This window comes from Streptomyces sp. NPDC055815 (assembly GCF_053616475.1).
This window is the reverse complement of record NZ_JBSHDU010000005.1, coordinates 132,690-182,503: the sequence shown is the minus strand read 5'-3', so window position 1 is coordinate 182,503 and position 49,814 is coordinate 132,690. Positions and strand designations below refer to the sequence as shown.

Here is a 49,814-nt window from a genome sequence, read left to right as displayed (position 1 = left end):
GCGCGCGGCCCCCCCCCCCCCCCGGCGTTGTTTTTTTTTTTTTTTTTTTTGTTCCCCCGGGGCCCCCCCCCGGGGGCCCCCCGGGGCGCGGCGCCCCCCGCCCGCCGACGCTCCTTGTCTCCGCCACCGCTCCGGCGGCCGGTCCACTCGCGCCGCAAAAGCCCGAAGGCGAACCGGATGAGTCAGGAAGCAACCCAACCGCCCGCAGTCGCACCGCCAGACAGCGCCCCGCAAAGCACCCGGCGGATGTCCAACTACTGGCGCACCAACACGCCGGCCCCGACGAGCCGATCCCTCCGACGTTCACAGAAGCGCGGTACGTGGCCGAGGCCCTGTGGCTGGGGCGACCGGCTTCCACGGCTTTACCCACCTCCCCGGTCCGGGTCCCGCGTCGGGCAAGTCCAGGGGGCCACTCGTTCAAATTCCGGGCAGGGGCAAAGCCTGCCCGAGTTGCCGGGCCAGCGTACGGCCCCCTGAACATGCCCGACCCCAGACCGGGCAGGCCACCGGCCAAAGCCGCTCCAGCCGGACGCGATGTCACGTGCACCACCCATCAGCTCACCAGGACAACGAGGCCGGCCGAACCGCACGCCGCGCGCTCCTCTCCAACTCGACAAGTCCAAAGCGGGGTTGGGATCAGCCCGTCTCCGGGCACGACGACCACCCCGGTACCATCGGCACCGGGGTCCTGATCAGGGATTCCACGACCGGACCACCCCGGATGCTGTCCAGGCCAAGGGGTGGTCCGGTCTTTCGTTGTCGTAGGTCAGGCCGCGATCCCACTACGCCCGTGTGGTGTGGCTGAAGCCGAGGGAGGTCAGCCCCTCGGCCTGGCACAGCCTGTCGGAGGGGCCGCCGACCTCGGTCTGTAGGAGCTGGTAAGCGGCGCCATGGGACTGACCCCAGTGCATCGCGGCCCGCCACAGAACGCGCCCGAGGCCCTGCCCCCGGGCCTCGGGCAGGACGGCGAAGTACTGGGGCATGAGCTGGGGGCAGCCGATCGCGTCGGGGCGTACTTCCATCGGGCCGATCGCGCCCACGATGCGACCGTCCACGGCGGCAGCGAGTACCGGGCCGCACCGGCCGGCCTGCATCTGCCCGTGAAGGAAGGCCAGGCCATCGGCGGCCATGGCCGAGGCGAACGGGGCGAAGGTCTCTTGCACAGTGGCCGGCCAGTCGGTGACGGGCCGGACCGGGCCGCCGGGGTCGGGGCAGGGGCGGGCGGTGAAGTCCTGAAGCTGAATGCGGGTGCCACGCGGGAACGCGGTTTCAGGACCGAGCGGGCGCACGACCCTCGCGTTGACCACGTCATGCACGACGGCGAGCTTCGCGGACAGTTCGGCCGCATCGTCCACGACGCTGTCACGGTGCCCGTAGGCGAAGACCTTGACGGTGCCACGTCCGCGTCGGGTCAGCGTGGGGATAAGAGTGTGATCGGACTGGTGGACCACGTCGCCACGAAGAACCGTCTCGTCCTTCTCGCTGCTCCAACGCCGATCCTTGTCGTAGTGCAGGAAGGAACGGTCAGCGACGGCCGCCCGCAGCGTGTCCTCGAAGAGATCCACGGTGAGGACGTGGGGGTGGACGGGGCCGAGAGTCGGCACGATCGGCGTGGTCAACACGGGCCGGAGCCAGTCCCAGCGGAAGAACATGAGCGGCACCTTAATGGTCGGTCGGCCAGGGCTCAGGCCCCGACGCGAAGACGCCAGGGCCTGAACGGAACCGACCGGATTCTGTCGGTTAGTGGGGGTTGTCGTCACCGGCGTCGCAGGAGCACTCCGCGCTCTCCACGACCACGTCCAGGTCCATGACGGCGGTGACCGCCGAAGCGGCGACGGGCGGGGCGGCGCGGCGGGCCGAGGTCGGCGGGCCGGGGAGGATGGTCACCGGTACGGGCGGGGTCATGAGGCGTTCTCCTTGTCTCCGTGCTGGCAGTAGCTGTGCAGCGGCGCCTTCGCCTCCTGGTAGTGCTTGGCCAGGGGGCGGCAGACCCGGCAGGTGCCGGACAGGGCGCAGCCCTCGCACCCACCGGTGCGAAGCATGAGGCGGTCGGCGATGGCGCCGAGCCGGGTGAGGCCGTCGATGCCTTCGGCCATGAGGTCGATCTGGTCGTCGCGGCCGACCTTGCAGATCGAGACCTTGGCGTGCGGGTCGGCGTGGAAGAAGGTGTGCCCCGCGTTGCAGCCGGCGAACGGCTTGCGCTGCCGCAGGTGGGCGGCGGACTGGGCGAGAAGCGGCTCACCGCCGCCGTAGATCGTGGGCGTCATGTTCGTGTACGCGTGGTTCTCCACGTTCCACTCGTCGGCGAGGGCGGCCATCTCGTCGGCCTCGGAAGCGTTGTCCTCGGTCACCACGACGTTGATACGCAGTGGCAACCCCGCCTCGCGTGCGGCGTCCATGCCGCGCCGGAACGCCTTCCACGCACCACGGCGCTGGGTGAGCGCGTCGAAGGACTCCTCGCTCGCCCCATACATGCTGACCACCAGGCGGTACGGCGGAGAGTCCCGGAAGAGCTTGAGGAGGTCCGGCCGCCAGAGCAGCGAGCCGTTCGTGGAGATGGTGAGCATCATCCCGGCCTGCCAGGCGTACCGGTAGGCGCCCTGGAAGTCCGGGTCCATGGTGGGCTCGCCACCGGTGATCTGGAGCCAGAGGACGCCGGCCTTGCGCATGATGTCCAGGAGCCGCACCTTGTCCTCCCAGCCGAGGCCGGAGAACGGCCGCTCGCCGAGGTAGCAGTGCTTGCAGCCGAAGTTGCAGCCGAGGTTGATCTCCCAGGAGGCCCGGCAGTAGCCGTACGGGGACGGCTCGCGCACCAGCACCGTGCCCTGCGCGGGCCGGCCGCTCAGGTCGATACCCCACACGTCGGACGCGGTCTGCACCGCCCAGGTGGGCAGAGCCTCACCGTCGGCAGCGGCCTGCCGCAGGCCCTCGTAGTGCTCGGCGGGGATGCGAGCCCCAGCCCTGGCACCGGGCTTGAGGAGCAGGTGCCCGTCAAGGAACGGGGAGGCGATCAGAGCGTGGGCCATCAGTGGTAGTCCTTCCGGATCGAGAAGCGCGACGACACGCGTACGCCCTGGCGGTCGGCGACGCGGCAGTAGATCTCGCCCAGCCCGTTGCAGGTGCCGCAGCTCTTGCCGGACGAGTCGGCACCGCTGCCGCCGCAGTCCCCGCAGCTCTCGTTGCGAGGAGGGAGAGGGCACCGGGTCAGGGTGGATGGAGCAGTTGCCACGCAGGGAACCTCCGTGCAGAAGAAGGATCAGGACAGGGCCACGCGGGCAAGTCCGTCTCGTCCGGCCACGAGCCGCACCCTCGTCCGCGACGTCCGCATGACCTGGATGGGCAGCGCGGGGCCCAGCACGTAGACGTTGCCGTCGGCGAACTCCAAGACCTTTCGCCCGCCCGCGACCCGTCGCACGTTCGTCACGGTGTGCGGGTTTCCGCCGATCGTGATCACGTCTCCGAGACGGACGCCGTCACCAACCGTCGTGACGATCTGACTCGTGGAACCGTTCATTGCACCTCCAGGCGTACGTCTTGGCCCCCTGCCGCGACATGCACAGACGGGGAGCCGCGGATTCGGCAGCCGTCCAGGGCGGACCGGTCTAGGTGCCAGTACCGAGGGCGATCCCGATCACGAATCCGCACGAAGCGCTGATGCAGATCACGAGGAGGACGCCGGCGTACCGGCCGATGACGCGCATCACAGGCCGACCCGGCTGTTGTTGTTCTTCACGGCCAGGCGCGCGCTCAGTTCCTCCCGCGCCTGGGGTGCCACGACGTCATCGGGCATGGCGTCCCACTCGATGCCACCGTTCATCGGTCGCATCTGAACACGTCCACCGATCTCGCCCATGACGAGGCCGATGCGTCCGGTCTTCTGGTCCTTGGCCAGTTCGCCGACTCCGGGTCTGGCCTGCTGATTGCTCGCCATGGGCACGAGCATGCTGCCGTTCATAAGGACGTCGGAACCTCCACCAAACCCCACTTCGGGACGTCCCGCGTCAGGTAGAACGTCCCTAGTGCCGTCCCAAGGATCAGGGGGAAACTCATGCCGAACGAGAGGCTTCGTGCCGTTATGGCGGACGGAGGCTGGACGTACGCCACCCTCGCGCAAAAGGTCGACGTAGACCCCAAGTCCGTTGAGCGATGGGTCAATCTCGGACGTACGCCACGCCGTGTCACAGCCATGCGGGCGGCAGAGACCCTAGGAGAAGACGTGCACGCACTCTGGCCGGCACTCCGGCAGGCGCGCGCGGCGCGAGCGATCAGCCCGGAGCTCGTGGCGCTCTACGACCAGCGGGCGGACATCCCCGTATCCGCGTTCGTGGACATGCTTACGCAGGCCCGCGAGCACATCGACGTGTTGGTGTACGCCGCCGTCTTCTTGCATGAGGCGTATCCCCGACTCAATGAGCTCTTGCGAGAGCGAGCCGCAGACGGCTGCGCGATCCGGATCGCGGTGGGCGACGCCGAGAGCGAGAACGTTCGGGCACGCGGCCAGGAGGAGAAGTTCGGGCACGGCATCGAGTCCCGTTGCCAACTGGCGCTCATGCACTACCGGCCCTTGATCGGCGTGCCCGGCATCGACATCCGGACCCACGGGACGACGCTCTACAACTCGCTCTACCGCGCCGATGATCAGTTGCTGGTCAATGCCCACGTCTGGGGGGTCAACGCGTACGGGGCCCCGGTTTGGCATCTTCGGCGAAGCGGCGAAGGCGGCATGTTCGACACCTACGCCGAGAGCTTCAACGCGGTGTGGTCCACAGCGACGCCCGTACGGCACGAGGGGTGACCATGGCACGGACCGAGTACTACGACGACCCGAACGCGCCCAAGCCGAACAGCATGGTCGTCGCAGCTTCGGCCGTTGTCACCGACGAGCAGGGGCGCATCCTGCTCCAGCGCCGACGCGACAACGACCTGTGGGCCCTCCCCGGCGGGGGCATGGACCTCACCGACTCGCTCCCCGGCACGGCCGTCCGCGAGGTCAAGGAAGAGACTGGCTTGGACGTGGAGATCACGGGGCTGGTCGGCACGTACACCGACCCGAGGCACATCATCGCCTACACGGATGGCGAGGTGCGCCGGCAATTCAACGTCTGCTTCACCGCGCGGATCGTCGGCGGGGAACTGGCGATCTCCGACGAGTCGACGGAGCTACGGTTCGTCTCTCCAGACGAGCTGGACCAACTTCCGATGCACCACACGCAGCGACTCAGGCTCAGCCACTTCATGGAGCACCGCGAGCAGCCCTATCTCGGCTGACCTCATCTGCTCCAACCGGCTGCCGCTGTCTGACCGCCCCCAACATGTGCCGGTGGACGCTCCGACGTCAAAAGATCAGTCCGCAGAACGACGAAGGCTGACCGACGACTCCCCCCGGATTGCCGTCGATCAGCCTCGTTTGCGCAGGTCAGTCAGCCAGCGGAAGGTAGACGCGGTTGCCGGAAGCGGCGAACTCCTTCGACTTCTCCAGCATCCCGGCCTCGATCTCCTCCGGCGTGGCGTCCGAGTCGCCGCCGAACTGCTCTGTGATGCTTCTGCTGATCTTCATCGAGCAGAACTTCGGCCCGCACATCGAGCAGAAGTGCGCCGTCTTCGCGGGCTCCGCCGGGAGGGTCTCGTCGTGGAACTCGCGGGCGGTGTCCGGGTCGAGGGCCAGATTGAACTGGTCCTCCCAGCGGAACTCGAAGCGGGCGTCCGAGAGGGCGTCGTCCCACTCCTGGGCGCCCGGGTGGCCCTTGGCGAGGTCCGCCGCGTGGGCCGCGATCTTGTACGTGATGACGCCGGTCTTCACGTCGTCGCGGTTCGGCAGGCCCAGGTGCTCCTTGGGCGTGACGTAGCAGAGCATCGCCGTGCCCCACCAGGCGATCATCGCCGCGCCGATGCCCGAGGTGATGTGGTCGTACGCCGGGGCGACGTCCGTGGTCAGCGGGCCGAGCGTGTAGAACGGCGCCTCCTCGCAGATCTCCTGCTGGAGGTCGATGTTCTCCTTGATCTTGTGCATCGGGACGTGGCCCGGGCCCTCGATCATCGTCTGCACGTTGTGCCGCTTGGCGATCGTGTTCAGCTCGCCGAGCGTCCGCAGCTCCGCGAACTGCGCCTCGTCGTTGGCGTCCGCGATCGAGCCGGGGCGCAGACCGTCGCCGAGCGAGTAGGTGACGTCGTACGCCGCCAGGATCTCGCAGAGCTCCTCGAAGTTCGTGTAGAGGAAGTTCTCCTTGTGGTGCGCCAGGCACCAGGCGGCCATGATCGAGCCGCCGCGCGAGACGATGCCGGTCTTGCGGCGCGCGGTGAGCGGCACGTACGGCAGGAGCACGCCGGCGTGCACCGTCATGTAGTCGACGCCCTGCTCGGCCTGCTCGATGACCGTGTCCTTGTAGATCTCCCAGGTCAGCTCCTCGGCCTTGCCGTCGACCTTCTCGAGGGCCTGGTAGAGCGGCACGGTGCCGATCGGCACGGGGGAGTTGCGCAGCACCCACTCGCGGGTGGTGTGGATGTTGCGGCCGGTGGAGAGGTCCATGACCGTGTCGGCGCCCCACTTGGTCGCCCAGGTCATCTTCTCCACCTCCTCCTCGATGGAGGAGGTGACGGCGGAGTTGCCGATGTTGGCGTTGACCTTCACCAGGAACCGCTTGCCGATGATCATCGGCTCGATCTCCGGGTGGTTCACGTTCGCCGGCAGCACGGCGCGGCCCGCGGCGATCTCCTCCCGTACGACCTCGGGGGAGACGTTCTCGCGGATGGCCACGTACTCCATCTCCGGGGTGATCTCCCCCCGGCGGGCGTACGCGAGCTGGGTCACGGCCTCGCCGCTGCGGCCCCGGCGCGGCAGCCGGGGACGCCCGGGGAAGACGGCGTCGAGGTTCTTCAGACCACCGCCGCGCGGCGAGGTGTGCTTGATGCCGTCGTCCTCGGGGCGGACCGGACGGCCCGCGTACTCCTCGGTGTCGCCGCGCGCGATGATCCAGTTCTCGCGCAGCGGCGGAAGGCCCCGCCGGACATCGGTGTCGATGGTGGGGTCGGTGTACGGGCCGGACGTGTCGTACAGCGTGACGTCCTTGCCGTTGGTGAGGTGCACCTGACGGACGGGCACCCGGAGGTCGGGGCGCGAGCCCTGGACGTACCCCTTGTGCCAGCCCGGCGTGCGCTCCTGCCCGTCGGTCTGGTTCTGGTCGGAGGCAGGCGTGCGTGCATCCTGAATGGTCATGAGACCGATCTCCCTACGCCGGCATTACCCGGTAACAGGTTCGGCGGTCGGCGCAGCCTCCTCCCGTACGTGCGTACGGTGATCAGCGCCCTCTCAGCCCGGTGCTCCGAGCTCCCGCGTGTGCAAAGGTGCCACCACGCTAGCGTCATCCCGGGCGTGCTGAACAGTGGGCCCCCGCCGTTCTTGCGATGATCGGTCGGTGACTTCCCCCCAGCAGACCCCCGAACCTCACGGCCATGAGCACTCCCATTCCCACAGCCACGGCCCCGCCGCTCCCGTCTCTCGGCATCTGCGCAGGGTCATCGCCGCGATCCTGATCCCCTTCGCCACCGCGGTCGTCGTGGGGCTCGTGGTCCTCTGGCCGGGTGGCACCCCGGCGCACGAGCGCACCGGCGTCGGCTTCGACCGGCAGACCCAGCAGGGCAAGGTCGTCTCCGTCGAGCACGTCGACTGCAAGGACGTGAACGCCGCCCAGGTCCCGCCGACCGGCGACACCTCCACTCCGGAGGGCCGCGAGGCGGTCAACGCCCAGCAGGGACAGTGCGAGAAGGCGACGATCGAGGTCACCAGCGGCCCGGACAAGGGGCGGAGGTTCGTCGAGATCGTGCAGCCGGACGCCCCGCGTCAACTGCACGAGGGCCAGGGCGTGGTGGTGGCGTACGCCCCCGACGCCCCGCGCGACCTGCAGTACTCGGTGACCGATGTGAACCGCAAGCTGCCGTTGGCGGTGCTCGCCGGCATCTTCGCCGTCGCGGTCGTGCTGGTCGGCCGGATGCGGGGCGTCATGGCGCTCATCGCGCTCGCCGTGAGCTTCCTCGTGCTGACGTACTTCATCCTGCCGGCGATCCTGGAGGGGTCGAACCCGCTGGTCGTGGCGGTGGTCGGGTCGAGCGCGATCATGCTGATCGCGCTCTACATGTGCCACGGCCTCTCGGCCCGCACCTCGGTCGCCGTGCTCGGCACACTGATCTCACTGCTCCTGATCGGTCTGCTGGGCTCGCTCTTCATCGGCTGGACCTCGCTCAGCGGCAACACCGACGACTACACCGGTCTGATCCACGGCCTGTATCCGGAGATCGACATGTCCGGTCTGCTCCTGGCCGGGATCATCATCGGTTCGCTCGGTGTGCTCGACGACGTGACGGTGACCCAGACGTCGGCCGTCTGGGAGCTGCACCAGGCCGATCCGGGGATGGGGCCTCGCGGCCTGTACCGGGCCGGGATCCGGATCGGCCGCGACCACATCGCCTCGGTCGTGAACACGCTGGTGCTCGCCTACGCGGGCGCCGCCCTGCCGCTGCTGCTGCTCTTCTCGATCGCCCAGAGCAGCATGGGGACGGTGGCGAACAGCGAGCTGGTCGCCCAGGAGATCGTCCGGACGCTGGTCGGGTCGATCGGTCTGGTGGCGTCCGTTCCGGTCACCACGGCGCTCGCGGCGCTGGTCGTCTCCGCGGACCGGCCGGCTTCCGGCGGCGTGAAGCCCGCGGCGGGACGGGGAGGGCGGCGCCGCCGCGCCAAGTGAGGTGGACGTGCTGAGGGCTCGGGCCGGCCCGGCTCGGGGAGGGTCCGGCTCGAACGGTCGCGCGCAGGCGGGGCAGTTCGGCTGAGGCGGCTCGGGTCGGCCGGCTCAGTGGGTGCCCGCTCAGGCGGGTCCGGCGTTCTCTTCGGCCAGAATCCGGCCCAGTGCGGCCTCCAGGTGGTCCTCGAAGTCGCCCAGTGTCCGTTCCTGACCGAGCGGAACGAGCTTGTCCGTTCGGTCGAGGAAGGCGACCAGCGGCGGCGCGCTGGCCCGGAAGAGCGCGCGGTCGCCGCCGACCTGGAGCCGGATGGAGACGTCCGAGAGCCCCTCCGGCTCCGTCGGGGCGATGTGCACATCCCCGTCCCCACTCGGCCGGTTGATGCCGTCGAGCAGCAGCTCCCGTCCGAACGCCCAGGTCACGGGTGCGTCTCCGGGAAGGTGGAAGGTCATCCGCACCGCGTAGGGATCCCGGGTCTCATATCGGAGTTCGACCGGGATCTTGAAGGAGAGCTCCTCGGAGACGAGGAAGCTCATCAGGACCTCGGCCTGAACCGACTCTCGCATCATGTACCCCGCAGTAGATGAAGCAGTTGTGTAAACACAGCTGCTGAAAGCTGTGACCGAAACGGCCAGGAATGATCCCCCGTGGCCCTCTTGACGCAATCGTGCTGTACGCGTTAGCAGATCACAAGGAGTGATTTTTCAGATACTGATAGAGAACGCGAGCGAACCGAAGAGCCTTCCGATCTCGGTACGTAGTCGTTCGACTGCCGGGAGCAACCGTTCTTCCTGGTGAAGGGGGAGGGAAATGGCCATCGTGGCCGCCGTGGAGCCCGCGGTGATGGGGATGGCGGCGCAGACCGTGCCGAGCGCATATTCCTGACGCTCCACCACGGGCGCCATTCGGTCCAAACTGCCCAAACGCTCCAAAAAGACGCGTTGGTTACGCACCGTGTACGGAGTGATGGCTTCCACCGGATGCCGGTCAAGGTGGTCTTGACGAGATTTCAGATCGAGTTGACTCAGCAGGCACTGCCCGATCGCGTGGGCGTGCGCGGTCTCGCGGAAGTCGGCCCATTCCTCCACCGCGGGGGCGTTGGGGGTGTCGGCGACGGCGACGAGCTCGATCTCCCCCTCGCGGTAGAGGGCGAAGTAGATGGGTACGCCGATCTCGTCCCGCCAATGGGCCAGGGAGTCTTCGATCTTGATGCGACGATTCTGCACATCTCCGCCGCCGGCCAGTCGGACGGCGGCGTCGCCAAGGACGAACACACCCTTGTCGCGGAGCAGATAGCCCTCGTGCGTCAGGGTGCGGAGCAGGTGGTACGTGGTGGGCAGCGGAAGGCCCGTCTCACGGGCGAGCTGCTTGGCCGGGGCGCCCTCCGCATGGGAGGCAACGGCCTCCAGGAGTCTCAGCGCCCGCTGTACCGAGCCGATCAGGGTAGGCGCAGCCGTCTGCGTAGCCGTGGCCAAAGGTCACCCCCAGGCGTGACGACGGATGCAGTGCACCCGCCCGCGGGGGCCGCCCCCGCGCGCCCGCCGGGCCTGGGAAACCGCTGGTCAGTATGGAGGTCTACGCCTGTAGTCCCCAACGCGGCGGAGAGATTCCACTCTAGTGGCAGCCCCAGGGCCCACACCCTGATTAGCCGGGCGCGTTCCCTCGCGCGGGCTAATGCCCTCCATCGGCTTCATACTGATCAGTAGCTTGTGCTACCAGTCCTCGCGCGACCGGCCGGAGGAGCTGAACTTGCGTACGACGTAGATCAGTCCGGCGACGAGCGCCACGAAGAGCAGCACCTTGAAGAGCACGGCGACCACGAAGGTCAGGACGCTGGTGATCAGTCCGCCGAAGACGAACAGGGCGAGGAGGGGTATGGCGACCCACTTCACCCACCAGGGCATCCCCGCGAGAATCTCTCGTACGGCCATCGTCCCTACCTCGCTCTCGAAGAACCGCTCGGCGCACTCCGCGCCCGAACACTCTCCAGGCTAGGGGCGGGAGGAAGCCCGTGGGGGCCCTGCGGCCCCCGCTCTCCCCTGATCCGCCCCCTAGGGGCTCAGGGTCTCCCGCACCCCTCGGCCTCCGGGTCCGGCTCAGCCTCCGGGTCCGGCTCGGCCTCCGGGGCCGGCTCAGGCTCCGGGTCCGGCTCGATCTCCCGGGCCGGCTCAGCCCTCCGGTGGGGAGAAGACCACCATGACCCGCAGGTCCTCGCTGATGTGGTGGAACCTGTGCTCCACCCCGGCCGGCACATAGACCACGCTGCCGCGCGCCACCTGGGTCGTCTCCGTCCCGACCGTGATCGCCGCCCGGCCGCTGACCACGAAGTACACCTCGTCCTGGCCGTGCGGCCGCTGCGGGTCGAGCTCCCCGGCGTCCAGCGCGTACAGGCCCACCGACATGTTCCGCTCGCGCAGGAACTGGAGGTACGCGCCCTTGTTCGCGGCGCGCTCCGCCTCCAGTTCGTCCAGCCGGAATGCCTTCATCGCCTGCTCGCCCCTGCCATTGGCCCGATCATGTCTGCCACGATCAGACACATGAAGAATTTTGTAGTCAAGACGCTCGCGAACGCGGGCGCTCTCGGAGTCGCCATCTGGCTGCTCCAGGACATCACCCTGACCGGTGACAGCACCGGCAAGAAGGCCTGGACGCTCATCCTCGTCGCCCTGGTCTTCGGTCTGGTGAACTTCCTGGTGAAGCCGATCGTCAAGCTGCTGACGCTTCCCCTCTTCATCCTGACCCTCGGCCTGATCACCCTGGTGGTCAACGCCCTGATGCTGCTCCTCACGTCCTGGCTGGCCGATCAGCTCGACCTCAGCTTCCACGTGGAGGGCTTCTGGACCGCCGTCCTGGGCGGCCTGATCATCTCCGTCGTCTCCTGGGCGCTGAACGTCGTGCTCCCCGACGGCGACTGAGTGGAAACCATGGCCTACCGCGTCTGCTTCGTCTGCACGGGCAACATCTGCCGCTCGCCGATGGCCGAGCACGTCTTCCGCCGTCGGGTGGAGGAGGCCGGCCTCGGTGAGCTGGTGGTGATCGACAGCGCGGGCACCGGAGGCTGGCACGAGGGCCACGGAGCCGATCCGCGCACGGTCGCCGTGCTCGACGAGAACGGATACACCTCCGCGCACACCGCGCGGCAGTTCCGTTCCGCGTGGTTCCCCGACCTCGATCTGGTCATCGCCTTGGACGAGGGGCACCTGCGGGAGCTCCGGCGGCTCGCCCGCACCCCCGAGGAGGCGGCGCGGATACGGCTCCTGCGCTCCTACGACCCGGCCGCCGGGGCCGGACTCGACGTCCCCGACCCCTATTACGGGGGCCGCGAGGAGTTCGAGGAGTGCCTGGAGATGGTGGAGGCCGCGAGCGAGGGACTGCTCGCGGCCGTACGCACGGAACTGGAGGAAAGGACACCGTGACGCACGAGGAACTCGGCGACGGCACCCGGGCGGTACGGGCGGGACTGCCCGAGCCCGTGAAGTACGAACCGACCCTGCCGGGGCCGGTCTTCGCGGCCCACTTCCACCTGCCGGGCGAGCCGACCGGCCCGTACACCTACGGCCGCGACGAGAACCCCACCTGGACACACCTGGAGCGGGCGATCGGCGAGCTCGAGGCACCGGGGGAGGAGGGCGTGGAGACGCTGGTCTTCGCGTCCGGCATGGCCGCGATCTCCGCCGTCCTCCTCTCCCAGCTGAAGGCCGGCGACGCCGTGGTGCTGCCGTCCGACGGCTACCAGGCGCTGCCCCTGCTGCACGAGCAGCTGCGGGCGTACGGCGTCGAGGTCCGCACCGCGCCGACCGGCGGCGACGCCCAGCTGTCCGTACTGGACGGGGCCCGGCTGCTGTGGATCGAGACCCCCTCCAACCCGGGTCTCGACGTCTGCGACATCCGCCGACTCGTGGCGGAGGCGCATGCGGCCGGGACGCTCGTCGCCGTCGACAACACCCTCGCCACCCCGCTCGGCCAGCGCCCGCTCGCTCTGGGCGCGGACTTCTCCGTCGCCAGTGACACCAAGGGCATGACCGGGCACGGTGACGTCCTGCTCGGCCATGTGAGCTGCCGGGATCCTCGTCTCGCGGCGGAGGTACGACGCTGGCGCAAGATCGTCGGCGCCATCCCCGGCCCCATGGAGGCCTGGCTCGCCCACCGGTCGCTCGCCACGCTCCAGCTGCGGATCGACCGGCAGTGCTCCACCGCGCTGGCACTGGCGCGGACGCTCGCCGAGCGCGCGGACGTCACCGGGCTTCGCTACCCCGGCCTGCCCGACGACCCCTCGCACGCGGTGGCCGCCCGGCAGATGCGGCGCTTCGGACCGGTGGTCTCCTTCGAGCTGGCGGACCGCAAGCGCGCCGAACGGTTCCTGGAGGAGCTGCGGCTCGTGGACGACGCCACCAGTTTCGGCGGGGTGCGTTCCACGGCGGAGCGGCGCGGGCGCTGGGGCGGGGACGCGGTCGCGGAGGGCTTCATCCGCTTCTCGGTCGGGGCCGAGGACCCGGAGGACCTGATCGCCGATGTGCTGCGCGCCCTCGACGAGGCCGGAAGCGCGGGCTGATCAGGGGTCGGGGCACGGACCGAGGACGCTCCGAGCCTCCCCCCTCGTGGCTCGGAACGACCTCGGTTCCACGCGCGGAGACCGCCTGAACAAGGCTAGTTGACTGTGCGTCAGTGTCCAATCACGGTAGCGACAGCGACCTATCGACTTATTTATAGTTGGACGGTCCTGAGGCGCAGTCAGCCGACCGCCTGAGTCGAACGGCCGCACGGCCGGGAGGGGGCGGACATGGATCTGGCCCTGCTGCGCACGTTCGTCACGGTGCACCGGGCCGGCTCCTTCACCCGCGCCGCCGCGCTCCTGGGCCTCTCCCAGCCCGCCGTCACCAGCCAGATCCGCACCCTGGAACGACAGCTGGGGCGGCCGCTGTTCCTCAGACAGGCGCGCGGCGTCACCCCCACCACGATCGGCGACGAACTGGCGCACCGCGCGGCGCCCCATCTGGACGCCCTCGTGGAGATCGCCGAGACCGGGGTCGACGAGGACAGCGGGGTCCGCACCCTCCATCTGGCCGGGCCACCTGAGTTCACCGCGCTCCGTGCGCTGCCCGCCCTCACCCCACTGGTCCAGCAGGGGCTCGCCGTACGGGCCTCCTTCCCCGGCACCACCGAGGAGATCCTCGACGGGCTCGCCGCGGGCCATCACGATCTGGCCATCTCCGCCGCCCGCCCCCGCGGCGGTCTGCTCGTCTCCACCCCGCTCTGCGACGAGGAGCACGTCCTGGTCGCGGCTCCGCGCTGGGCCACCCGGCTCTCCCCCGAGGTGCTCCTGGGCGAGGGCGCGGTGGTCCTGGAACAGCTGCCGGTGGTCGAGGTCCATGAGTCGCTGCCCTTCGTCTCCCGCTACTGGGCGAGCGTCTTCGAGACCAAACCGGCGGACGCCGCCACCGTCATCGCCCCCGACCTGCGGGCCGTGCGGGACTCGGCCGCCTCCGGTGCCGGGCTCGCCGTCCTGCCGCGCTACCTCTGCGAGGAAGCCCTGCTGCGAGGGGACCTCGTGGCGCTGCTCGACCCCCCGGTGCCTCCGCTCCGGACGTACTTCCTGGTCGCACGGACGGGGACGCTCGCGCTCGCCCCTCTCGCGCGGGCGCATGAGGAGCTGCTGCGCGCCGCCGGGAACTGGTGAGTTTCAGGACACCTCGGACGGGCCATTTTCTTCCCATGACCGAACGGCCCGTGATCAAGCGCACCGCACGCGCCATCCTGCTCGACGGGGACGACCTGATCCTCATCAAGCGGACCAAGCCCGGAATGGATCCCTACTGGGTCACGCCCGGCGGCGGCGTGGAGCCCACCGACGCCACTGTCGTCGAGGCCCTGCACCGCGAAGTGCTCGAAGAGCTCGGCGCCAAGATCACCGATGTGGTGCCCTGCTTCGTCGACACCGTCGAGCACATCGTCGACGGCGGAGTCTCCGGGGTGAAGGTCCAGCACTTCTTCGTGTGCCGGCTCGGCTCCATGGACACCTCCCTGCGCCACGGCCCCGAGATCGAGGAGCCGGTCGGCGAGTACGAGATCGTCCGGGTGCCCTTCAACCGGGTCGGCATCGCCGCCGTGCACCTCGTCCCGCTCTCCCTGCGCCACTACCTCGACGGCAACATCGAGGGCGTCCGCGCGATGCACGCCCCCGACCTGGGCTAACCGGTGGTCGCGGGGGCGAGCTCCGCGAGGAAGTCATGGCGGATGCGGTCCGAGGGGACGCCCGCCCCGCGCAGTGCGTCGACCCCGCGGCGGACCATGTCGAGCGGGCCCGAGAGATACGCGTCCCGTTCGTTCCACGGGCCGTAGCGGCAGACGGCGTCCGGGAGCCTTCCCTGCTCCTCGGTGACCGGGTGGACGGAGAGCCACGGAAAGGTCTTCTGCAGCCGCAGCATCGTGTCGATGTCGTAGAGGTCGTGGCCGCTGCGCGCCCCGTAGAAGACATCGACCGGGCGCCGGTCCCCGTGTTCGGCGACGTCCTCGACGAGCGCCTTGATCGGCGCTATCCCCGTGCCACCGCCCATGCAGAGCAGGCCGGTGTCCGTGGAGTGGTCGACCGTCATCGAGCCGGCCGGCGGACCGAGCCGCAGCACGTCCCCGGGGCGGGCCCGGTGGACCAGCGCGTTGGACACCCAGCCGGCCGGGACGGCCTTGACGTGGAGGGAGAGCAGCCCGTCCGGCCGGGGTGCCGAGGCGAAGGAGTAGTGACGCCATATCCGGGGCCACCACGGGGTCTCGAGCGTCGTGTACTGCCCGGCGAGGAAGGGGTACGACTGGTCGGGCCTGAGCGTGACGACCGCGATGTCCGGGGTGCGCAGATCGTGGGAGACCACCTCGGCCTGCCACCAGGCGGGCGCGGTCCGCTCGTTCTCCGCGGCCGCGTCGATCATGATCTGGGAGATCGTCGTGTACGTGCGGACCCAGGCCGCCTCGGTCTCCTCGTCCCAGCTCTTCTCGGCGTACCGCGTGAGCGCGCCGATGAGGGCCTCGCCGACGGCCGGATAGTGGGCGGCCTGCGTTCCGTACTTCCGGTGTCCCCTGCCGAGGTTCTCCAGGTACGCGGTGAGGACCGGGGCGTCGTCCATGTGCTCGGCCGCCGTCAGCAGGGCCTTCAGGAGCCGGTCCCGCTGGGTGTCCATGGCGGCGGGGAACATCTCGCGCAGCTCGGGGTGGTGGGTGAAGAGCAGGGCGTAGAAGTACGAGGTCACCCGGTCGGCGACCGGTGCGATCTCCGCCAGGGTGCGCCGGACGAGCACGGCGTCGGCGGAGGGTCCCTCGGATATCCGGGGTTCCTTCCCGTCCGGCGTCGGGGACTCCCGTTCGTCCGTCGTGGTGGTCGGAGCATCCATCATCTGCCTCGCCTCGCGCTGGCCGGCTTCCTGGTCGCAGGATGGCGCTTCCGGTCGGCGCTTCGGGCAGAAAGTGGCATTCTCGGGCCATAGGCCCGGGTTTCTGGCTAGGCTGCGCTGTTTCGGACCAGGGCGTAGGCCTCCCGCAGGTCCCCTCCGACGTAGCTGTGGCGGGAGAGCGGCGCGAGATGGTGGTCCGCGTTCACGGCCACGGTCTCCGGCACGATCGCGAAGAGCTCCGCGTCCGACATCGAGTCCCCGTACGCGACGCAGTCGGCCGGGTCCACTCCGTACCCCGCGCAGAGCTCCCGCGCGATGCGCACCTTGGCCCCCGCGTTGAGAATGCCCGGCCGGTGGATCGGCTCGGTGAAGGGGACCGCCGGCCAGAGCGAACCGTGCGTCGTGTCGACGCCCCAGTCGAGAAGCCGCTCGACGAAGAAGTCGGGCGAGAGGGAGATGACGGCGCAGCGGTCCCCCCGGGCCCGGATGTCCGCCCAGACCTCGCGGATGCCCATCAGCCAGGGCGCCCCTTCGAAGGCCGCCGCGACCTGCTCGGGGGTGAGCGCGGACCACAGCGCGTGGGCCTGGACGGCGAACTCGTCCGGCGTGAGCCCCCGCAGGAACCCCTCCTCCAGCGCGGTGATCTCGTCCACCAGGCCCAGCTGTCGGGAGATCTCCACGGCGGCGGCCGAGCCCCGGATCAGGGTGCCGTCGAGGTCGAAGAGGTGCAGGCGTCGCGTGCGGGTGTCTCGGGGTTTCACGTGAAACATCGTCCGTGCGGCACGGGACGGAATCAACGCTTCCAGGGGTATCGGTCCGTGGGCTCGGCCGGATCCCATAAAGCGGTGGACGAGAGATCATCGCGTCGGACAGCCTGAAAGGCATGCCGATTTCCCCCGCTCCCCTCGCTCAGCTCCCGATCCGCCGTCTCACGCCGGAGGACCTCCTCTCCTGCGCCGACCTCTCCGAGAACCGGGAATGGCCACGCGAGGAGCACAAGTGGGGACTGCTGCTCACCGCCGGCACCGGCTACGGCATCGACGACCCCGACGGCCCCGGCCTCGCCGCCTGCTCCATGGTCACCTCCTACGGTCCGGGGCTCGCCGCGATCGGCATGGTGCTCGTCGCCGAGCGGTACGCCCGCCAGGGCGTGGGACGCCGGCTCATGCAGCACGTCCTGGCGGAGGCGGGAGACACCCCGCTCACGCTCTACGCCACGGCGAACGGACAGCCCCTGTACGAGCAGCTGGGCTTCACCGAGACGAGCCGCTCGGAGATGGTGCGCGGGCGGTTCACCTTCACCGCACCCGCCCCGGACATCCCGGTCCGCCCGGCCACGGCGGAGGACCTCCCGGCCGTCCTGCGCCTGGACCACGAGGTCTTCGGGCTCGACCGCACCCACCTCATCGCCCGGCTCCCCGCGTTCGCGGACCACCTCCGGGTCGCCGAGGAGGACGGCGAGCTCACCGGCTTCGCGGCCGCATGGCCCAATATGGACACCCATGTCATCGGCCCCCTGATCGCCCGGGACCCGGGTACGGCCAAGGCCCTGATCGCCTCCCTGGCCGCCGCCACCGACCGCCCGCTGCGCACGGACATCGACGTACGCCACACCTCGCTGCTGAGCTGGGCGAAGGAGAACGGCATCGGCACGATCACCACCACGTCGGTGATGATCCGCTCCCTGCCCGACCTCCCCGGTGACTGGCGACGCCGCTTCGCTCCCCTGACGGTCGCCGCCGGTTAGGGACGGGCGCTGCCGGTCAGGGACAGCCGCCGGCTCGGTTTACTTGCAGACGCGCATAATTGCGTCGCTTCGTCTACCCTGGACCACACGCCGCTCCGGCGCCGAGGAGAGACCGAGGAGAGACCATGACCGCGACGGACCCCGCACTCACCGCGCTCTCCCAGCGCTGGTGCGCCCTCTCCCTGCTGCACGGCAGGATCGAGGCCCACCTCGAGCGGGCCCTGGAGTCCGGGCACGGTCTGAGCGTGCGGGAGTACTCGCTGCTCGACGTCCTCAGCCGTCAGCACAGCGGCCCCGGCGGCCACCTCCAGATGAAGCAGGTCGCCGACGCCGTCGTGCTCAGCCAGAGCGCCACCACCCGGCTCGTCACCCGACTGGAGGACCGCGGCCTGCTCACCCGCTACCTCTGCGCCACCGACCGGCGCGGCATCTACACCGATGTCACCGAGGCCGGCATGAAGCTCCTCGAAGAGGCCCGTCCCACCAACGACAGCGCACTGCGCGAGGCCCTCGACGAAGCCGCCAAGAACCCCGAGCTGGCAGCGCTCGTCCAGGTCGTGGAGGGCGTGGGCGCGCCCGCGTGACACGGGCGCGCGTACGCTGCGGGGCATGAGCGATCTTGAGATACGCCCCGCCACCGCGGAGGACCTGCCGGCCATCGTCGCGATGCTCGCCGACGACCCCCTGGGCGCACAGCGCGAATCCCCCGACGACCTCGCTCCCTACCTCACCGCCTTCGAGCGCCTCGCGAACGACCCGAACCAGCACGTGGTCGTGGCCGTCCGCGAGGACAAGGTCGTCGGCACCCTCCAGCTGACGGTCATCCCGGGGCTTTCCCGTCGGGGCACCACCCGGTCGATCATCGAGGGAGTCCGCATTCACTCCGACGAGCGCGGCAGCGGTCTTGGCACGCAGCTCATCGAGTGGGCGGTCGCGGAGTCCGAGCGCCAGGACTGCCGCCTCGTCCAGCTGACCTCGGACGTCACCCGCACCGACGCCCACCGCTTCTATGAGCGCCTGGGCTTCGAGGCCTCGCACGTGGGCTTCAAGAAGAGCCTCTGATGACGTGTTTCACGTGAAACAGCACGGTTTCACGTGAAACATCATCCAAAGACCCGTGATCGGCGGGTCAGAGACCGCGCCAGCCCGCCTCGTCCACGCCGCCGGGGACCGCGTCCGCCGGGTCGTACGGCTCGCGCGTGAAGACGAACGACCCGAGGTCGAGATGGCTCACGCTGCCGTCGGCGCGCCGCACCGCCCGGAGCGTCTCCCCCGCGTAGTAGCCGTTCAGCCCGACCCAGCCACCCTCGGGAAGGGCTCGGAACCGAGCCCGTCGGCCGGCGCCCCGCAGGGGTTCGAGCACGACGCTCCGCTCGAGGCCGAGCCGAAGCCCGTAGGCGTACGTGCCCCAGTACCAAGGCCCCGTGAGGGAGAGCAGCTCCTCGTCGACCTCGGCCTCGGGAAGGGGCCGCCACGGCTCCGGGAGCCGCGGCTCCGCCTCCGCCACGATCCGTACGAGATCGGAGGCCACAGCCCCCGCCAGCGGGCCCGACGTGGCGTTGGAGAGGGCGATCCCCGCGAGTCCGTCGTCCACACTCACCCACAGACAGGCGACGAAGCCCGGGAGGGAGCCGGTGTGACCGATCAGGGTGCGGCCGTCCCTGCGCAGCAGCTGGAGGCCGAGCCCGTAGCTGCCCTCCCAGTCGCCTTCCCCGGCCGGCGAGGCCGGGGCCCGCATCTCCTCCACCGAGGACGTGGCGAGCACCCGCTCGTCCCCCGCCGCGAGGAAGGCGGCGAACCGGGCGAGGTCGGCGGCCGTCGACCAGAGCTGCCCGGCCGGTGCCATCAGGCCGAGGTCCTCGGAGGGCTCGGGCATCATGACGTCGGCCCAGGGGTGCACGGCCCAGCCGCCCGCGTGCGGAGCGACGGGATCGAGCGTCGTACGGCTCATCCCGAGCGGTTCCAGGATCTCGCGCCGCAGCGCCTCCTCCCAGGTCACTCCGCGCACCGCCTCGACGAGTGAACCGAGCAGCGTGTAGCCGGGGTTGGAGTAGTGGTGGCGGCGCCCCGGCGACTGGAGGAAGGGCTGCTCCCCCAGCACGTCGGAGAGCTCCGGCCGCAGCTCGGCGGAGGACCGCTCCCACCAGGCGCCCGACGTCTCGGCCGCGAGACCGCCGCTGTGGGTCAGGAGTTGAGCGATCGTCACCTCACCGACGCCCGTGCCCTTCAGGTGCTTCTCCAGCGGATCGTCGAGCCCGAGCAGGCCTTCGTCCCGCAGTCGCATCACCAGCACGGCGGTGAACACCTTGGTGATGGACCCGATCCTGAACTGGGTGTCCGCGTCGGGCGCGTGGCCGTCCACACAGCTGCGCGAGCCGCTCCACACCAACGCTCCGTCGCGGACCACCGCCCCCACGAAGGAGGGCGTCCGCCCCTCGGTCTGGGCGACCGCGACACGGTGCAGCAGGGCCCGCTCGGTCCCGGGCAGCAATGCTTCGAATGATGTCGTCATAGACACCATCCAACGCGATCCCCGCCACGGGACTTCCCGAACGGATCAGGTCTGGGCCATGTCCACGAAACGGGAGTAGTGGCCCTGGAAGGCCACGGTGATGGTCGCCGTCGGGCCGTTACGGTGCTTACCGACGATGATGTCCGCCTCGCCCGCGCGCGGCGACTCCTTCTCGTAGGCGTCCTCGCGGTGCAGCAGGATCACCATGTCGGCGTCCTGCTCGATCGAGCCGGACTCACGCAGGTCGGAGACCATCGGCTTCTTGTCCGTGCGCTGTTCGGGGCCACGGTTCAGCTGGGAGAGCGCGATCACCGGCAGTTCCAGCTCCTTGGCGAGGAGCTTCAGGTTTCGCGACATGTCGGAGACCTCTTGCTGACGGCTCTCCTGCCGCTTGGAACCACCCGACTGCATGAGCTGCAGATAGTCGATGATGACGAGCTTGAGGCCGTTGCGCTGCTTGAGCCGGCGGCACTTCGCGCGGATCTCCATCATCGACAGGTTCGGGGAGTCGTCGATGTACAGCGGGGCCTGGGAGACGTCGGGCATCCGGCGGGCGAGCCGGGTCCAGTCCTCGTCGGTCATCGTGCCGGAACGCATGTGGTGGAGCGCGACCCGGGCCTCGGCCGAGAGCAGTCGCATCGCGATCTCGTTGCGGCCCATTTCGAGGGAGAAGATGACGCTGGGCAGGTTGTGCTTGATGGAGGCCGCCCGGGCGAAGTCCAGGGCGAGCGTCGACTTACCCATGGCGGGACGGGCCGCGATGATGATCATCTGGCCGGGGTGCAGTCCGTTGGTGAGCGAGTCGAGGTCGGTGAAGCCGGTGGGCACACCCGTCATCTCACCGCTGCGGGAGCCGATCGCCTCGATCTCGTCGAGCGCGCCCTCCATGATGTCGCCGAGCGGCAGGTAGTCCTCGGTGGTGCGCTGCTCGGTGACGGCGTAGATCTCGGCCTGGGCCGAGTTCACGATCTCGTCGACGTCCCCGTCGGCCGCGTAGCCCATCTGCGTGATCTTGGTGCCGGCCTCCACGAGGCGGCGCAGGACCGCCCGCTCGTGGACGATCTCCGCGTAGTACGAGGCGTTGGCCGCGGTCGGCACCGACTGGACCAGGGTGTGGAGGTAGGAGGCGCCGCCGACGCGGGTGATCTCGCCGCGCTTGGTGAGCTCGGCGCCGACCGTGATCGGGTCGGCCGGCTCGCCCTTGGCATAGAGGTCGAGGATCGCCGCGTAGACGGTCTCGTGGGCCGGCTTGTAGAAGTCGTTGCCCTTGATGATCTCCACGACGTCCGCGATGGCGTCCTTGGAGAGGAGCATGCCGCCGAGGACGGACTGCTCGGCGTCGAGATCCTGCGGGGGAACGCGCTCGAAGCCGGAGAGCCCGCCGTCCCAGGGACCGTCGCCGCCCCGCTCGTGCTGGTCGTCGCGCCCGCGGCCACGGCCGCGCCCTTCGCCTCGGGTACGGGTGGGCAGCCGGTCGCTCGGTCCGCTGTCGGCCCAGGGGTCGTCCATGGGCTCGGTAACGCTCACCAAGCCACCTCCTCCCGTCCGCTCCGCGGACCTCGCCTTGCCACTCTTTCTTACGCCACGGCCTTGATCAAAGAGTGGCTTTGCGACCGCTTCTGGCGCGTCGGGCGCCGGACCACGGTAGGCCCGCGGGAGGCGTCAGCCAATCTGGTTATCCACAGGCCCTGTGGGTGAAGGGCCAGATGCTGTGGAGAACTCGCCGGATCCTGTGCACGGAGCGGGGGACAGCCATGTGGACAAACTCATAACACCCCCGCCCTCACACATCTGACCTGCACGTTTCCCATCCACGGGCTGTGGGGGAGAAAAAGTTCTCCCCCTGGACCAAGATCAGAACAAACGGCCCACACCCGAAGCCCCGCACCAGTGAAAAGTAAGGATCACTTAGGCATTGCATCTCTTACCTGTGGAAGATTAGATTGAGCCCATGACTCTGGCCCCCGCGACCCCCAAGGCCGTCCGCCGACAGCACGACCGCGAGATCGTCTCCCTCGCCCTGCCGGCCTTCGGTGCTCTCGTCGCCGAGCCGCTGCTCCTCATGGTCGACAGCGCCATCGTCGGCCACCTCGGCACACCTCAGCTCGCGGGCCTCGCGATCGCCGCGGCCCTGCTCTCCACGGCCGTCAGCGTCTTCGTCTTCCTGGCCTACGCCACCACGGCCGCCGTCGCCCGACGCGTGGGCGCGGGCGACCTCCCGGCCGCCATCCGGCAGGGCATGGACGGCATCTGGCTCGCGCTCCTCCTCGGCGTCGCCGTCGTCGCCCTGACCCTGCCCACCGCACCCTGGCTCGTCGACGTCTTCGGCGCCTCGGACACCGCCGCCCCGCACGCCATCACCTACCTCAGGATCTCCAGCCTCGGCATCCCCGCCATGCTGGTGGTCCTGGCCGCCACCGGCGTCCTGCGAGGCCTCCAGGACACCCGTACACCCCTCTACGTCGCCATCGCCGGCTTCGCGACCAACGGCGCACTCAACATCGGCCTGGTCTACGGGGCCGGTCTGGGCATCGCCGGCTCCGCCTGGGGCACGGTCATCGCCCAGTGCGGCATGGCCGCCGCCTACCTCGTCGTGGTCGTACGGGGCGCCCGGCGCCACGGCGCCTCCCTCCGTCCCGACCCGGCCGGCATCCGCGCCTCCGCCCAGGCCGGCGTCCCGCTCCTGGTCCGTACGCTCTCGCTCCGCGCGGTCCTGATGATCGCCACGGCCGTCGCCGCCCGGCTGGGAGACGCGGAGGTGGCCGCCCACCAGATCATCCTGTCCCTGTGGAGCCTGATGGCCTTCGCGCTCGACGCGATCGCCATCGCGGGCCAGGCCATCATCGGCCGCTACCTCGGCGCGGACGACGCCGACGGCGCACGGCAGGTCTGCCGCCGCATGGTCCAGTGGGGCGTGGTCTCCGGGGTGGTGCTCGGCGCGCTGCTCATCGTCGCCCGCCCCTTGTTCGTCCCGCTCTTCACCGGCGACACCACCGTGCAGGACACCCTGCTCCCCGCACTCCTGGTCGTCGCACTCTCCCAGCCGATCTCCGGCGTGGTCTTCGTCCTGGACGGCGTCCTCATGGGCGCGGGAGACGGGCCCTACCTGGCCTGGGCCATGCTGATCACGCTGGCGGTCTTCGCTCCGGTCGCGCTCCTCGTCCCGACGCTCGGCGGCGGGCTGACGGCGCTCTGGTGGGCGATGACCCTGATGATGACGGTCCGCATGGGCACCCTCTGGTTCCGCATGCGCTCCGGCCGCTGGATCGTCACGGGCGCCACCCGCTGACACACGTCCTGTTTCACGTGAAACAGGAGAGGAGAACAGCGGAAGGGCCGTACCCCGAGGGGTGCGGCCCTTCCTCACTGCTGAGCGCAGACTGCCAAGGGCAGCGTTACGCGGCGACGACCTCGACGCCGAGCTTCGCGGCAACCTCGGGGTGCAGACGCACGGACACCTGGTGCGAGCCCAGGGTCTTGATCGGCGAACCGAGCTCGACGCGACGCTTGTCGACGTCGGGGCCACCCGCGGTCTTGATCGCCGAGGCGATGTCGGCCGGGGTCACGGAGCCGAAGAGACGGCCGGCGTCGCCGGAGCGAACGGCCAGGCGGACCTTCGTGCCCTCGAGCTGGGCCTTGATCTCGTTGGCCTGCTCGATGGTCGCGATCTCGTGGATCTTGCGGGCGCGGCGGATCTGCGCCACGTCCTTCTCGCCGCCCTTGGTCCAGCGGATCGCGAAACCGCGCGGGACCAGGTAGTTGCGAGCGTAGCCGTCCTTGACGTCGACGACGTCGCCAGCGGCACCGAGGCCGGAGACCTCGTGGGTGAGGATGATCTTCATTTTTCGGTCACCCTTCCCTTATCGCGCGGTGGACGTGTAGGGCAGCAGCGCCATCTCACGGCTGTTCTTGACGGCCGTGGCGACGTCACGCTGGTGCTGCGTGCAGTTGCCGGTCACGCGGCGGGCACGGATCTTGCCGCGGTCGGAAATGAACTTCCGCAGCATGTTCGTGTCCTTGTAGTCCACGTACGCGGTCTTGTCCTTGCAGAACGCGCAGACCTTCTTCTTAGGCTTGCGCACAGGCGGCTTCGCCATGGTGTTTCTCCTGTGTGATCAAGAAGTGGGGGTACGAGCTGCTTCCGGGGCTGGGCCCTAGAAGGGGGGCTCGTCCGAGTAGCCGCCGCCGGAGTTTCCACCCCAGCCGCCACCGCCGCCGCCCTGCTGGCCGCCGCCGGAGGGGCTGCCGGTCGCCCACGGGTCGTCGGCGGGAGCACCGCCGCCACCCTGCTGGGGACCGCCGGAGTTTCCACCCCAGCCGCCACCGCCGCCGCCCTGCTGGCCGCCGCCGCCGTATCCACCCTGGCCGCCGCGACCGGTGGTCTTGGTGACCTTGGCCGTGGCGTTCTTGAGGCTGGGGCCGACTTCCTCGACGTCCAGCTCGTAGACCGTGCGCTTGACGCCCTCACGGTCCTCGTAGGACCGCTGCTTCAGCCGGCCCTGCACGACGACGCGCATGCCTCGCTGAAGCGACTCCGCGACGTTCTCCGCCGCCTGACGCCAGACCGAGCAGGTCAGGAAGAGGCTCTCGCCGTCCTTCCACTCATTGGTCTGACGGTCGAAGGTGCGGGGGGTGGACGCGATACGGAACTTCGCGACCGCCGCACCGGACGGGGTGAAGCGCAGCTCGGGGTCGTCGACAAGATTGCCGACGACCGTGATGACGGTCTCGCCTGCCATGGGGGAACCTCTCGGCGGGTTTGCTTCTGGCTGCTGTGTTGCTACTCGAACCCGATGACCTCTGAGCTAGAAGCTCAGTGGGTCTCGGGACGGAGGACCTTGGTCCGGAGGACCGACTCGTTCAGGTTGAGCTGGCGGTCGAGCTCCTTGACGACCGCAGGCTCGGCCTGCAGGTCGATGACCGAGTAGATGCCCTCGGGCTTCTTCTTGATCTCGTAGGCGAGACGACGACGGCCCCAGGTGTCGACCTTCTCGACCTTTCCGTTGCCCTCACGGACGACGGAGAGGAAGTTCTCGATCAGCGGGGAGACAGCGCGCTCCTCGAGATCGGGGTCGAGGATGACCATCACCTCGTAGTGACGCATGTGGAACCCACCTCCTTTGGACTCAGCGGCCACGGTCGTTCCGTGGCAGGAGGGTCGTGATGCGTAAGCAACGGTATCCGCCACCACTGACAGTCCCCTCGACGAGCGAGGAGCGCTGTCGGGGATCCCGGAGGGACCTGGGCAGACACCGGCGCAGCTGTACAGAGTACCCGCACATCGGCTTCCGGTTGAAATTCTCCGGCGAGGGGACGCAATCTGTACACAACGGATGTGGGCGGCGCTACGATGCGCCGCCTTCCGGCAGGCACGCCAGGAGGTGCCCCATGGCACAGGCAATGCGACCCGACCCCGGCCACTCTCTCTTCGCGACCGACGGCAAGCCCCACCCGCTCCAGGACACCCTGATGGCTGTCACGCTGGTGCTGGGGATCATCTCGTTCACCACCGCGCAGTTCGACAACCTGCATCTGCTCAGTTCCTGGTCGGGTCTGATCGGCATCCTGACCGGCGCGTACGGACAGTTCATCTCCGTGACGACGCGCGAGCGCTTCCTGCTGATCCTCGGACTCGGGGCGTCTGCGTTCGGTTTCTACCTCGGAATGGCGCACGGGGGCCTCTTCGGCGGCGTCATCAGCTGAGGCTGGTCGCACGTCGGCGCACACACACTTATTCGGGGCGCTCCACGGTCACAGTAGGCTTCGGCGCGAGAGCCGGAGCCCCTGACCGATGGGGACACACCTGCCGAGGAGCGCCCCGCATGAGCCTGACCCTGAGGACCATCAGCCGTGAGCAGCATCTGGCATTCATCCAGAGCCAGCCCGCCGCGAGTCACTGCCAGGTCCCGGCATGGGCGGATGTGAAGACCGAGTGGCGCTCGGAGAACCTCGGTTGGTTCGACAAGTCCGGTGAGCTCGTCGGCGCCGGCCTGGTGCTCTACCGCCAGCTCCCGAAGATCAAGCGCTACCTCGCCTATCTGCCCGAGGGCCCGGTCATCAACTGGTACGCGCCGAACCTGGACGACTGGCTGCAGCCGATGCTGGCTCACCTCAAGCACCAGGGCGCCTTCTCGGTGAAGATGGGCCCGCCGGTGGTCATCCGCCGCTGGGACTCGACCGCCATCAAGGCCGGCATCCAGGACCCGGACGTCAAGCGCCTCAAGGACGTCGAGGCGACGCACATCGAGCCGCGCGCCTTCGAAGTCGCGGACCGGCTGCGGAAGATGGGCTGGCAGCAGGGCGAGGACGGCGGCGCCGGCTTCGGCGACGTGCAGCCCCGCTACGTCTTCCAGGTCCCGCTCGCGAACCGCTCGCTCGACGACGTCCTCAAGGGCTTCAACCAGCTGTGGCGCCGCAACATCAAGAAGGCCGAGAAGGCCGGTGTCGAGGTCGTCCAGGGCGGCTACGAGGACCTGGCCGAGTGGCAGCGGCTGTACGAGATCACGGCCGTCCGCGACCACTTCCGGCCCCGCCCGCTCTCGTACTTCCAGCGCATGTGGACCGTCCTCAACAACGAGGACCCCAACCGCATGCGGCTCTACTTCGCGCGCCACAACGGTGTGAACCTGTCGGCCGCGACCATGCTCGTCGTCGGCGGGCACGTCTGGTACTCCTACGGCGCCTCCGACAACATCGGCCGCGAGGTCCGGCCCTCGAACGCGATGCAGTGGCGGATGCTCCGCGACGCGTACGCCATGGGCGCCACCGTCTACGACCTGCGGGGGATCTCGGACTCGCTCGACGAGACCGACCACCTCTTCGGCCTCATCCAGTTCAAGGTGGGCACCGGTGGCGAGGCCGTCGAGTACGTCGGCGAGTGGGACTTCCCGCTGAACAAGCTGCTGCACAAGGCGCTCGACATCTACATGTCGCGCCGCTGACCGTTCCGTAGGCTTCGTAGTCTCGTACACACCTTTGATACACCGCTGCCGTCAGAAAGGTTCCGGGCCGGCCATGGCGCTCTCCCTCTACGTCGACACCGCGCGCTGGCGGGCGCACCAGAAGACCGTCATCGAGCAGTTCCCCGGTCTCATTCCGGTGTGCAAGGGCAACGGCTACGGCTTCGGCCACGAGCGCCTCGCGGACGAGGCGTCCCGGTTCGGCGCCGACATGCTGGCCGTGGGCACCACGTACGAAGCCGCGAAGATCAAGGACTGGTTCGGTGGCGACCTGCTGGTCCTCACCCCCTTCCGCCGGGGTGAGGAACCGGTTCCGCTGCCCGACCGGGTGATCCGTTCCGTGTCGTCCGTGGACGGCGTCCACGCCCTCGTGGGCGCCCGGGTCGTGATCGAGTGCATGAGCTCGATGAAGCGGCACGGCGTGCGCGAGGAGGAGCTCCAGCAGCTCCACTCCGCCATCGAGGACGTCCGTCTGGAGGGCTTCGCCCTCCACCTGCCCCTGGACCGCCCGGACGGCACCGACGCGGTCGAGGAGGTCATCGCCTGGATGGACCGGCTGCGGAACGCCCGGCTGCCGCTGCACACCATGTTCGTCAGCCACCTGCGGGCCGAGGAGCAGGCCCGGCTCCAGCAGCAGTTCCCGCAGACCCGCTTCCGCGCCCGCATCGGCACCCGGCTGTGGCTGGGCGACCACGAGGCCACGGAGTACCGGGGCGCCGTCCTGGACGTGACCCGCGTCGCCAAGGGCGACCGGTTCGGCTACCGCCAGCAGAAGGCCGCCTCGGACGGCTGGCTGGTCGTCGTCGCCGGCGGCACCTCCCACGGCGTGGGCCTGGAGGCCCCCAAGGCCATGCACGGCGTCATGCCGCGCGCCAAGGGCGTCGCCCGGGCGGGCCTCGCCACCGTCAACCGCAACCTCTCGCCCTTCGTCTGGGCCGGGAAGCAGCGCTGGTTCGCCGAGCCGCCGCACATGCAGGTGTCGATCCTGTTCGTGCCGGCCGACGCCCAGGAGCCCCGGGTGGGCGACGAGCTCGTGGCGCATCTGCGCCACACCACGACGCAGTTCGACCGGCTCGTCGAACGCTGAGCCGGCCGAAAAAGCATTCACCCCCGGGAGCAGGACTCCCGGGGGTGAATGCTTTTTCGGTCAGTCGGGGTCGGGGGCGAGCCACGGATCGCCGGGGTCGTCGGCGGTGCCCCAGCGGACCCGTCGCCCCTCCTCCACGGCCGGGGCCGCGTGCCGGGCCGGACGGGCCGCCCTGCCCGCCACGAAGACGTCCTCCGCGCCGTCCAGGACGCCGCCCGAGGGGTCGTCCGCACCGTCCTGCCGGACGGGGTCCTTCTCGGGCGCCAGGATGTCCCGTACGACCATCGCGCACAGGTACAGCGTGCCGAGCAGGTGCAGGACGATCGCGAACTGGTAGCCGTCCACCGGAAGGCCCTGCTTGTTGCCGCTGGTCGTGAAGGCCAGGTACATCCAGACGCCGACGAAGTACACGACCTCGCAGCCCTGCCAGACCAGGAAGTCCCGCCAGCGCGGCCGGGCGAGCGCGGCCAGCGGAACCAGCCACAGGACGTACTGCGGCGAGTACACCTTGTTGGTCAGCACGAACGCGGCGACGATCAGGAACGCCAGCTGGGCGAAGCGGGGCCTGCGGGGCGCCGTGAACGCCAGGAACACGAGACCGGCCACCGCAGCCGCCATCAGCAGCAGCGCGTACAGATTGGCCCGCCCCGGCGTGATCACGTCACCGGTCCGCTGGCTGAACAGCAGCCAGATCGAGCCGAAGTCGACGTTCCGGTCCCGGCTGAAGAGGTAGAACTGCTTCCACCCCTCCGGCGCGAGCAGCATCACGGGCAGGTTCACGACCAGCCACGCCCCGCACGCGCCGAGCACCGCGGTCCCGTACGCCCGCCACTTCCCGGCACGCCAGCAGAGCAGCAGCAGCGGGCAGAGGAGCAGTATCGGGTAGAACTTCGCGGCGGTGGCCAGGCCGAGCAGGATCCCGAAGGCCAGCGGCCGGCTCCGCGACCACATCAGGACGGCGGCGGCGGTCAGCGCGACGGCCAGTATGTCCCAGTTGATCGTGGCGGTGAGCGCGACCGAGGGCGCGAGCGCGACCAGGAGGCCGTCCCAGGGGCGCAGACGGTGCGTCCGGGCCACACAGACCGCCAGGACGGCCGCGCAGACCATCAGCAGGCCCGCGTTGACCAGCCAGTACCACTGCTCCCGCTGCGTCATGTCGCCGCCGCCCGGCGTCAGCCAGGCCGCGACCTCCATGAACAGACCGGTGAGGACCGGGTACTCCAGAAACGGTATGTCGCCGCCCAGCCGGTCGAAGTACGGGACCAGGCCGTCCGCGAAGCCCCGCCCGGCGAAGAGGTGCGGGATGTCCGAGTAGCACGCGTGCGTGTACTGGGAGGTCGTGCCCCGGAACCAGGCCCAGTTGTAGCAGGGCAGTTTCTGCACCATGCCGAGGGCGTACACGCCGAGGGCCACGAGCGCGATCACCCGCACCGGCGTCAGCTGCCCGGTGCCGGCCGCCGCCCGGCGGCCGTAGGGGCCACCGATGAGTTCGCTGCCCGCGGCGGCCACCTTGTCCCGGTGGGTGGGGACGACCGTCTGCGAGCGGTCCCGCGGCGCGCTCGACTTCTGGAGGCTCGGCATGGGGGACATCCTGCCGTACGTCCCCGGGAAATCGGCGAGGGCCGCCGCGGCCGGCCCGTACGGAAAGTACGGAGCGGACGCGGCGGCCCTCAGGACGTTCCCCGGTGAAGGGATCAGGGACTCCAGAAGCCCCCGGGTTTACCGTTCCCGTTGCCGCCGGAATCGGCCGTCGGCGAGTCGGTCGGCGTCGGACTCGTGGGTGGCGAGGTGGTGGGCTCCCCGGTGCTGCCTCCGGGATTGCCCGCGTTGCAGTCGATGTCCCAGATGCTGCAGGTCGTCTTGCCCGGCTTCGGCGTCCTGGTCGGCGTCGGGGGAGTCGTCGTCGGCGTCGCCGGGGGAGTCGTCGACGGCATCGTCGACTCGGTCGGCGTCGGGGTGGCCGTCGGGGTCGGGGTCGGGCTCGGCACGCCGCCGAAGACGGGCTCGGCGCCCTCGATCTTCTCCGGCTCGGGGAAGTCCACGACCGCGTCGTCCTTCACGGCGACCGTCATGTAGTCCTTCCAGATCCGCGAGGGGAACGACGAACCGTGGACCTTCTCCTGGCCACCGGTGTCGTACATCTCCAGGAACTCGCGGCCCTTCTTCGTGTCGTCGTCGTCGTAGCGGAACATGTCGATCGCGGTCGCGAGCTGCGCGGTGTACCCGACGAACCAGGCCGACTTGTTGTCGTCGGTCGTACCGGTCTTGCCGGCCACGGCACGGCCCGGGATTCGGGCCTTCTTGCCGGTGCCCTCGTCCTCGTCGACGACGCTCCGCAGGACATCGGTGACGTTGCTGGCGATGGCCGGCGTGAAGGCGCTCTTGGGCTTGGCATGGTGCTTGTACTCCATGCCCGTGCTCATCTTCTTGACCATCTCCACCGAGTAGGGATCGTTCTGCTCACCCTTGTTGGCGAAGGTGGAGTAGGCGCCGGCCATGCGGATCGCGCTCGGGCTGGAGATACCGAGGGAGAACGACGGCACCTCGCCCTGGACGAGCGAGCTCTCCAGCAGACCCGCGTCCACGGCGGTCTGGCGCACCTTGTCGATGCCGATGTCCATGCCCAGCTGCACGTACGGCGAGTTGGCGGAGCGGACCATGGCCCTACGAAGGGTGATGCTGGGGTAGCTGGCGTGCTCGTCGTTGCTCTGACGCCACTCCTTGCCCTTCTCGTTGACCCAGATGTCGCCGTTGTACTTGCGGACGACCTGCTTGTCCTTGCCGGCGTACCGGCTCTTGTCCGGATCCACGATCGTGCGGGTGGACTCGTCCTGGACCGGCCCGAGCTTCGGGTCCCGGACGCCGTGCTTCATCGCGGCGGCGAGCACGAAGGGCTTGAACGTCGAACCGACCATGGCGCCGGTGGCATCGGCGTTGTTGGTGTAGTGCTTGGTGTAGTCGGTGCCGCCGTAGAGGGCGACGATCTTCCCGCTCGCCGTGTCGACCGAAGCACCGCCGAACTGGACGTACGTGTCGTCGTCCGGGCGCTTCTTCGGGTCGATGTTCTCCTTGATGACCTTCTGGATGGACTTCTCGAGCGCGTTCACCTTGTGCTTGTCGAAGGTCGTGTGGATCTCGTAGCCGCCGCGCTCCAGCTCCGCGAGGCTGATGTCGAACTGGGACTTGATGTTCGCGTTGGCGGTCTTGACCAGGTAGCCGATCTGGCCGGTCAGGTTGGCGCTCTGGCTCGGCTTACCGACCTTGGGGAAGGTGGTGTACTTCGCCCGCTCCTCGGCGGTGAGACGCCCGTCCTTCTGCATCTCGTCGAGGATCCACTTCCACCGCTCGGTGGCCCGCGTGGTGTTCGCCTCGGCGGTGGCCCGGGGGTCGATCTCGGGGTAGCCGGCGGGGTCGTAGTACGTCGCACCCTTCAGCACCGCGGCGAGCAGCGCCGACTCACCCGGGTCGAGCTTCTCGGCGTCCTTGTTGAAGTAGGCACGGGCTGCTGCCTGAATACCGTACGCGCCACGCCCGTAGTACGAGGTGTTCAGGTAGCCGGCCATCACCTCTTCCTTGGTGACCTCGTTGCCGACCTTCATGGAGATGAAGAGTTCCTTCACCTTCCTGGTGAGGGTCTGCGACTGGTCGTCGAGGCGGTTGTTCTTCACGTACTGCTGGGTGATGGTCGAGCCACCCTGGGTCTCGCCGCCCTTGGCCATGTTCCACACGGCGCGGGCGATACCCATGGGGTCGACACCGGAGTCTTCCCAGAAGGTCTTGTTCTCCGCCGAGATCACCGCGTCCTGCATGGACTTCGGGATCTGCGCGAACTGGACGATCTGGCGGTTGGCACCACTGCCCGTGGCGACCATGCGCGTGTTGTCGGACCAGAAGTAGATGTTGTTCTGCGACAGCGCGGTGGTGGCTTCCTTGGGGATCTCCACCTGCGAGTACGCGGCGTAGGCAACGCCCATCAGACTCGCCACGAAGAACAGGAACGTGCCCGTCACGAGCTTCCACGACGGCATCCAGCGACGCCAGCCGTACTTGTTGTGGCGCGGGTAGTCGATGATCCGCTTCTTGCCGGGCTGACGGCCGCCGGAGCCCCGCCCCGGGCCGTTGCCGCCGCGACCGCCGCCACCGCCACCGCGCCGCCCCCCACCGGGACCGCCGGGGCCGCCGGGGCCCGCGTCGGCACCTCTGCGCCGGCTGCCGCGCTGGGCGGCCCGGCGGGCCTCCGCGCGCCCTCCGTAGGGACGCTGCTCCTCCCCGTGCGAGGGAGGACCGTACGAGGCCGAAGGGGCCTCCATACCGACGTCATGGGCCGGGGCCGACCTGCGGCCCGGCTGCTGGGCAGCGCGCCGTGCCGCCGCGCGACCGCCCGTCGGCGGCTGCTGCGGCGGCATTTTGCGACGATGCTCGCTCATCGAACGACTACTCCTCGGGCAGGCGCGTACGCCTGGAAGCGGCAGTTGAGTTCCGGTCCCCCCGAAATGCGCACGGCGGGAACCCATCGGAGGTCCCCCCGTACCGCAGCCGGTCACCCGCAGCACTGACGCCCCAGGGCATCGCTCGGTTCCCGGTGGTCTGCATGCCGCACAGACTACGCACGGCCAAAACCCACCTACGGCCGGACTTCACCCCAAATCAGGCAAGTCGAACGCTGTGAATTGACGATGTGACGCCGGTCACTGCGGCCCGGCTTGTCGGGACAGGGTGGTCGTTCTATCGTGCTGATGTATCGAGTCGATACATCAGCACGGCATAAGGGCCCCGAAGGCGGAGGAGGAGGCGACGGATGAGCAGACGCTCCGGCATCCTCGAGTTCGCCGTTCTCGGCCTACTGCGCGAGGCCCCGATGCACGGGTACGAGCTGCGGAAGCGTCTCAACACCTCGCTGGGCGTCTTCCGGGCCTTCAGCTACGGAACGCTGTACCCCTGCCTCAAGACGCTGGTCGCCAACGGCTGGTTGATCGAGGAGCCGGGCAGCGCGCCGGAGGAGGCCCTCGCCGCTTCACTCGCAGGACGCCGGGCCAAGATCGTCTACCGGTTGACCCCGGCAGGTAAGGAGCACTTCGAGGAGCTCCTCTCCCACACGGGCCCGGACGCCTGGGAGGACGAGCACTTCGCGGCCCGCTTCGCCTTCTTCGGGCAGACCGAGCGCGAGGTGCGGATGCGCGTGCTCGAAGGCCGCCGCAGCCGGCTGGAGGAGCGCCTGGAGAAGATGCGCGCCTCCCTGGCCCGGACACGCGAGCGCCTGGACGACTACACGCTTGAGCTGCAGCGCCACGGTATGGAGTCCGTGGAGCGCGAAGTGCGCTGGCTGAACGAGCTCATCGAGAGCGAGCGGGCAGGGCGGGATCAGCGATCCGGCTCCGACGCCCCCGCTCTGCACGACAACGATTCTGGAGAGACGGGCGGCCTGCCCCGGCACGGGGGCAGTACCCGGCCGGATCCGTCCGACGACACCGCCAAGTGAAACCCTGCGCACCGCAGGGCTTCCACGATCACACAGGGAGCAACCGGAATGGGTTCGGTTCGCGTAGCCATCGTCGGCGTGGGCAACTGCGCCGCCTCGCTGGTGCAGGGCGTCGAGTACTACAAGGACGCCGACCCGGCGACCAAGGTGCCCGGCCTGATGCACGTCCAGTTCGGCGACTACCACGTCGGTGACGTCGAGTTCGTCGCCGCCTTCGACGTCGACGCGAAGAAGGTCGGCCTCGACCTCTCCGACGCCATCGGCGCCAGCGAGAACAACACCATCAAGATCTGCGACGTCCCGAACGCGGGCGTCACGGTCCAGCGCGGTCACACGCTCGACGGTCTCGGCAAGTACTACCGCCAGACCATCGAGGAGTCCGCCGAGGAGCCGGTGGACGTCGTCCAGGTCCTCAAGGACCGCCAGGTCGACGTTCTCGTCTGCTACCTGCCCGTCGGTTCCGAGGCCGCCGCGAAGTTCTACGCGCAGTGCGCCATCGACGCCAAGGTCGCGTTCGTCAACGCTCTCCCGGTCTTCATCGCCGGCACCAAGGAGTGGGCGGACAAGTTCACCGAGGCGGGCGTCCCGATCGTCGGCGACGACATCAAGTCGCAGGTCGGCGCGACCATCACGCACCGCGTGATGGCGAAGCTGTTCGAGGACCGCGGTGTCCGTCTTGAGCGCACCATGCAGCTCAACGTCGGCGGCAACATGGACTTCAAGAACATGCTCGAGCGCGAGCGCCTGGAGTCCAAGAAGATCTCGAAGACGCAGGCCGTCACCTCGCAGATCCCGGACCGCGAGCTGGGCGAGAAGAACGTCCACATCGGCCCGTCGGACTACGTGGCCTGGCTGGACGACCGCAAGTGGGCGTACGTGCGCCTCGAGGGCCGCGCCTTCGGCGACGTCCCGCTGAACCTCGAGTACAAGCTCGAGGTGTGGGACTCCCCGAACTCCGCCGGTGTCATCATCGACGCCCTGCGCGCCGCGAAGATCGCCAAGGACCGGGGCATCGGTGGCCCGATCCTCTCCGCGTCGAGCTACTTCATGAAGTCCCCGCCGGTCCAGTACTTCGACGACGAGGCCCTGGCCAACGTCGAGAAGTTCATCAAGGGTGAGGTCGAGCGCTAAAGCGCCGCACGCTTGTCGATCGAGGGTCCCCGAGCCACCGCCCGGGGGCCCTCTTCGTATGTGAGTCTTGCTGCCATGTCCGTCGTACGTGATCTGCGCGTACTCCTGCGCCTGACGAACTTCCGCCGCCTGCTCACCGTACGGCTGCTCTCCCAGTGCGCCGACGGCGTCTATCAGGTGGCCCTGGCCACGTACGTCGTCTTCTCACCCGAGAAGCAGACCTCCCCGACCGCGATCGCCTCGGCCATGGCGGTCCTCCTGCTCCCGTACTCGCTCGTCGGGCCCTTCGCCGGGGTGCTCCTCGACCGCTGGCAGCGCCGCCAGGTCTTCCTGTACGGGAACCTCCTGCGCTCCCTGCTCGCCTGCGGGACCGCCGTCCTCGTCCTCGCCTCCGTACCGGACTGGCTCTTCTACGCCTCGGCCCTCTCCGTCACCGCCGTCAACCGGTTCGTCCTGGCGGGGCTCTCGGCCTCCCTCCCCCGCGTCGTCGACGAGGAACGGCTCGTCGTGGCGAACTCGCTCTCGCCCACCGCGGGCACCCTCGCCGCGACCCTCGGCGGCGGTCTCGCGTTCGGGGTCCGGCTCGTCGCCGACAACTCCGACGCGGTCGTCGTCGCCTTCGGCGCCGTCCTCTATCTCTGCGCCGCCCTCGCCTCCCTGCGGATGTCCCGGGAGCTGCTCGGCCCCGACGCCGACCTCACGCCGCAGCCCCTCACCTCGGCCCTGAAGTCGACCGCCCTCGGCCTGGTCGCCGGCCTGCGACACCTCGCCGCGCGGCGCCCTGCGGCCCGGGCGCTCACCGCGGTGGCCCTCATGCGCTTCTGTTACGGCGCCCTGCTCGTCTCCGTGCTCATGCTCTGCCGCTACGCCTGGAGCTCCACGGAGTCCGAGGGCCTCGGACTGCTCGGCATCGCCGTCGCCGCCTCCGGCGCGGGCTTCTTCGCGGCCGCCGTGCTCTCCCCCTGGGCGGTGGGGCGCTTCGGCCCCTTCGGGTGGATGACGGTGTGCACGGCCGCGGCCGCCCTCCTCGTACCGGCGCTCGGTCTGCCCTTCAGCCCGACCCCCTTCCTCGTCGCCGCCTTCCTCCTCGGGCTCATCACCCAGGGAGCGAAGATCGCGACGGACACGGTGGTCCAGACGACCGTGGACGACTCCTACCGGGGCCGGGTCTTCTCGCTCTACGACGTGCTGTTCAACGTCGCCTTCGTGGGCGCGGCGGGCGTCGCGGCCCTGATGCTGCCGCCCGACGGCCGGTCGCCTCTTCTGGTCGTGCTGGTGGCCGTGATCTACGCGGCGCTCGCGGTGGCCCTGCACCGGGAACGCCGAGAGGGGTGATGTTTCACGTGAAACACCACCCCTCCAGAGCGTCGACCGGGTCGGTGTTTCACGTGAAACATCGACCCGTCCGTGTGCCGGCTCGACTCAGTCGCGCGCTGCCCACCACTCCTTGAGCGCGGCAACGGCCTCGTCGTGCTCCATCGGCCCGTTCTCCAGGCGGAGCTCCAGCAGGAACTTGTACGCCTGGCCGATGGCCGGCCCAGGTCCGATGCCCAGGATCTCCTGGATCTCGTTGCCGTCGAGGTCCGGGCGGATCGCGTCCAGCTCCTCCTGCTCCTGGAGCTGGGCGATGCGGACCTCAAGGCCGTCGTAGGTCCGGGAGAGCGCCGCCGCCTTGCGCTTGTTCCGCGTGGTGCAGTCCGAGCGGGTCAGCTTGTGCAGCCGCGAGAGCAGCGGGCCGGCGTCACGGACGTAGCGCCGCACGGCCGAGTCGGTCCACTCGCCGTCCCCGTAGCCGTGGAAGCGCAGGTGCAGCTCCACGAGGCGCGAGACGTCCTTGATCATTTCGTTGGAGTACTTGAGCGCGGTCATGCGCTTCTTGGTCATCTTCGCGCCGACCACTTCGTGGTGGTGGAAGGAGACCCGGCCGTCCTTCTCGAAGCGGCGGGTGCGCGGCTTGCCGATGTCGTGGAGCAGGGCGGCGAGGCGCAGCACCAGGTCGGGCCCGTCCTCCTCCAGGTCGATCGCCTGGTCGAGCACGGTCAGCGAGTGCTCGTAGACGTCCTTGTGCCGGTGGTGCTCATCGCTCTCCAGGCGCAGCGCCGGCAGCTCGGGCAGCACGTGCTCGGCGAGGCCGGTGTCCACGAGGAGGCCGAGGCCCTTCCGGGGGTGCGCCGAGAGCAGCAGCTTGTTGAGCTCCTCACGGACACGCTCGGCGGAGACGATCTCGATCCGGCCGGACATCTCCTTCATGGCCGTGACGACCTCGGGGGCGACCTCGAAGTCCAGCTGTGCCGCGAACCGCGCGGCCCGCATCATGCGCAGCGGGTCGTCGGAGAAGGACTCCTCCGGCGTGCCCGGCGTGCGCAGGACCCGGGCGGACAGGTCTTCGAGACCGCCGTACGGGTCGATGAACTCCTTCTCGGGGAGTGCCACGGCCATGGCGTTGACGGTGAAGTCACGGCGGACGAGGTCCTCGTCGATGGAGTCGCCGTAGGAGACCTCGGGCTTCCGGGAGGTCCGGTCGTAGGCCTCCGAGCGGTACGTGGTGACCTCGATCTGGTAGCCGTCCTTCTGGGAGCCGACGGTCCCGAAGGCGATGCCGACCTCCCACACGGCGTCGGCCCACGGACGGACGATCTTCAGTACGTCCTCGGGGCGGGCGTCGGTGGTGAAGTCCAGGTCGTTGCCGAGCCGGCCGAGCAACGCGTCCCGTACCGAGCCGCCGACCAGCGCGAGGCTGAACCCGGCCTCCTGGAAACGGCGGGCGAGGTCGTCGGCGACAGGGGACACACGGAGTAGTTCACTGACCGCGCGGCGTTGCACCTGGCTCAGTGCAGTCGGGGTGTCTTCGTTGGCGTTCGGCACAACAGAAAAGGGTACGTGCCCCGGCTCACCGCGACGTTCCCGTTTTTCCGCTGGAGCAGTCCCCGGCACTTGCCCCCAGCGTGCCTCGTTACCATGCCTGGACACAGCAACCGGGAACCACCGACACCACTGGCATCACGGACAACGACGAGGACGGGCGAACGCGTGGCCGAGGCGGCAGACATCCAGGGAACCGGTCCCTCACCTGCCCGCCGATGGCTGCGGCGCACGATCACCGTCGCCTTCGGGGCACCCCTTCTCGCGGGCCTGCTCCAGGCCCCCCTCGTCGCCGCTCCGGCGGCCGCCGCCGAGGACGCCAGCGGCTCCAGGACGGTCGATGTGTCACTCGACACGCTGGCCCCGAGCGCGCCCGTCGAGGGGGACACCGTCACCGTCACGGGCACGGTGACCAACCGGGGCAAGAAGCCCGTCACCGACGCGACCGTGAACCTGCGCGTCGGACCGAAGATGACGAGCCGCAGCGAGATCGAGCAGGTGACGGGGCGCACCGGTTTCCGGAGCGACAGCGACCCCGCCCCCCTCGAGGGCGCGCCGACCGTCAAGATTCCCCGGCTGGGCGCCGGACTCAGCGCGGACTTCTCGCTCTCCGTCCCCGTCTCCGAGCTGGGGCTCGACGAGGAGGGCGTCTACCAGCTGGGCGTCTCCCTCACCGGGCAGACCTCGGACCGGCAGTACGAGAGGGTGCTCGGCATCGAGCGGACCTTCCTGCCGTACCAGCCCGAGGCCACCGAGAAGAAGACCCAGCTCACCTATCTCTGGCCGGTCATCGGCTCGGCGCACGTCTCGGCGCAGACCGCCACGGACGACCAGCAGACCCCGGTCTTCGAGGACGACGACCTGGCGGCCGAGCTGCGTCCGGGCGGGCGCCTGGACGAGCTGGTCTCCCTCGGCAAGGACCTCCCGGTCACCTGGGTGGTCGACCCGGACCTGCTGGCCTCCGTCGACGCCATGGCGAACGGCTACCGCGTCAAGGACGGCGACCTGGACGTCCCCGGCAGGAACCAGGCCGTCGCCGAGCGGTGGCTGGACGCGCTGGAGAAGGCGGTCCAGGGGCACAAGGTCGTCGCCCTCCCCTTCGCCGACCCCGACCTGGCCTCGCTGGCCCATCGGGGCAAGGACGTGCCCGGCTCCCTCGGACACCTCCAGTCGGCGACCGCCCTGGCGGGCATGACGGTCGAGACCGTCCTCCACGTCGAGGCGTCCACCGATTTCGCCTGGCCCGTCGCCGGCGCCGTCGACCCCTCCATCGTGGCGGTCGCGACCTCGGCCGGTGCCGGGAAGGTGATCGCCCGCAGCGACAGCGTCCGCGACGACCTCTCCTACACGGCCACGGCAGCCCGCCCGCTCGGCAACGGCAGCACCACGGCCGTGGTGAGCGACGCGCTCCTGTCCACCGCCTTCGAAGGGGACATGGTCCGCGCGGAGAGCTCCACGCTCGCGGTCCAGGAGTTCCTCGCCCAGTCGCTCGCGGTCACCCTGGAGCAGCCGGAGGACCAGCGCAGCATCGTCGTCGCCCCGCAGCGGATGCCGACGGCCGCGCAGGCCCAGTCCATGGCGACCGCCCTGGAGGGCCTCTCCGGCCGGCGCTGGACCGAGCCGACCGACCTCCTCGCCGCCGCCGCCGCCAAGCCGGACCCGGACGCCTCCACCACGGTGCCGAGCGCCTCCCGCTACCCGAAGAAGCTGCGCGACCGGGAGCTTCCCGTGCAGGCCTTCCGCGACATGAAGACCACGCGGGACGAGCTGGACGACTTCAAGGTCATCCTGACCCAGCCGGAACGCGTCGTGACGCCCTTCGGCAACGCGATCAACCGCGAGATGTCGACCTCCTGGCGCGGTGAGGCCCGGGACGCCGCGATCTACCGGAACAACGTCCTGGACTATCTGCAGACCCTCACCAAGGGCGTCCAACTGGTCGACAAGTCGGACCTCACGCTCTCCGGCCGCAGCGCGACGATCCCCGTGACCGTCCAGAACAAGCTGCTCCAGGGCGTCGACAACCTGAAGCTGCGCCTCACCTCGGGCAACAAGAACCGGCTGGAGCTGAACGGCGAGCGGTTCACCGAGCTCCCGGTGAAGGTCGGCGGCGGACACAGCCAGTCGGTGAAGTTCACCGCCTCGGCCAACGTCAACGGCCAGGTGCCGATGACCGCCCAGCTCTACACCGAGGACGGCACCCCGTACGGGCAGCCGATGAACTTCACCGTGCGGGTCTCCGAGATCACCCCCACGGTGATGCTCGTGATCGCCGGCGGTGTCCTCCTCCTCGTGCTCGCCGGCGTGCGCATGTACAGCCAGCGCAAGCGGGTGGCCGCCCGGAACGCCGAGGCCGAGGCGGCCGAGGCGGCCGAGGCCACCGAGGACGCACCCGCCGAGGGCGACGCCGCGTCGCAGCCCGGCGAGGACGCACCCGGCGAGGGCGAATCCGACGTGGAGGAACCCGTGCAGCCGAGTGACCCGACACCGGACACCGGGCCCGAAAGCGGCGACCCGTCGGGCCCGAGTGAGAAAGTGGACCGTTGAGCGATGTCGTGGCCGGTCGGCCGGGGACGATGAGGTGGGGTAACCATGAACGCGCCGTACGACGGTGACCGCGGCCAGGGCGCGGGCGGCCCGGCGCCGTCCCCCGGGACGCCCGCGGCGCCTCCCGGTGCCGGCCACCCGCCGGTGCCGCCCCCACACCAGGGCGCCCCTGGCGCGCAGGGGCAGGACCCCTTTGCCCAGGACCCCTACGCGCAGACCCCGTACACCCAGGACCCCTACGTCCAGGACGCCTTCGCCCACGACCCGTACCGGGCCCAGGACATGTCCGCGCAGGACCCGGTGACCGAGGCGCTCTACGACCGCGCCGCGCACCCGCCGCCCCCGCCCGGCACCTACCAGGACCCCCACGCGCTCTACCAGCAGCCGGCCGCGCCGCAGCACGCCCCCGACCCCCGGGTGTGGGCGCAGACCCCGGCGCCCGAGCCGGACGGCCCCTCGCGGCATCTTCCGTACGGCGACGACGCGCGCACGGTGCAGTTCACCGGGGTCGACGACCTGGTGACCCGGGCGAGTGAGGAGACGCCGGAGCCGGACGCGTTCGCGCACCTCTACCGGGACCAGCAGGCGCCCGGCCAGGTGCCGCCGCCCGCCCCGGAGCCGGACCCTCTGCCCGCGCCCGCCCCCAAGAAGTCCGGCCGTGCCTCCGGGCTGCTGAAGTCGAGCGCGGTGATGGCGGCCGGCACCCTGGTCTCCCGGCTGACGGGCTTCGTCCGCAGCCTGGTGATCACCGGCGCGCTCGGCGCGGCCCTGCTCGGTGACACCTTCACGATCGCCTACACCCTGCCGACGATGATCTACATCCTCACCGTCGGCGGCGGCCTCAACTCGGTCTTCGTCCCGCAGCTCGTCCGCTCCATGAAGAACGACGAGGACGGCGGCGAGGCCTACGCCAACCGGCTGCTCACGCTGGTCATGGTGGCGCTCGGCCTCATCGTGGCCCTGGCCGTCTTCGCGGCGCCGCTCCTGATCCGGCTGATGTCGAACACCATCGCCGACGACGCCGCGGCCAACAGCGTGGCCGTGACCTTCGCCCGCTACTGCCTGCCCACGATCTTCTTCATGGGCGTGCACGTGGTGATGGGCCAGATCCTCAACGCCCGCGGCAAGTTCGGCGCGATGATGTGGACCCCGGTCCTCAACAACATCGTCATGATCGTCACCTTCGGCCTGTTCATCTGGGTGTACGGCACCTCCGCCGAGTCCCACATGGGCGTGCAGACCATTCCGGACGAGGGCATCCGCCTGCTCGGCATCGGCACCCTGCTCGGCCTCGTCGTCCAGGCGCTGGCGATGATCCCGTACCTGCGCGAGACGGGCTTCCGGTTCCGCCCCCGCTTCGACTGGAAGGGCCACGGGCTCGGCAAGACCGTCAAGCTGGCCAAGTGGACGGTCCTCTTCGTCCTCGCCAACCAGGCGGGCGTCCTGGTCGTCACCCAGCTGGCCACCGCCGCCGGCGAGGAGTCCGGGAAGAACGGTGCCGGCTTCCTCGCCTACTCCAACGCCCAGCTGATCTGGGGCATGCCGCAGGCCATCATCACGGTCTCCGTCATGGCCGCGCTGCTGCCGCGGATCTCCCGTGCCGCCCACGACGACGACCCCGGCGCCGTCCGGGACGACATCTCCCAGGGCCTGCGGAACTCGGCCGTCGCGATCGTCCCGGTCTCCTTCGCCTTCCTGGCGCTCGGCGTCCCGATGTGCACCCTGCTCTACGCCTCCAGCGGCGTCGAAGCGGCCCAGGGCATGGGCTTCATCCTGATGGCCTTCGGCCTCGGTCTGATCCCCTACTCCGTCCAGTACGTCGTGCTCCGCGGCTTCTACGCCTACGAGGACACCCGAACGCCCTTCTACAACACGGTGATCGTCGCCGCGGTCAACGCGGCCGCCTCGGCGCTCTGCTACGTCGTCCTGCCGGCCCAGTGGGCCGTGGTGGGCATGGCCGCCTCGTACGGCCTCGCCTACGCCGTCGGCGTCGGCATCGCGTGGCGCCGGCTCCGCAAGCGCCTGGGCGGCGACCTGGACGGCACCCACGTGATGCGGACCTACGCGCGGCTCTGCATGGCCTCCGTGCCCGCGGCGATCGTCGCCGGTGGGGTCGGTTTCGGTCTGCTGAAGCTGCTCGGCGAGGGCGCCCTGGGCTCGCTCGCCGCCCTCGTGGTCGGCGGGGCGGTCCTCCTCGGTGTCTTCTTCGTCGCCGCGAAGCGCATGCGGATCGCGGAACTGAACACCCTGGTCGGCATGGTGCGCGGACGTCTGGGACGCTGAACCCGGCGGTCCCGCACAACCATCGGCGGGAACCGCGTGTCGTGCATAGCGTCCGACTGTGGGCACAATTGGCTTGGCTGTTGGATGTGGCGCAACGGATGGGGAGGCAGGAACGACGGTGGCGGAACGTAGCACGGCTGCCGTCGACGTGGCCGACAACAGCGGTGACGACCCGCTGACCGCCAAGGCGGACACGGCCGCGACCGACGGGGTGGCGGAAGAGCAGAAGACGGCGGAGAAGTCCGTCGAGGCCACGAAGAGCAAGGCGGTCGAAGGAAAGAGCGGCGAGCAGCCCTCCCTCACGGCACCCGAACTGCACAGCGGCCACAAACTGGCCAGGCGCTACCGGCTGGAGGAGTGCGTCACCCGTCTGGACGGCTTCAGCAGCTGGCGTGCCGTCGACGAGAAGCTGCGCCGTGCGGTCGGGGTCCACCTCCTGCCGGCCGACCACCCCAGAGCACGGTCGGTCCTGGCCGCGGCCCGCTCCTCGGCCCTCCTCGGCGACCCCCGCTTCGTCCAGGTCCTCGACGCCGTCGAGGAGAACGACCTCGTGTACGTCGTGCACGAATGGCTGCCGGACTCCACCGAACTGACGGCGCTGCTCGCGGCCGGCCCCCTGGAGCCCCACGACGCGTACCAGCTCGTCAGCCAGGTCTCCCAGGCCATGGCCGCCGCCCACCGCGAGGGCCTCGCGCACCTCCGGCTCACTCCGAGCGCCGTCCTGCGCAGCTCCACCGGTCAGTACCGGATCCGCGGCCTGGCCGTGAACGCCGCGCTGCGCGGCATCACCGCCGAGCGTCCGCAGCGCAGTGACACCGAGGCCATCGGCGCCCTGCTGTACGCCGCGCTGACCCAGCGCTGGCCGTACGACAGCGACGCCTACGGTCTCTCCGGACTGCCCAAGGGCGTCGGGCTGCTGGCGCCGGACCAGGTCCGCGCCGGTGTCCACCGGGGCCTCTCCGAGATCGCCATGCGCGCCCTCGCGAACGACGGGGCCACCGCCTCGCGTCAGGAGCCGCCCTGCACCACTCCGGACGAACTGGCCAAGGCCGTGGCGGCGATGCCCCGCGTCCGGCCTCCGGAGCCGGAGTTCACCGCCCCGCCCGAGTACCAGCACACGACGTACCAGCAGGGCACCTACGGACGCCCCCAGCCGCGTCCCGTGGTCACCCAGCCGGTCGTCGTCCCGCCGCCCCCGCTGCAGAGCCGCACCGGCAAGGCGCTCAAGTGGGCCGTCTCGGCCCTCCTGATCGCTGCCCTCGGCCTCGGCAGCTGGCAGATCGCGGACCGGCTGCTCGCCCCGGAGGGCAAGGACGAGCCGAAGAACGTACAGCCGACGCTCGACGACGAGAAGCCCAAGCCGCCGCAGCCGCTCACCGTCTCCTCGGCCGAGGAGTACGCCCCCGACGGCAGGCCGCAGGACACGAGCGGGGTCGCCAACACGTACGACAGCGACAGCTCCACGTACTGGCGCACCAAGACCTTCCAGGAGGGTCCCGTCCTCGCTCCCTACAAGCAGGGCGTCGGCATCGTCTACGACCTGGGCGGCGAGCAGAACGTGACGGCGGCTTCCATAGCGCTGCGCTACAGCGGCCCGCAGACCGCGATCACCCTGTACGCGACGGACTCGCTGAGCCCCTCGGGCTCCGTCGACTCGATGAAGCGGATCGCCACCGTCGAGACCTCGGACTCGACGGCGAAGCTGGAGACGAAGACACCGGTCAAGACCCGCTACGTGCTCCTGTGGCTGACGGCCGCGCCGTACGCGAGCGGCGACCAGTACTTCGGAGCCGGCTACAAGCAGGCCATCACGAACGTGTCGTTCCAGGGGACCGCCCCGTAGTCATCACCCGCACCATCCATGAGCGCCGAGCCCAGCTCGGCGCTCATTTACTTCCGGGCACGGACCCGATTGAATGCCTGCACGGCTGCCGAACGAGGAGGGGAACCGTGACGCCTCCGGCTGACGACCTCCGGACGGCGGCGGACGAAGAACTCCTCGCCCGCCATGTCGCCGGGGACCCCGACGCCTTCGCCGAGCTCGTGCGGCGGCATCGTGATCGGCTGTGGGCAGTGGCCCTGCGGACCCTGGGGGACCGCGAGGAGGCCGCTGACGCCGTCCAGGACGCCCTGATCTCCGCCTTCCGGGCCGCCCACACCTTCCGGGGCCAGTCGGCCGTCACGACCTGGCTCCACCGCATCACGGTGAACGCCTGCCTCGACCGGGCCCGCAAGACCGCCTCCCGCAGAACCTCACCCGTCGACGACACCGACCGCTTCGAGCAGCTTCTCGACCCCCACGAGTCGGCCGAGGCACCGGTGGAGCGCCAGGACCTCCACCGGCAGCTCCTGGCCGCTCTCGCCACGATCCCCGAGGACCAGCGGGCCGCCCTGGTCCTCGTCGACATGCAGGGATACCCGGTCGCGGAGGCGGCCCGTGTCCTCGGCGTCCCCACCGGGACCGTGAAGAGCCGCTGCGCACGCGGACGGGCACGCCTCCTTCCGATGGTCACTCATCTGCGCGCCGACACCGTGGGTAACGAGGCCGCCGAAGGGGGAAGGAACCGGACGCCGGGGACATCCGTCCCACCGGTGCCGGGGACGACGGATACCGGACCGACAGATCCAGCTGCTGTGAAGGGCGGAGGTGGGCGCACGTGACTTCCACGGCCGGCAAGGCCGACACCACACAGCACCCGGACGTCTCGGAGATCTCCGATCTGACCGAGGGGCTGCTCCCGCCGACCCGCTCGGCGGCCGTACGACGGCACCTGGACGGCTGTCCCCTCTGTGCCGACGTCCGGTCCTCCCTGGAGGAGATCCGGGGACTGCTCGGCACCCTGCCCGGACCGCCCCGCATGCCCGCCGAGATCGCCGGGCGGATCGACGCCGCCCTCGCCGCCGAAGCCCTCCTCAACGCCACCTCCCCGGAGAGCGACGCCCCTGTTTCACGTGAAACATCGCGTCCCTCCGAGGACACCGCGGTTCCCTCCCCGTCCTCCCCGGCCACGGACCGCCCTGCCGGTCGCTCGCGGGCGGGCACCGGCCCCGGCCGCCCCGGCACGCGCCGCCGTCGCCGGGTCGGGCTGCTCTCCACGATCGGCGCCGCCTTCGGAGCCGTGGTGCTCGGGACGAGCCTCTACCTCACCCAGGCGGGCAACCCGACCGCCGGCGGTTCGGCCGACGCCCAGAAGGCCGACACGCTCGCGAGCGCGCCCGTCAGTCCCTTCTCCGGTGCACCTGTGGAGGACCGCGTGCACGCCCTCCTCGCGGAGAACCGCGCTCCCAAGACCCCCCAGGGGGTCGGGCCCGAATCCATGTCCGCGGATGCCGGCGGCGACCCCGCCCGGCGCAACGAGGCGGGAGCCGTTCCCGGCTGTGTGCTGGCCGGCACCGGTCGCACCGACGGGGTCCTCGGCCACGAGCGCGGCGAGTACCGGGGAACACCGGCCTATCTGCTCGTCCTGACGGATCCGGCGGACAGCACACGCGTCCAGGCCTATGTGCTCGACGCCTCCTGCGCCGAGCGGCCCACGGAGAGCGGAAGCCCGGCCGCCGAGGTCCTGCTCAGCCAGACGTACCCTCGCTCCTGACCTCACTTCCCGTCGGGCCACGGTGCCGCGCGGCGGTCTCGGGAATGCACGCCCCTTAGGATCCGTTGGGTGGGGTGAGAGCGACCGAGACAACCGCCCCCGTAGGCAGTGGCAGTCTGCAGAGACGAGGAAGAAACCCGTGAGCGACGTCCGTAACGTGATCATCATCGGCTCCGGGCCCGCGGGTTACACCGCTGCGCTCTACACGGCCCGAGCGTCGCTGAATCCTCTGGTGTTCGAGGGTGCGGTCACCGCTGGTGGCGCCCTGATGAACACCACCGAGGTCGAGAACTTCCCCGGTTTCCGTGACGGGATCATGGGCCCGGACCTGATGGACAACATGCGGGCTCAGGCCGAGCGCTTCGGCGCCGAGCTGGTCCCCGACGATGTCGTCGCCGTCGACCTGACCGGCGAGATCAAGACCGTCACCGACACCGCCGGCACCGTGCACCGCGCCAAGGCCGTGATCGTCACCACCGGCTCCCAGCACCGCAAGCTCGGCCTCCCCAACGAGGACACGCTCTCCGGCCGCGGTGTCTCCTGGTGCGCCACCTGCGACGGGTTCTTCTTCAAGGACCAGGACATCGCCGTCGTCGGCGGCGGCGACACCGCGATCGAGGAGGCCACCTTCCTCTCGCGCTTCGCCAAGTCCGTCACGATCGTCCACCGCCGCGACACCCTGCGTGCCTCCAAGGCCATGCAGGAGCGTGCCTTCGCCGACCCGAAGATCTCCTTCGCCTGGGACAGCGAGGTCACCGAGATCCACGGCGAGCAGAAGCTCAGCGGTCTGACCCTGCGCGACACGAAGACCGGTGAGACCCGCCGGCTCGCCGTCACCGGCCTCTTCATCGCCGTCGGCCACGACCCGCGGACCGAGCTCTTCAAGGGCCAGCTGGACCTGGACGAGGAGGGCTACCTCAAGGTCGCCGCCCCGTCGACGCGCACGAACCTCACGGGTGTCTTCGGCGCCGGCGACGTCGTCGACCACACCTACCGTCAGGCCATCACGGCCGCCGGCACCGGCTGCTCGGCCGCGCTCGACGCCGAGCGCTTCCTGGCCGCCCTCGCCGACAGCGAGAAGCTGGCCGAGACCCCCGCGGTCTGACCCCCGTCTCTCCCTACCCCACACCCCGCGAAATAAGGAGGCCGCCGTGGCCGGCGCCCTGAAGAACGTGACCGACGCAGACTTCGAGGAGCTCGTCCTCAAGAGCGACAAGCCCGTCCTCGTGGACTTCTGGGCTGCCTGGTGCGGCCCGTGCCGCCAGATCGCCCCGTCGCTGGAGGCCATCGCCGCCGAGCACGTCGAGATCGAGGTCGTGAAGCTCAACATCGACGAGAACCCGGCCACGGCTGCCAAGTACGGCGTCATGTCGATCCCGACGCTGAACGTCTACCAGGGCGGCGAGGTCGTGAAGACCATCGTCGGCGCCAAGCCGAAGGCCGCCATCCTGCGCGACCTGGAGGGCTTCGTCGAGGCCAAGGCCTGACACCCGCCGCATGTTTCACGTGAAACGGCCCGCCCCGGACAGGGGCGGGCCGTTCTCGTTCTCCGAAGCTAAAGAGGCCGGAGGGCCGGCTCCTTCTGGACGGCGCCGAGCAGACGGTCCAGAGCCATCTCGACATCCTCCTTCCAGGAGAGCGTCGTCCTGAGCTCCAGCCTCAGCCGGGGGAAGGCATGGTGCGGACGGACGGTCTTGAAGCCCACCGCGAGGAGGTGCTCGGCCGGCAGCACACAGGCGGGCTCCTTCCACCGGGCGTCCCCGAACGCCTCGATCGCCTTGAAGCCCCGCCTCATCACGTCCTTGGCCACGGTCTGCACCACCACACGCCCCAGCCCCTGCCCCTGATAGCCCGGCATGATCCAGGCCGTCATCAGCTGGACGGCGTCCGCCGCCACGGGGCTCGTCGGGAAGGCGGTCGAGCGCGGCACATAGGCCGGGGGAGCGTAGAGGACGTAACCGACCGGTACCTCGTCGACGTAGACCACCCGGCCGCAGGAGCCCCATTCCAGGAGAACGGCCGAGATCCAGGCCTCCTTCTCCAGCTCCGGGCGCCCCGCCTTCACCGCCGCCTCACCGCTGACCGGGTCGAGCTCCCAGAAGACACAGGAGCGACACCGCTTGGGGAGATCCGGAAGGTTGTCCAGCGTGAGCGGTACGAGCCGACGCCCCACGGCTGCTCCTCGTTTCCCTCGCCATCGAGCACGGATACGCCTCTCGGAATCGTATCGATCGGGCGATCGGGGCGATACCGCTCAGAGGCAAAGGGCGGGCCGCGTTCCGGTGAAGACCGGAGCACGACCCGCCCTGGGCGGCCTCAGCGAGGGAAGGAGATCAACCCTCGGTGTTCTTGTGGTCCATGACCCGTCCCTCGCCGGGAGCCAGGGTCGAGAGGATCCGGTCCAGATCGTCCATCGAGGCGAACTCGACGACGATCTTGCCCTTCTTCTGTCCCAGGTCGACCTTCACCCGGGTCTCGAAGCGGTCCGAGAGACGGGTGGCGAGGTCCGTGAGCGCGGGCGAGACACGGCCACCGGCACGCGGGCCCTTCGGCTTGACCGCGGACGCGGGCTCCTCGGAGCCCATGAGGCTCACGATCTCCTCGACGCTGCGCACCGAGAGACCCTCGGAGACGATCCGGTACGCCAGCTTGTCCTGCGCCTCCGGGTCTTCCACGCCGAGCAGGGCCCGCGCATGGCCGGCGGAGAGCACTCCGGCGGCGACCCGGCGCTGCACCGGCAGCGAGAGCCGCAGCAGACGCAGCGTGTTGGAGATCTGCGGACGGGAGCGCCCGATCCGCTCCGCGAGCTGGTCGTGCGTGCAGCCGAAGTCCTTGAGCAGCTGCTCGTAGGCGTGGGCTTCTTCGATCGCGTTCAGCTGGGCCCGGTGAAGGTTCTCCAGGAGCGCGTCCAGGAGCATCTTCTCGTCGTCGGTGTCCCGGACGATCGCGGGGATCCGCTCCAGACCCGCCGTCGTCGACGCCCGCAGACGACGCTCACCCATGACGAGCTCGTAGCGGTCGGCCTCGATCTTGCGCACGACCACGGGCTGGAGCAGGCCGACCTCCTTGATGGAGGTGACGAGCTCCGCCAGCGCGTCCTCGTCGAAGACCTCACGCGGCTGGTGCCGGTTGGGAACGATGGCGTCGATCGGAAGCTCGGTGAAGTACGCACCGGCCGGAGCCTCCGGCAGGGCCACCGGCTCCGGCTCGTTCCACGCCGGCGTGGACTCCGGGGCCTGCGGGCTCTGCGGCAGCGTCGCCAGCTTCGCGGCGGCCACCCCTCGTTCCACCTGCCGTTCCTGGGGAGCAGCGGGGATCAGCGCACCGAGCCCACGCCCCAATCCCCTACGTCGCTCGCTCACTGGATCCCCTCCGACATGCTGCGCTGGTTGTTCTGGTGCCCTGCATGGGCGTGCTGCGGGTCGTAATGCACGGCGACCCCCCGCAGTGCGATCTCACGGGCCGCTTCGAGGTACGACAGGGCACCGCTGGAGCCCGGGTCGTA

General features: G+C 69.7%; 50 protein-coding genes (1 of these 50 only partly in view). 25 read left to right on the top strand and 25 right to left on the bottom strand.

The features are described from left to right. Positions 1 to 782: 782 nt before the first annotated feature. The 6 genes from ACWGN5_RS06190 to ACWGN5_RS06165 form a co-directional block, all read right to left on the bottom strand. Positions 783 to 1,652, bottom strand: a complete 870-nt coding sequence (locus tag ACWGN5_RS06190; protein ID WP_453511662.1) for a GNAT family N-acetyltransferase — start codon at positions 1,650 to 1,652, stop codon at positions 783 to 785. A gap of 88 nt (positions 1,653 to 1,740) precedes the next feature. Beyond that, positions 1,741 to 1,905, bottom strand: coding sequence for a hypothetical protein (locus tag ACWGN5_RS06185; RefSeq protein WP_381391685.1), 165 nt, complete (start codon positions 1,903 to 1,905; stop codon positions 1,741 to 1,743). After that, on the bottom strand, positions 1,902 to 3,026 hold the full coding sequence (locus ACWGN5_RS06180; protein WP_453511661.1) for a radical SAM protein: 1,125 nt from the start codon (positions 3,024 to 3,026) through the stop codon (positions 1,902 to 1,904). The genes ACWGN5_RS06185 and ACWGN5_RS06180 overlap by 4 nt, the downstream gene beginning before the upstream one ends. After that, entirely contained in the window at positions 3,026 to 3,229 is a 204-nt protein-coding gene (locus ACWGN5_RS06175) for a hypothetical protein (protein ID WP_453511659.1), read from the bottom strand. The genes ACWGN5_RS06180 and ACWGN5_RS06175 overlap by 1 nt, the downstream gene beginning before the upstream one ends. Before the next feature lie 27 nt (positions 3,230 to 3,256). Further along, the gene (locus tag ACWGN5_RS06170; RefSeq protein ID WP_225801493.1) at positions 3,257 to 3,514 is read right to left on the bottom strand and encodes a hypothetical protein; all 258 of its coding nucleotides are present in this window, start codon (positions 3,512 to 3,514) and stop codon (positions 3,257 to 3,259) included. 186 nt (positions 3,515 to 3,700) lie between these two features. Next, positions 3,701 to 3,943 carry a hypothetical protein gene (locus ACWGN5_RS06165; protein WP_453511674.1) on the bottom strand — a complete coding sequence of 81 codons (243 nt, stop codon included), beginning with the start codon at positions 3,941 to 3,943 and terminating at the stop codon, positions 3,701 to 3,703. Positions 3,944 to 4,048: 105 nt separating this feature from the next. On the opposite strand from ACWGN5_RS06165, the gene ACWGN5_RS06160 reads away from it, so the two are divergent. Together ACWGN5_RS06160 and ACWGN5_RS06155 are read left to right on the top strand one after the other, a co-directional pair. Then, positions 4,049 to 4,795, top strand: a complete 747-nt coding sequence (locus tag ACWGN5_RS06160) for an XRE family transcriptional regulator (protein WP_453511658.1) — start codon at positions 4,049 to 4,051, stop codon at positions 4,793 to 4,795. A 2-nt stretch (positions 4,796 to 4,797) separates the two neighbouring features. Continuing rightward, entirely contained in the window at positions 4,798 to 5,268 is a 471-nt protein-coding gene (locus tag ACWGN5_RS06155) for an NUDIX domain-containing protein (RefSeq protein ID WP_453511657.1), read from the top strand. A 148-nt stretch (positions 5,269 to 5,416) separates the two neighbouring features. Here the strand turns inward: ACWGN5_RS06155 and thiC are convergent, their stop codons facing one another. Next, the gene (thiC, locus tag ACWGN5_RS06150; RefSeq protein WP_453511656.1) at positions 5,417 to 7,213 is read right to left on the bottom strand and encodes a phosphomethylpyrimidine synthase ThiC; all 1,797 of its coding nucleotides are present in this window, start codon (positions 7,211 to 7,213) and stop codon (positions 5,417 to 5,419) included. 199 nt (positions 7,214 to 7,412) lie between these two features. Here thiC and ACWGN5_RS06145 point away from each other — a divergent pair, with 199 nt between their 5' ends. Then, positions 7,413 to 8,735 carry a YibE/F family protein gene (locus tag ACWGN5_RS06145; protein WP_453511655.1) on the top strand — a complete coding sequence of 441 codons (1,323 nt, stop codon included), beginning with the start codon at positions 7,413 to 7,415 and terminating at the stop codon, positions 8,733 to 8,735. A 120-nt stretch (positions 8,736 to 8,855) separates the two neighbouring features. Here ACWGN5_RS06145 and ACWGN5_RS06140 read toward each other — a convergent pair whose 3' ends face one another. From ACWGN5_RS06140 to ACWGN5_RS06125, 4 genes are all read right to left on the bottom strand, one after another. Next, complete coding sequence (locus ACWGN5_RS06140) at positions 8,856 to 9,296, bottom strand: SsgA family sporulation/cell division regulator (RefSeq protein ID WP_189804987.1); 441 nt, start codon at positions 9,294 to 9,296, stop codon at positions 8,856 to 8,858. Positions 9,297 to 9,434: 138 nt separating this feature from the next. Further along, complete coding sequence (locus tag ACWGN5_RS06135) at positions 9,435 to 10,205, bottom strand: IclR family transcriptional regulator (RefSeq protein ID WP_453511654.1); 771 nt, start codon at positions 10,203 to 10,205, stop codon at positions 9,435 to 9,437. 237 nt (positions 10,206 to 10,442) lie between these two features. Next, positions 10,443 to 10,661: a DUF5326 family protein gene (locus ACWGN5_RS06130; protein ID WP_453511652.1), complete on the bottom strand. Its 219-nt coding sequence runs from the start codon at positions 10,659 to 10,661 to the stop codon at positions 10,443 to 10,445. Positions 10,662 to 10,898: 237 nt separating this feature from the next. After that, positions 10,899 to 11,216 (bottom strand): cupin domain-containing protein, encoded by a 318-nt coding sequence (locus tag ACWGN5_RS06125; RefSeq protein WP_041130210.1) that lies wholly within the window; start codon positions 11,214 to 11,216, stop codon positions 10,899 to 10,901. A 51-nt stretch (positions 11,217 to 11,267) separates the two neighbouring features. Between ACWGN5_RS06125 and ACWGN5_RS06120 the strand changes: the two genes are divergently transcribed. The 5 genes from ACWGN5_RS06120 to ACWGN5_RS06100 all read left to right on the top strand — a co-directional run bounded on the left by ACWGN5_RS06120 (position 11,268) and on the right by ACWGN5_RS06100 (position 14,922). Continuing rightward, entirely contained in the window at positions 11,268 to 11,645 is a 378-nt protein-coding gene (locus ACWGN5_RS06120; RefSeq protein ID WP_369145338.1) for a phage holin family protein, read from the top strand. A 9-nt stretch (positions 11,646 to 11,654) separates the two neighbouring features. Next, positions 11,655 to 12,146: a low molecular weight protein-tyrosine-phosphatase gene (locus tag ACWGN5_RS06115; protein WP_453511651.1), complete on the top strand. Its 492-nt coding sequence runs from the start codon at positions 11,655 to 11,657 to the stop codon at positions 12,144 to 12,146. After that, entirely contained in the window at positions 12,143 to 13,282 is a 1,140-nt protein-coding gene (locus ACWGN5_RS06110; RefSeq protein WP_453511649.1) for a cystathionine gamma-lyase, read from the top strand. The genes ACWGN5_RS06115 and ACWGN5_RS06110 overlap by 4 nt, the downstream gene beginning before the upstream one ends. Before the next feature lie 228 nt (positions 13,283 to 13,510). After that, a complete protein-coding gene (locus tag ACWGN5_RS06105) occupies positions 13,511 to 14,407 on the top strand; it encodes a LysR family transcriptional regulator (RefSeq protein WP_453511648.1) in 897 nt (298 codons plus the stop codon). Between the two features lie 35 nt (positions 14,408 to 14,442). Further along, positions 14,443 to 14,922, top strand: a complete 480-nt coding sequence (locus ACWGN5_RS06100) for an NUDIX domain-containing protein (protein ID WP_453511647.1) — start codon at positions 14,443 to 14,445, stop codon at positions 14,920 to 14,922. On the opposite strand, the gene ACWGN5_RS06095 is transcribed toward ACWGN5_RS06100, so the two are convergent. Together ACWGN5_RS06095 and ACWGN5_RS06090 are read right to left on the bottom strand one after the other, a co-directional pair. After that, positions 14,919 to 16,112 (bottom strand): globin domain-containing protein, encoded by a 1,194-nt coding sequence (locus tag ACWGN5_RS06095; protein ID WP_453511646.1) that lies wholly within the window; start codon positions 16,110 to 16,112, stop codon positions 14,919 to 14,921. The genes ACWGN5_RS06100 and ACWGN5_RS06095 overlap by 4 nt on opposite strands. Before the next feature lie 104 nt (positions 16,113 to 16,216). Continuing rightward, positions 16,217 to 16,879 (bottom strand): HAD family hydrolase, encoded by a 663-nt coding sequence (locus ACWGN5_RS06090; RefSeq protein WP_453511645.1) that lies wholly within the window; start codon positions 16,877 to 16,879, stop codon positions 16,217 to 16,219. Positions 16,880 to 16,992: 113 nt separating this feature from the next. On the opposite strand from ACWGN5_RS06090, the gene ACWGN5_RS06085 reads away from it, so the two are divergent. The 3 genes from ACWGN5_RS06085 (at position 16,993) to ACWGN5_RS06075 (ending at position 18,918) form a co-directional block, all read left to right on the top strand. Next, entirely contained in the window at positions 16,993 to 17,856 is an 864-nt protein-coding gene (locus ACWGN5_RS06085) for a GNAT family N-acetyltransferase (RefSeq protein WP_453511644.1), read from the top strand. Between the two features lie 125 nt (positions 17,857 to 17,981). After that, positions 17,982 to 18,440 carry a MarR family winged helix-turn-helix transcriptional regulator gene (locus ACWGN5_RS06080; protein WP_453511643.1) on the top strand — a complete coding sequence of 153 codons (459 nt, stop codon included), beginning with the start codon at positions 17,982 to 17,984 and terminating at the stop codon, positions 18,438 to 18,440. 25 nt (positions 18,441 to 18,465) lie between these two features. Beyond that, positions 18,466 to 18,918, top strand: coding sequence for an N-acetyltransferase family protein (locus ACWGN5_RS06075; protein WP_453511642.1), 453 nt, complete (start codon positions 18,466 to 18,468; stop codon positions 18,916 to 18,918). 67 nt (positions 18,919 to 18,985) lie between these two features. On the opposite strand, the gene ACWGN5_RS06070 is transcribed toward ACWGN5_RS06075, so the two are convergent. Together ACWGN5_RS06070 and dnaB are read right to left on the bottom strand one after the other, a co-directional pair. Continuing rightward, complete coding sequence (locus tag ACWGN5_RS06070; protein WP_453511640.1) at positions 18,986 to 20,368, bottom strand: serine hydrolase domain-containing protein; 1,383 nt, start codon at positions 20,366 to 20,368, stop codon at positions 18,986 to 18,988. A gap of 45 nt (positions 20,369 to 20,413) precedes the next feature. Continuing rightward, positions 20,414 to 21,895, bottom strand: coding sequence for a replicative DNA helicase (dnaB, locus tag ACWGN5_RS06065; RefSeq protein WP_453511638.1), 1,482 nt, complete (start codon positions 21,893 to 21,895; stop codon positions 20,414 to 20,416). A gap of 424 nt (positions 21,896 to 22,319) precedes the next feature. On the opposite strand from dnaB, the gene ACWGN5_RS06060 reads away from it, so the two are divergent. After that, positions 22,320 to 23,657 carry an MATE family efflux transporter gene (locus ACWGN5_RS06060; RefSeq protein ID WP_453511637.1) on the top strand — a complete coding sequence of 446 codons (1,338 nt, stop codon included), beginning with the start codon at positions 22,320 to 22,322 and terminating at the stop codon, positions 23,655 to 23,657. A gap of 106 nt (positions 23,658 to 23,763) precedes the next feature. Here ACWGN5_RS06060 and rplI read toward each other — a convergent pair whose 3' ends face one another. From rplI to rpsF, 4 genes are all read right to left on the bottom strand, one after another. Continuing rightward, the gene (gene rplI, locus ACWGN5_RS06055; protein ID WP_053640001.1) at positions 23,764 to 24,210 is read right to left on the bottom strand and encodes a 50S ribosomal protein L9; all 447 of its coding nucleotides are present in this window, start codon (positions 24,208 to 24,210) and stop codon (positions 23,764 to 23,766) included. 18 nt (positions 24,211 to 24,228) lie between these two features. Further along, positions 24,229 to 24,465 carry a 30S ribosomal protein S18 gene (gene rpsR / locus ACWGN5_RS06050; RefSeq protein ID WP_005315025.1) on the bottom strand — a complete coding sequence of 79 codons (237 nt, stop codon included), beginning with the start codon at positions 24,463 to 24,465 and terminating at the stop codon, positions 24,229 to 24,231. Positions 24,466 to 24,522: 57 nt separating this feature from the next. After that, positions 24,523 to 25,107: a single-stranded DNA-binding protein gene (locus ACWGN5_RS06045; RefSeq protein ID WP_351176423.1), complete on the bottom strand. Its 585-nt coding sequence runs from the start codon at positions 25,105 to 25,107 to the stop codon at positions 24,523 to 24,525. Positions 25,108 to 25,181: 74 nt separating this feature from the next. Continuing rightward, positions 25,182 to 25,472, bottom strand: a complete 291-nt coding sequence (rpsF, locus tag ACWGN5_RS06040; RefSeq protein ID WP_015034882.1) for a 30S ribosomal protein S6 — start codon at positions 25,470 to 25,472, stop codon at positions 25,182 to 25,184. A gap of 284 nt (positions 25,473 to 25,756) precedes the next feature. Between rpsF and ACWGN5_RS06035 the strand changes: the two genes are divergently transcribed. From ACWGN5_RS06035 to ACWGN5_RS06025, 3 genes are all read left to right on the top strand, one after another. After that, on the top strand, positions 25,757 to 26,071 hold the full coding sequence (locus ACWGN5_RS06035; RefSeq protein WP_453511636.1) for a hypothetical protein: 315 nt from the start codon (positions 25,757 to 25,759) through the stop codon (positions 26,069 to 26,071). Positions 26,072 to 26,190: 119 nt separating this feature from the next. Next, positions 26,191 to 27,309, top strand: a complete 1,119-nt coding sequence (locus tag ACWGN5_RS06030; protein WP_086823884.1) for a lipid II:glycine glycyltransferase FemX — start codon at positions 26,191 to 26,193, stop codon at positions 27,307 to 27,309. 73 nt (positions 27,310 to 27,382) lie between these two features. After that, positions 27,383 to 28,414, top strand: a complete 1,032-nt coding sequence (locus ACWGN5_RS06025) for an alanine racemase (RefSeq protein WP_453511634.1) — start codon at positions 27,383 to 27,385, stop codon at positions 28,412 to 28,414. A 60-nt stretch (positions 28,415 to 28,474) separates the two neighbouring features. Here the strand turns inward: ACWGN5_RS06025 and ACWGN5_RS06020 are convergent, their stop codons facing one another. Beyond that, a complete protein-coding gene (locus tag ACWGN5_RS06020; protein WP_453511633.1) occupies positions 28,475 to 29,995 on the bottom strand; it encodes a glycosyltransferase family 87 protein in 1,521 nt (506 codons plus the stop codon). 113 nt (positions 29,996 to 30,108) lie between these two features. Next, entirely contained in the window at positions 30,109 to 32,841 is a 2,733-nt protein-coding gene (locus tag ACWGN5_RS06015) for a transglycosylase domain-containing protein (protein ID WP_453511632.1), read from the bottom strand. A 371-nt stretch (positions 32,842 to 33,212) separates the two neighbouring features. Between ACWGN5_RS06015 and ACWGN5_RS06010 the strand changes: the two genes are divergently transcribed. The 3 genes from ACWGN5_RS06010 to ACWGN5_RS06000 all read left to right on the top strand — a co-directional run bounded on the left by ACWGN5_RS06010 (position 33,213) and on the right by ACWGN5_RS06000 (position 36,359). Beyond that, positions 33,213 to 33,893 (top strand): PadR family transcriptional regulator, encoded by a 681-nt coding sequence (locus ACWGN5_RS06010; protein WP_351176439.1) that lies wholly within the window; start codon positions 33,213 to 33,215, stop codon positions 33,891 to 33,893. A 48-nt stretch (positions 33,894 to 33,941) separates the two neighbouring features. Next, positions 33,942 to 35,024 carry an inositol-3-phosphate synthase gene (locus tag ACWGN5_RS06005; protein WP_352018097.1) on the top strand — a complete coding sequence of 361 codons (1,083 nt, stop codon included), beginning with the start codon at positions 33,942 to 33,944 and terminating at the stop codon, positions 35,022 to 35,024. 75 nt (positions 35,025 to 35,099) lie between these two features. Next, positions 35,100 to 36,359 carry an MFS transporter gene (locus ACWGN5_RS06000; RefSeq protein WP_453511630.1) on the top strand — a complete coding sequence of 420 codons (1,260 nt, stop codon included), beginning with the start codon at positions 35,100 to 35,102 and terminating at the stop codon, positions 36,357 to 36,359. An 87-nt stretch (positions 36,360 to 36,446) separates the two neighbouring features. On the opposite strand, the gene ACWGN5_RS05995 is transcribed toward ACWGN5_RS06000, so the two are convergent. Continuing rightward, complete coding sequence (locus ACWGN5_RS05995) at positions 36,447 to 37,889, bottom strand: CCA tRNA nucleotidyltransferase (protein ID WP_453511628.1); 1,443 nt, start codon at positions 37,887 to 37,889, stop codon at positions 36,447 to 36,449. A 165-nt stretch (positions 37,890 to 38,054) separates the two neighbouring features. Here ACWGN5_RS05995 and ACWGN5_RS05990 point away from each other — a divergent pair, with 165 nt between their 5' ends. The 7 genes from ACWGN5_RS05990 (at position 38,055) to trxA (ending at position 47,796) form a co-directional block, all read left to right on the top strand. Beyond that, a complete protein-coding gene (locus tag ACWGN5_RS05990; RefSeq protein ID WP_453511626.1) occupies positions 38,055 to 40,433 on the top strand; it encodes a DUF6049 family protein in 2,379 nt (792 codons plus the stop codon). Positions 40,434 to 40,478: 45 nt separating this feature from the next. Continuing rightward, positions 40,479 to 42,716 (top strand): murein biosynthesis integral membrane protein MurJ, encoded by a 2,238-nt coding sequence (murJ, locus tag ACWGN5_RS05985; RefSeq protein WP_453511625.1) that lies wholly within the window; start codon positions 40,479 to 40,481, stop codon positions 42,714 to 42,716. 118 nt (positions 42,717 to 42,834) lie between these two features. After that, entirely contained in the window at positions 42,835 to 44,559 is a 1,725-nt protein-coding gene (locus ACWGN5_RS05980) for a protein kinase family protein (protein WP_453511623.1), read from the top strand. Positions 44,560 to 44,666: 107 nt separating this feature from the next. Further along, a complete protein-coding gene (gene sigM / locus ACWGN5_RS05975) occupies positions 44,667 to 45,377 on the top strand; it encodes an RNA polymerase sigma factor SigM (RefSeq protein ID WP_453511622.1) in 711 nt (236 codons plus the stop codon). Continuing rightward, entirely contained in the window at positions 45,374 to 46,309 is a 936-nt protein-coding gene (locus tag ACWGN5_RS05970) for a hypothetical protein (RefSeq protein ID WP_453511620.1), read from the top strand. The genes sigM and ACWGN5_RS05970 overlap by 4 nt, the downstream gene beginning before the upstream one ends. Positions 46,310 to 46,448: 139 nt before the next feature. Next, positions 46,449 to 47,414: a thioredoxin-disulfide reductase gene (gene trxB / locus ACWGN5_RS05965; RefSeq protein ID WP_453511619.1), complete on the top strand. Its 966-nt coding sequence runs from the start codon at positions 46,449 to 46,451 to the stop codon at positions 47,412 to 47,414. A gap of 46 nt (positions 47,415 to 47,460) precedes the next feature. Next, on the top strand, positions 47,461 to 47,796 hold the full coding sequence (gene trxA, locus ACWGN5_RS05960) for a thioredoxin (RefSeq protein WP_453511618.1): 336 nt from the start codon (positions 47,461 to 47,463) through the stop codon (positions 47,794 to 47,796). Positions 47,797 to 47,864: 68 nt separating this feature from the next. Here the strand turns inward: trxA and ACWGN5_RS05955 are convergent, their stop codons facing one another. The 3 genes from ACWGN5_RS05955 to ACWGN5_RS05945 all read right to left on the bottom strand — a co-directional run. After that, a complete protein-coding gene (locus tag ACWGN5_RS05955) occupies positions 47,865 to 48,482 on the bottom strand; it encodes a GNAT family N-acetyltransferase (RefSeq protein ID WP_351176472.1) in 618 nt (205 codons plus the stop codon). Between the two features lie 160 nt (positions 48,483 to 48,642). Then, on the bottom strand, positions 48,643 to 49,671 hold the full coding sequence (locus ACWGN5_RS05950) for a ParB/RepB/Spo0J family partition protein (protein WP_453511617.1): 1,029 nt from the start codon (positions 49,669 to 49,671) through the stop codon (positions 48,643 to 48,645). Beyond that, a protein-coding gene (locus ACWGN5_RS05945) for a ParA family protein (protein ID WP_453511616.1) crosses the window boundary here: on the bottom strand, positions 49,668 to 49,814 show its end. It continues 930 nt past the right edge of the window; the window shows 147 of its 1,077 coding nt (coding positions 931-1,077); the start codon falls outside the window, past its right edge; it ends in the stop codon at positions 49,668 to 49,670. The genes ACWGN5_RS05950 and ACWGN5_RS05945 overlap by 4 nt, the downstream gene beginning before the upstream one ends.

Coding starts and splice junctions, on each gene's coding strand:
- ACWGN5_RS06190 (WP_453511662.1), bottom strand. CDS start 1,652: ATGTTCTTCCGCTGGGACTGGCTCCGGCCCGTGTTGACCACGCCGATC.
- ACWGN5_RS06185 (WP_381391685.1), bottom strand. CDS start 1,905: ATGACCCCGCCCGTACCGGTGACCATCCTCCCCGGCCCGCCGACCTCG.
- ACWGN5_RS06180 (WP_453511661.1), bottom strand. CDS start 3,026: ATGGCCCACGCTCTGATCGCCTCCCCGTTCCTTGACGGGCACCTGCTC.
- ACWGN5_RS06170 (WP_225801493.1), bottom strand. CDS start 3,514: ATGAACGGTTCCACGAGTCAGATCGTCACGACGGTTGGTGACGGCGTC.
- ACWGN5_RS06165 (WP_453511674.1), bottom strand. CDS start 3,943: ATGCTCGTGCCCATGGCGAGCAATCAGCAGGCCAGACCCGGAGTCGGC.
- ACWGN5_RS06160 (WP_453511658.1), top strand. CDS start 4,049: ATGCCGAACGAGAGGCTTCGTGCCGTTATGGCGGACGGAGGCTGGACG.
- ACWGN5_RS06155 (WP_453511657.1), top strand. CDS start 4,798: ATGGCACGGACCGAGTACTACGACGACCCGAACGCGCCCAAGCCGAAC.
- thiC (WP_453511656.1), bottom strand. CDS start 7,213: ATGACCATTCAGGATGCACGCACGCCTGCCTCCGACCAGAACCAGACC.
- ACWGN5_RS06140 (WP_189804987.1), bottom strand. CDS start 9,296: ATGCGAGAGTCGGTTCAGGCCGAGGTCCTGATGAGCTTCCTCGTCTCC.
- ACWGN5_RS06130 (WP_453511652.1), bottom strand. CDS start 10,661: ATGGCCGTACGAGAGATTCTCGCGGGGATGCCCTGGTGGGTGAAGTGG.
- ACWGN5_RS06125 (WP_041130210.1), bottom strand. CDS start 11,216: ATGAAGGCATTCCGGCTGGACGAACTGGAGGCGGAGCGCGCCGCGAAC.
- ACWGN5_RS06120 (WP_369145338.1), top strand. CDS start 11,268: ATGAAGAATTTTGTAGTCAAGACGCTCGCGAACGCGGGCGCTCTCGGA.
- ACWGN5_RS06115 (WP_453511651.1), top strand. CDS start 11,655: ATGGCCTACCGCGTCTGCTTCGTCTGCACGGGCAACATCTGCCGCTCG.
- ACWGN5_RS06105 (WP_453511648.1), top strand. CDS start 13,511: ATGGATCTGGCCCTGCTGCGCACGTTCGTCACGGTGCACCGGGCCGGC.
- ACWGN5_RS06100 (WP_453511647.1), top strand. CDS start 14,443: ATGACCGAACGGCCCGTGATCAAGCGCACCGCACGCGCCATCCTGCTC.
- ACWGN5_RS06095 (WP_453511646.1), bottom strand. CDS start 16,112: ATGATGGATGCTCCGACCACCACGACGGACGAACGGGAGTCCCCGACG.
- ACWGN5_RS06090 (WP_453511645.1), bottom strand. CDS start 16,879: ATGTTTCACGTGAAACCCCGAGACACCCGCACGCGACGCCTGCACCTC.
- ACWGN5_RS06085 (WP_453511644.1), top strand. CDS start 16,993: ATGCCGATTTCCCCCGCTCCCCTCGCTCAGCTCCCGATCCGCCGTCTC.
- ACWGN5_RS06080 (WP_453511643.1), top strand. CDS start 17,982: ATGACCGCGACGGACCCCGCACTCACCGCGCTCTCCCAGCGCTGGTGC.
- ACWGN5_RS06075 (WP_453511642.1), top strand. CDS start 18,466: ATGAGCGATCTTGAGATACGCCCCGCCACCGCGGAGGACCTGCCGGCC.
- ACWGN5_RS06070 (WP_453511640.1), bottom strand. CDS start 20,368: ATGACGACATCATTCGAAGCATTGCTGCCCGGGACCGAGCGGGCCCTG.
- ACWGN5_RS06060 (WP_453511637.1), top strand. CDS start 22,320: ATGACTCTGGCCCCCGCGACCCCCAAGGCCGTCCGCCGACAGCACGAC.
- rplI (WP_053640001.1), bottom strand. CDS start 24,210: ATGAAGATCATCCTCACCCACGAGGTCTCCGGCCTCGGTGCCGCTGGC.
- rpsR (WP_005315025.1), bottom strand. CDS start 24,465: ATGGCGAAGCCGCCTGTGCGCAAGCCTAAGAAGAAGGTCTGCGCGTTC.
- ACWGN5_RS06045 (WP_351176423.1), bottom strand. CDS start 25,107: ATGGCAGGCGAGACCGTCATCACGGTCGTCGGCAATCTTGTCGACGAC.
- rpsF (WP_015034882.1), bottom strand. CDS start 25,472: ATGCGTCACTACGAGGTGATGGTCATCCTCGACCCCGATCTCGAGGAG.
- ACWGN5_RS06035 (WP_453511636.1), top strand. CDS start 25,757: ATGGCACAGGCAATGCGACCCGACCCCGGCCACTCTCTCTTCGCGACC.
- ACWGN5_RS06030 (WP_086823884.1), top strand. CDS start 26,191: ATGAGCCTGACCCTGAGGACCATCAGCCGTGAGCAGCATCTGGCATTC.
- ACWGN5_RS06025 (WP_453511634.1), top strand. CDS start 27,383: ATGGCGCTCTCCCTCTACGTCGACACCGCGCGCTGGCGGGCGCACCAG.
- ACWGN5_RS06020 (WP_453511633.1), bottom strand. CDS start 29,995: ATGCCGAGCCTCCAGAAGTCGAGCGCGCCGCGGGACCGCTCGCAGACG.
- ACWGN5_RS06015 (WP_453511632.1), bottom strand. CDS start 32,841: ATGAGCGAGCATCGTCGCAAAATGCCGCCGCAGCAGCCGCCGACGGGC.
- ACWGN5_RS06010 (WP_351176439.1), top strand. CDS start 33,213: ATGAGCAGACGCTCCGGCATCCTCGAGTTCGCCGTTCTCGGCCTACTG.
- ACWGN5_RS06005 (WP_352018097.1), top strand. CDS start 33,942: ATGGGTTCGGTTCGCGTAGCCATCGTCGGCGTGGGCAACTGCGCCGCC.
- ACWGN5_RS06000 (WP_453511630.1), top strand. CDS start 35,100: ATGTCCGTCGTACGTGATCTGCGCGTACTCCTGCGCCTGACGAACTTC.
- murJ (WP_453511625.1), top strand. CDS start 40,479: ATGAACGCGCCGTACGACGGTGACCGCGGCCAGGGCGCGGGCGGCCCG.